Here is a 57,671-nt window from a genome sequence, read left to right as displayed (position 1 = left end):
CCCTGGTTCGTCGACGATGTCGACCCGCAGGCTCTGGTCGCCCCGGCGGCCTTCGAGACGTACATCGCGCGTGTGCTCGGCGAGCGGACGCCATCGGGCGGACGGCGCGGATTCGTGCCCGCGCCGCCGTGGTGCACGACGGCGGCCACCTGCCGAAGCCCACGTACACCGCCGGCGTCCGACTCGGCCGGCAGTGGGCGTTCGTCCGGCCGACGTCAGGAGCTCGTGAGGATGACGAGTTGCTGGGTCGCCCGGGTCATCGCGACATAGCGGTCGACCGCTCCTTCGATGCCCTCGCCGAACGCCTCTGGGTCGACGAGGACGACCAGGTCGAACTCGAGCCCCTTCGACAGCTCCGGGGTCAGCGACCGGACGCGGGACGTCTCCTGGAACGTGGGATCGCCGATGACGCAGGCGACCCCGTCGGCGTGCGCGGCGAGCCAGGTGTCGAGGATCGAGCCCAGATCCGCGGCAGATCCGTGTACGACGGGGACGTCGCTGCTGCGGATGGAGGTCGGCACGTTGGCGTCCGGGAGCACGGCCCGGATGACCGGCTCGGCTTCCGCCATGATTTCTTCCGGCGTCCGGTAGTTGATGGTCAGGGAGGCCAGGTTGATCCGGTCGAGCCCGATCCGCTCGAGCCGTTCCTGCCACGACTCCGTGAACCCGTGCCTGGCCTGGGCGCGGTCCCCGACGATGGTGAAGCTCCGGGACGGGCACCGGAGCAGCAACATCTGCCACTCCGCGTCGGTCAGCTCCTGAGCCTCGTCCACGACGATGTGCGCGAACGGGCCGGCGAGCCGGTCCGGGTCGGTGCTGGGCAGTGCGGTCTCGTCGACCAGGGAGTTCTGGATGTCCTGTCCGCGCAGCATCGTCACCAGACCTTCACCGTCGTCATCGGCCTCGACCAGGTTGTCGACGACCTGCGCCATGCGCTCGCGTTGGGCGGCGACAGCGGCGTCATGCCGGCGCTTACGTCGCGACGCCTCCGGGTCGCCGAGCCGCTGCCGTGCCGCGTCCAGGAGCGGCAGGTCGGACACCGTCCAGGCCTGGGCGTCCTCGCGCTGCAGCGCCTGAACGTCGTCGCGGCTGAGCCAGGGAGCGCACTTCCGCAGGTAGGCGGGTACCGACCACAGGTCTCCGACGAGGTCAGCCGCTTCGATCAGCGGCCACGCGCGGTTGAAGGTCGTGAGCAGCTCCCTGTTCTGCAGCAGCGACTTGCGAAGCAGGTGAGCCGGGGCGTCGTCGTCGTGCTTGTCCATCAGGATCGTGAGCAACTCCTCCCAGATCTGGTCGCGGGCCTCGTTGTGCGGAGTGCCGGGGTCTGGCGCTTCGAACGCCTCGGCCCAATCGTCGGCGCTCAGCCAGATGTCCGACCAGAGGGTGGTAACCGTCATCCCCTTGGTGGGCGGGTTCTCGTAGAACCTGACGGCAGGCTCGATCGCCTTCATCAAATCCGCGGACGACTTCAGGCGGGCCACGTCCGGGTCGGTCTCGATCGCCGCCGCGGCTCCCTCGGCGACGAGGTCCCGCAGCGTGCAGGTCTGCACGCCCTCCTCTCCGAGGCTGGGCAGGACGTCGGCGACGTAGGCCAGGTAGGGCTGGTGCGGGCCGACGAACAGCACGCCGCCCCGGTGGTGGCCGAGGCGAGGGTCGGAGTAGAGGAGGTAGGCGGAGCGGTGCAGAGCGACGACGGTCTTCCCCGTACCCGGACCGCCGTCGACGACGAGAGCGCCGCGGGATCCCGCGCGGATGATGGCGTCCTGGTCGGCCTGGATGGTGCCGAGCACGTCTCGCATCCGGGCCGACCGGTTGCTGCCCAGGCTGGCGATGAAGGCCGACTGGTCGTCGAGCGCGGCGTGCCCGGCAAGCCCGTCCGGGGTGAACACCTCGTCCCAGTAGTCGCTGATCCGGCCGCGGGTCCAGCGATACCGGCGGCGGCTTGCCAGACCCATCGGGTTGGCGTGGGTGGCTCCGAAGAACGGCTCAGCCGCGGGGGAGCGCCAGTCGAGCAGCAGCCGACGACCCGCGCTGTCCGTAAGGCCAAGTCGTCCGACGTACACGGGCTCGGGGTTGTCTGCGCTGACCATGTGTCCGAGGCACAGGTCCAGACCGAAGCGACGCAGTGCGCGCAGGCGAGCGGTCAGCCGGTGGATCTCCATGTCCCGGTCCATCGCCTGCCGGCCTATGCCGCCGGGCGCCTTGCGCTCGGCGTCGAGGCGGTCGGACAGTTCGGCGATCGACTGCTCGAGGCTCTCCGCGATGGCCGCGAAGTGCTGCTCGTCGCCGGCGATCAACGTCGGGTCGGCCTTGGGGGAGAGGTGGTCGGGAAGGTCAAACGCGCTGGTAGTCAGCGGGTTCATGGCATCGGCTCCGATCTGAGGTCACTTGCGACCATTGCGCGCAGCAAGGCGCAGGTTCTGGCCTCGGCCGACGATTCTGCGGCACGACCCGGGTCTTGCCGCAAGCCCCCCGGTGCGCTATACGTTAAGAGTGGAAAGGAGCGGGTACTCCCCTTTCCCTTCATCGCCCATGTGGACGCCGCCCTGGCGAGTGCGTCGCCTGGAGCCCACCACGTCAGAAGCTGCTGAGCCGCCAGATCCTGGGCGCGATCGCGGAGTTCAGCTGGAGCAGGACGATCAGCAGGATGCTGACATACGTGTTGATCGCCGACAGCGCCACGGCCACCGCGTACAGCACCTGGTAGATGACGATCCGACGCCGGTGCGCCAGGCGTATGTGGTGGTCCACGTCCGCCTTCAGCAGCCCGGCCCGATGCCCGTACGTGATGCTGGCCAACAGCATCAGACCGAGCAGCAGCAGGTTCAGCCAGTAGACGGCCAGTGCGAGCCGGTAGTCGATGTACTCGCCGAGCAGCGCTGTGGAGAACGGCATGAGCGAGACCGAGGCCAGGAACGCAAGGTGGATCCACGTCAGATGTCGGTTGACCCGCTCGAACTGGTTGAGCTGCGTCTGCTGCCCCACCCAGAAGATGCCGAGAGTCAGAAAGCTCATGAAGTAGGCGAGCAGTTTCGGCGCGAGCAGCACCAGCGCCTGCCACAGCGCCTGCTCCGCGTCGAGGGCGCCGCTCTCCCAGATGGGGCTCTGGTGGTGTATGGCCTCGACCACCGGCGCGTGCAACTCCAAGACCAGCAGTGTCATGGCGATGGCGAACACGCCGTCGCTCAGTCCGGCCAGCCTGCCGATGTTGCCGCCGGAGAAGCGGGAGTAGGAGGCGGGCATCAGGTGGGCTGGCCGGTGGGGCGCACGACCACCGTGTTGACGTCCACGCCTTCGGGCTGGGCCAGCGCCCAGGCGATGGCGTCGGCGATGTTGTCCGCGCTGAGCAGCGGCCCGGCGGGGCGGCCCTCCGGCCAGAACGAAGTGTCGACGCGGCCGGGCGCGATCAGCGTCACGCCGACGCCGTCGCCGGTCACGAGCATGCGGGTGTTCTCGGCGAGTGCGGTCACCGCCCACTTCGTCACCGAGTACATGTTGCCTGGCGAGTGGATGAACCCGGCGACGCTGCCGACCAGCACGATCCGGCCGCGGGTCTCGCGCAGCGCGGGCAACGCGGCCTTCACGAGCAGGGCAGGGCCGAGCACGTTGGTGAGGACCATGTCGCGCAACCGGTCCGGGGAGCTCTCGGTGAGCGGGCCATGAGTGGAGAAACCGGCGTTGGCGACAACGTGGTCGAGCCTGCCGTACTCCTTGACAGTCGCCGCCACGGCATCCCGTACGGCGTCATAGTCGGTGGTGTCCCCGGGCAGCCGTAACACGCCAGGCACCTGGGCGAGTCTGGCCTCATCGCGGCCGGTGACGGCGACCGCCTGCCCGTCGGCGACCAGCCGCTTGGCGAGCGCCAATCCGATGCCACTCGCTCCGCCTGTGATCAACGTTGTCTTCATGGCCGAACAGTAGGGGCGCAGCCGACCAGCGACCAATAAGTCCGCTTATGGCAGACCAGAAAGCAACCAATCAGAAACAGTCGAGCTGGGGACGGTAGACGTCCCGGCGGCCGGCAGCAAGCGGCAACCTGTGCCGATGCGGCCGCGGCGAGAATGAGCACGATGGCCGCAGGATGCCACCAGCACAAGGGTCCCCGCCTGGTTAAGGGCTGCGCCTCCTTCAGGCGATCTTCGGTGTCGCCCGCATGCCGAAATAGACGTAAGGCGTGCCATCTGGAAGCGTCCCGAACACCAGTGGCAGCCACGGCGCGCTGACGGGGCCGATACCCGGCATGGCGAGCACCGTGTCGGACACCGGCACCAGGTCGCTCTCGATCGGCGGTGAGTACTCTGCCATCCCGCCGGTCAGCTGCAACCGCAGACGCGGCACACCGTCCCGCTCGTCGAGCGTGATGCGCACGCCTTCGCGTTCATACGTGCCCGCGAGCGCGGCGACATCGACCGGCCGCGGTTCCGCGGCGGGAGCGAAGGCGTCGGGCATCCGCACCCCGGCGAGCTCACCGAGCAGCTCCTGGAACAGGTCGACGAACAGACCGGTCGCGCCGCCGCCATTGGTCAGCAGCGCGGCGACGACGCCGCTGCCAGGCACGACACGCAGGTACGAGAACTGCCCGAGTACCGCGCCGTCGTGGCCGTAGCCTGCGACACCGTCCCAGTCGTACAGCGCCCACCCGTGGCCCCATCCGTCCGCCATGAACGACCATCCGTCCAGGCAGTCGACCACGCGTCGCCGCATCGTCGCCGCCGACTCGGCGGACAGCACGCGCCTGCCGTCGGGCGCGGTACCGCCGTCGAGATGCATCCGCGCGAAGCGGACGACGTCGGCGGCAGTGACGAGGACGCGACCGTACGGCCCGGCCGAGCGCGGCAACATGTCCCACACGGGCGCCGGCTCCGGGTCGTTTCCCAGCTCGCCGAGATGGCTCATCGCCACCCGGAACCGCAGCGCCTCCTCCGGCAAGGTCATCGAATGCTCGAGACCAAGCGGCGCCAGCAACCGGTCGCGCAACGCGTCGTCCCAGGTCTGACCGGTGATCACCTCCACGATTCGGCCGAGAATCGCGTACCCGGTACTGCAGTAGGAAACGACGGTTCCCGGCGGACAGTCCTGACCCACGTTCGCGCACGCCTCCACGTAACGGGCGAGGCAGTCATCACCGCGACCGGTGTCGTGGGTGAAGTCCCCGGCGATCCCGCTGGTATGGCTGAGCAGTTGCCCGATCGTCACGCTCTTCGTGACCTCGTCATCGGCGACCGCGAAGCCCGGCAGCACGTCGACGACCTTGCTGTCAAGCCGCAGCGCACCGGAGTCGACGAGCTGCATCACCAGCGTCGCCGTGTACACCTTGGCGATCGAACCGGACTGAAACACCGAGTCCGTGGTCATCTCCACGCCGGTCCCTCGGTGCAGCACGCCACTGGCCAGCTCATGGATTCTCCCGCCGGTCAGCACCGCCAGGGCGGCCCCCGGTACGTGATGGGCGGCGCGCAGCTCATCAAGCCTGGCCTGCCAGCGATCGGCGTCGAATGGCGATGACGGCATGAAGACAGCTCTCCTTTTCGCGAACGAGCCGCACACTGTGCGGCGCTCCGCACACTGTACGGAGACCGTATATCGTTCGCAAGCCGTACACTGTTCGGCGAGGTTCGTCGTGAAGGAGAACGCATGCCGGCCGACAATCAGCCGTACCCGTCGGTGTGGGCCCGCCCGCAGCGGCCCCGGCGTGAGCAGCCGCCGCTGAGCCGGGAGCAGATCGTGTCCGCGGCGCTCGAACTGCTGGACGCCGAGGGCATCGACGCCCTGAGCATGCGTAAGCTCGGCACCCGCCTGAACGTCGGAGCCACCTCGATGTACACGCACGTGGCCAACAAGGACGAACTGATCGAACTGGTCGTTGACGAGGTCTACGGCGAGGTCGAGGTGCCGGCCGCCGACGATCCGGCGGGCTGGCGCGCGGCCATCACCCGCTGCGCCCACAGCATGCGGGCCGCGCTCCTGCGCCACCCCTGGATCGTCTCCGTGCAGGGCGAGGCCGGCGTGGCCTATCTTGGGCCGAACGTGATGCGGCAGAACGAGGCCATCCTCGCCGTGTTCGAGCAGGGGGGCTTCACCCTGGAAGCGGCCGATCGGGCCCTGAACACGGTCGTGGCGTACGTCGTCGGGGTGTCGACCAGTGAGGCCGCATGGTTGACCAGACTCGCCCGCAGCGGCCAAAGCGAGCAGGAATGGGCCGAAAGCCTGTGGCCGGCCGCCGAACAAGCCGCACAGGACTACCCGCGGCTGCGAAAGCTGTACGCCGCCCAGCGAAACCAGAACGTGAGCGCCGCCCGCGACGACGAGTTCGACGCCGGACTCGAGTGCATCCTCCACGGCCTGGCCGCCCGCTTCGCGCCCGGAGGAGATTCGTCATAGCCAAGCGCCATCGCGGCGGTAGGTGACTTCAAGGGCAAGAACTGGCCTCAGGTTCTCTTCGCGCGAGTTCTGGCCCCGCTTCGGCGACGGTCACGGCTCTTTACCGCCGCCCTCCGAAGTCCCAGTCGTGGACCTCGATGTCGGCGTACAGGTCCGGAGTCAGGACCGCGCGTGCCGTATCCGGGTCCGGCGCCCGGACCAGTGCCGCCGTGCCCAGCCAGGTGGTGCCGTCGTCGGACAGCAGCGGCCCATACGCGATCAGCTCGTCCCGGTCGGGTGGTGGGGCAAGGTCGGCTGCCTGCCCCGAGCCGAGGCCCAGCACGAGATACCGGTTGCCACCGTCCCGGTCACCGGGGAAATCCCACATGGTGCGCCCCAGCACGTTGCGCCACCGGCGCAACAGCACGTCCCGGTACGCACCGGCCTGGTAGTTGGGCTCGTCGAAGACGAACGCACGCGCAGTGGGGAGATCTGGCAGGTCGACGATGTGTACGCTGCCGGAGACCGTGCCGCTGTCGCGGTCGAAGGTCGGGCCGCGGGCGATCATCTCTGCCGCGTACCGGTCCATGTAGGACCAGTGCGCTTCCAACAGCTCGTCTCGCAGCGCCGCGGAGCCAGGCCGATCGCGGTGGTAACAGAAGAACTCCATGCCGAGAGTAATTACCATGTCTGTGGGCGGGCCCGTGGCCGGTCGCCGGGCCGAAGGACCGGAACGCGGCGCGGTCAATGGGAGTCTGGTCTGGGGATATGGACGCCGGCGGCGCGGAGTTCGGCCTCGAAAAGGGCGGCCAGCCGCGCCGCGGCCGGCCTCTGCTCTTCGCCGTGGTGGGCGATCAGCGTGTACCGGGTCGCGGCCTCGGTGCGGGCTTGCAGGCCGGTCACGGTCTTCAGCAGTGCGGGGTTGGCGAGGTAGTGGTCGGCCGCGGCGGTGGCGAGCTCGGCGATGCGGGGGTCGTCCGGTTCCCAGGCCACGGCTTCGGCTACACGCTTGAACAAGGCGACGAGCCGGGTGTCTTCGAGGGCGTGCTCGAAATCGGTGAGATAGTCGTCGAAGCCTTCTGGGACCAGGGCCCTGGCCAGCACCCAGCCCTCCCTGGTGGCCGCCACCTCGTCCGCGGGGAATCCGAGGCCGAGCATCCGCTCCAGCAGCGCCACAGCGCGGTCGGGCAGCAGAGCCCGGTCACCATCGGCGAGCCGATGCAGCGTGTCACGCCGCGCGATCAACTCCTCGATCCGTTCGGTGAGCTGCCGCGAGACGTCGGCGAGCGCGGTGGCGAACAGCGCGGCATCGGCGTCGAGCAGGGGCCGGATCTCGGCCAGCGGCACCCCGGCGGCGGCCAGCGTCCGGACCTGCACCAGCCGCAACAGATCGGCCGATCCGTACCGCCGGTAGCCGGAGCTGTCGCGTTCCGGCTCTTCGACCAGGCCGAGCTTGTGGTAGTGCCGCACCGTCTTCACCGTGACGCCGACGAATGCCGCCGCCTGCCCGATCGTGACTCCGTTCCTCATATGCTCAGCCTGCCTTGTGCTCGAACTCGGCGACTACGCACACCACAGCCGAGCATATGGACGGGCCACGCCGAGCCCGTTGAGCTCGACGTGGCCCGGTTCGCGTGCTACCTGATGCACGACCGGAGCCCCTCGAGACGTACGGGTCACAGGTGCTCAGTCCGTCGGCTGAGCCGGATCGGCCTGCCCACCGCAGAACACCTCGTTGACGAGTCTTTGTTGGGCGTTCTGGAATGCTGTTGCGATGGCCAGGTCGGCGTCGTCCACGCAGTTCAGCGCGGCGGTCAGGGTCTTGCTGCCGTCGGGTGTGCCGTACATCAGCGCCGCGTGGCCCACGGCGGCGCCGTTGTGGGAGATGACGGTGCCGCCGCCGTCCGTTTTCACCACGAACACTCCCAGGCCGTAGTCCATGTTCGGGATGCCCGTCGGGTGCGGGGTGCACATCTCGGCCAGCAGCGGGGCCGGCAGGAGCTTGCCGCCCAGCAGCGCGGAGATGAACGTGTGCAGGTCCTGGGTGGTCGAGATCATGTCGCCGCCGCTGGAGATCCAGGAGGGGTTCTGGCGGGTGATGTCGATCGTCTTCTGCTCGCCGGCGTCCTCGTACCGGTAGTAGGCGTGGGCGTGCGGCTCGGGGATCTCCGGCGAGGCGTCCGGCACCACGGTGCCCGACAGCCCGAGCGGCCCCAGGATCAGCCGGCGCATCTCCTCGGCGACCGAACGGCCGGTGACCTTCTCGATCAGCAGCTTGGCCAGCACGTAATTGGTGTTGGAATAGCTCCAGCCCGTCCCCGGCTCGAACCGCGCCGGCTTGGACAACGCCAGCTCCACCAGTTCCTGCGGCCGGTAGGTCTTGAACCGGTTGTCCATCCACTCCTTGCCCGTGGTGCTGTAGGGGATGGGGATCCCCAGCACGACCGTCCCGTCGTCGTAGACCTCGCCGCTGAAGTTGAACAGCCCGCTGGTGTGCTGCAACAGCATCCGCACCGTGATCCGCTCGTCCAGCCCGAACTCGGGCAGGTAGTCGGCCGCCGGGGTGTCCAGCCCGACCTTGCCCTCGGCCACCAGCTGCAGCACCAGGGTCGCGGTGAAGGTCTTGGTGCTGCTGCCGATCCGGACATGCCCGTTCGTCGGCGGCTTCGCGGCCCCGCCCAGCTCGGCCGCCCCGGCGCTGCCGACCCACTCGCCCCGCTCATCGTGCACGCGCAGCGACACCCCGACGAAACCGGAATCGACGATCTCCTCGATCGCCTTCTGCAGCTCCGGGCGATCCTGCCCGGCAGCCCCGCTGTCCGCAGTGGCCGCCCCGGCGGCGTCGAGGGCGGCGGTGATCTTGCGGGCCATCTCGGCTGCGATGGTGCTGGGCTTGCCCGGGTGGACCTGGGCGGCTGCGACGGCGAGGAGGATGGTGCTGCGGAAGTTGTCGGCTTCTGCCGGAGCTTGCTTGTCGAGCAGCTCCATGGCTGCGGTCAGGGCCGGCAGTACCCGGTCGGCGAGTTCGGCGACGGTCTTGCCCGTCAGTTCGATGTCCTTGGCCTTCGCGGCGAGCACGTGCCCGACCAGACCGGTCGCCGACGTCAGGGCGATGGAGGCATTCGTGGCGGCCTTGTGGGGCGAGCCGGTGGCGGCGGCCATCAGCGACAAGGCGCCGTACGCGGCGGTCCGCAGGGTGCTCTTGTCCTGGTCGGAAAGGGCGATGGACATGGTGGTTTGCTCCTTCAAATCTGTTTTGTCCGGTCGGCGTCGTGCCGCTGCGAGGAGCTTCCACCCTGACCCATGGTCAACCTCAACTGTGATCTAGCTCACAGCCACTCTTTGGGGGTTTGGGACAGCGTCGGGAGCAGGACAGGCGAACCGTTCCGCGCGGGATACTGCCGCTGTTCCACCGACCAACAGGATGTCGAGCTCCAGACCGATCAACTACTGAAGCTCGGCGTCCCGCGCGAGCGGATCTTCATCGACAAGGGGTTCTCCGGCCCGACACGCAAGAACCGGGTCGGGCTGGAGAACGCGCTCGCTGCGGATACCTCCGCTGTGGCGGCCGGGGTTTTGCTCGGCGAGGGCGGCGGTGGATCGTCTACCTCGTCCTCGCCGAGGATGACACCAGGGAGCCCACGGCCTGGGGATTATCGTTGAGCTCGATTAGCTGGTGGCGATCGCGTCGAAGCGGGGCGCGTCGGTGGGGTATCCCCAGCGGTGGCACTCCCAGGCGATGCGCCGGGCGCGGAGCCGTAGTGCGGTCGGGGCGCGGTCGGCGCGATACAGGTAGCTTTTCGATCCGAGTCCTCTCCCGAGCGGGGCGTCGGCGCGCAGGACTTCCTCGGCGGCCGAGGGGTTGCCGGTCAGCAGCCGCAGGAGGGCGCGGCGTACGTAGCCGAAGTCGTCGTCGGGGCAGTACGCGATGTGCTCCTCGGTCGCCGCACGCGCGTCGTCCAGCCGGCTCTGCATCAGGAGCAGCTCGACTCGCAGGCGGCGCAGCCGCGCGCTGTCGAAGGGCCAGCCGCACCGCGGGATCGTGTGTTCCACGAGGGTAAGGGCGTCGGCGACCCTGCCTTCCTCGCGCAAGAGCACGGCCTCCGCGAGCGCGATGCGCACCTCGTAGTCCGCCGGAGCGCCAACCGCGCGGGCTTGGGCGAGGAGGTCGCGCGCGTCGTCGTGGCGGTGTTCGTAGAGGGCGGGGTAGGCCCGCATGAGCAGCCGTAGGACCCTTACCTGCGGCTTTTCGTCGCCACCGGCGGGCGGCTGTGGGAAGAGGCTAAGCAGCCGCCGGTCAATGCTCCAGCCGGTCTCGTCGTGCACGGTGGCTTTGATCCGGTCCCCTAGCACCTCTCGCAGCGAGCGCTCAAGCCAGCCGTGGTACCACGCGCCGAACGACTCGGCCTGGGGGGCAAGCACTTCACCGACGCACGTCCAGTCGCCCCAGACCTGGCCTGCGGCGGGGCCGTTGACGACGAGGTGAGAGCGGTAGCCGCAGCCGTGCTCGGCGACCGGCAGCAGCCCCTCGAACGCGGCTTCCATGACGTCGTCGTAGTCCTCGTCGTCCGAGTCGGGCGGCTCCCACTCCTCCATGAACGGGAACGGGTGGAACCGCGCCCAGGCGCCGTCCGGCCGCAGCCCGTGAACCCCGTAGTACGGACCGGCGCCGCCGTTGCCGAGCCGTGTCAAGAATGTGCGGTAGTCGGCCGGAAAGCGCACCCCGGTCCGCGCCTCAACGGCCTCCAACGCGGCCTTGTCGAGCGGCGGCATGAACTGGTAGCGGTGCTCGTCGGCGCCGAAGAGTTCGAAGTTCGTGTCGTACTCACGGAGAGCGTCGATGCCGCGCCGGATGATGGCCAGATCCACTGCGACACCCTACTTGGGGCGGCGTATATAAGGGGCTGCGGATGTGAGGAGCCCAGGTCAGCGTGATGTGATGGCCCGGGACTCCCGAAGCCGTCGACCATGGCGGGCCGGTCCAGCTCCAGGTAGTGATGGACCGCGGCGAGCGCCTCGTAGGAGATCCAGGTGATGCGGAACCTGCGTCCCTTGGTCACCCCGCCGGGACCGGGGACGGGATCGGTGCCCGCGTCGCCCGGACCGGCAGGGGCGGGATCTCGTAGATGAGCAGCGAGCTGAACTCCTGCAGCCGCAGGCCCGTCGCCAGGGTTGGTTCCCCGATTCCGAGGCGCGCGAGGCCCTTCTTCTTCGGTGAGATCCGGTTTCGGTGTGCCGGTGGTCAGGACCGGGCCCGAGCGGCCTGAAGCCGGCCTGGACCGACAGGTGAGCACGAGCGGGTCAGCGCGGAAGGAGCGGATCATGTCAGCAGGCTCTGTCCGATCCAGCCGCCGGGCGGGCAGCCTGGCGGGATGGCGAACACGGCCGAGCCGATCGGCGTGGTCCATTCGTTGAGCAGGTCGGCCTCGGCCAGCCGCCGCTGAATGGGCAGGAACTGGGCGGTGATATCGGCCTGGTAGGAGGCGAAGAGCAGACCGCTGTCGGCGTGCCCGGCTGCGGTCAGGCCTTCGTCGTAGTTGTAGACGCGGCGGAAGATTCCCTTGCCCGGGTCGGTGCTGTGCGCGCGCCTGATGTGCGCGTATTCGGAGATGACGGGGAACCCGACCCCCGTCAGTTTGGCGAAGTCGGGAGGGTCGTGTTCGGCGGTTCCGGTCAGCGGGGCGCCGGTGTCCAGGCGGCGGCCGATGGTGAACTCCTTGGCGACCCGGTCGGCTGCGTCCCAGGTCTCCAGCTCGGCCTGGATACGCCGTAGCACCAGTGTGGTCCCGCCGTGCAGCCAGGTCGGCGCGTCGTTGCCGGCCCACACCGCGCGGTCGAAGGTCGGAGTGCCGGGGACGGGGTTCGCGGTCCCGTCGAGCTGGCCCATGATGTTGCGCTGGGTCAGTCCGGGGGCCTGGACGCCGGCGGCGCGCCGGAATCCGCGCTGGATCCACCGGACGCGGGTGAAGGCGCGGGCGTCCTTGATGATCATGCGGAGGGCGTGGGCAACGGTCAGCGGGTCATCGGCGCAGATCTGCACCAGCACGTCGCCGCCGTTCCAGCGTGGCTGCAGTTTGTCGATGGCGAAGCGTGGGAGAGGTTCCACCGATGCAGGGCGCGAATCTGCCAGGCCGGTCGCGGCGAACAGGCCGGGGCCGAATCCGAAGGTGACGGTCAGCCGGGCGGGCAGCACCGCCAGTTCCGGTTCGGTGTCGGCCAGGGCGGCACTGCCCTGACTCAGGCGGCGGGCGTCATCGCTCAGCAGCCGCATCATCCGGGCCACCGCCTCACGGCCGACGCCGCTACGCAGGTCCAGGCCGACGAAGACGGCGTGGGCCTGTGGGGTGGTGGCGATCCCGGCTTGGTGCGGGCCGTGGAAGGGCTCCACGGCTGAGCCGTCCACCTGAACCGGTGGAGCCGCCTGCGCGTCGGCCGGTGCGGCTTGGCGTGTCGCCAGGACGCCGGCTGCCGCGGCGGCGCTTGAGGCCAGCAGGCCCCGCCGGGTCAGGCGAGGTCTGCTGCCGGTGTGAGCATCCATCAGCTCTTGTCCTCGCCGCCCATGTCCATACCGCTCTTGCCGGGCCGGTAGTCCTCCTTGCCCCCGGCGAACTCCTTCCCGATCGCGGTGAACTGGACGGTGCCGCCATTGGCGAGAGTCAGGGTGAAGGGCACCTCGGCACCGGGCTCCACCTTCCCGGTGATGCCGATCAGCATGATGTGGTCGCTACCGGGCGCCAGCTGGTGGGAGCCGTGGGCGGGGACGACGAAGCCGCCCTTCTTGGGGCGCATCACCATCTTGCCGCCGGAGTCCACCACCTCATGCAGCTCGACCTTGGGAGACAACGGCGAGGCTCCGGAGACGACCGTCAGTTCGGTGTCGGTGTTGTTGACCAGGGTGCCGAAGGCGGCGGTCATGCCCTTCTCGCTGGTCTTGACCCAGGGGTCGGTGATGGTCAAGGGGGTCGAGGCAGGCGCCGCGGCGGCCGCGCGCGACGGCGAGGCGGACGTGGTGGCCGAGGTCGAGTCCTGGCCGCCGCAGCCGGACACGAGCACAGCGGCGGCGAGCGCCGCGGCGGGAAGGAGGAGGGTACGCGGACGCGGAGAGTACATGGTGGGGCCTTTCACGGCAGGCCTCGGCGGCCGGTGGCGTTGCCACCGTGCCGTAGGCGGATCACGCAGGGTCGCTTGACGCGGCCGCGACGACGGCGGCCGCACGGGCCCGGCCGGGGCCGGGCATGGTGACGGCCTCCAGCCTCACCGCAGAGATCAGCTGGAGAACGCGAGGACCTGCGTGGACGGTGGGCCGCGCCGGGGCGCGGCGTGCGCCAGTGCTACCGAGCGCAGCCGGCCCGGCTCGGACGCCGTCACCACGGCGACCGGCTCGTGGACCGGGTACAGGAAGGCCACCAGTACCCGGCACAGCCGCGCGGCCATCCGGTGCAGCAGCCCCCACAGGGCGGCCTCGCCACGGGCCAGCCACAGGGCGATCAGCCCTGCTGCCCCGGCATGCGCGACGAGCATGCCGGCGCTGGTCGCCAGCCCTTCGTGGGCGTGGCCGAGCGCCGCGTGTGCGGCAGGAGCGTGGCTGAGGGAGAACAGCGCGTGCAGCACCGCCTGCATTCCTGCCAGCAGCGGCAAGATCACCGCCAGCGGGCGCTCGCGCCCTGAGACGGCAGCCGCCGCCCCGAACGCCAGCAGCAGTCCTCCGACCATCACCGGCCCCGCGACCGACCCCCCGCCCAGGAGGTGCGCCAGCACACTCAAAGCCAGGCACACCACGGCGAACACCGCGGCGCGGGCTAGGCGAAATGGCAGGGAAGCGGTCATGGCAGGCTCATCATCCCATTCCGCCCCCTCGCTCCGGAATCCACCACCGTGCCCTGCCGCCGGTGCAGCGTCCTCAGGTCAGGGTTGGGTCCCGGGTTTCCTGCCTTCTAGCGCTCGTTTCCGGCGCGCAGCCAGGCCAGGTAGTCGGCGACCGCCCGCTCGGTGTCGTACTCGGGCTCGAAGCCGGTGTCCTCGCGCAGTCGGGTGGTGTCGAGCCAGATGCCGGGCGCGGCGGAGTCGCGGCCCTCGGGGAGGTCGACGCGGGCGTCGGGGACGAGCTTCCGGATCGCCGCGACGACCTCTGCGTTGGTCGTCAGCCTGCCCGAGGACACGTTGTAGGTGCGATGGGCCAGCCGGTCCGACAGTTGGAGCAGGGCGATGGCCCGGCCGCAGTCCTTCACGTAGCACAGGTCGATCCCGTCGCCCGCGTGCGCACCGGCCCGCAGCGCCGACAGGTCGGGGACGGCGCCGCGGGCGGCGGCGTGCACGAGTTGGGGCGCGGCGAAGAACGGCGAGTGGGGGTGGCCGAGCGGGCCCCAGATGGCGGCGATGCGGTAGTTCACCACGTCGAGCCCCAGGGCGCCGGCCAGGTGGTCGCCGAGCAGTTCGCCGATCTTCTTGAACGCCGGGATCGGGTGAGGGGACGTCATCGGCAGCGGCACGTCCTCCTTGAGCGCGCCTTCGCGGGCGACGCCGCCGTACACGCCGATCGTGCTGGCCAGCCCGAGCCGCGTCACCTGCCACTCACTCGCGGCGCGGAAGACGTTCAGGAGGCTGCGCACGGCCTTGTCCGCACCCTCCAGGGGCTGGTACGCCCCCAGTGGCCAGGGGACGGAGCCGGCGAGGTGCACGATGCCGGTGATCTTGTGACGCTCGCCGAGCGCGAGGAGGGCCGTCTCGTCGGTGAGGTCGAGTTGCTCGACGACGACGCGGTCGTCGGCGAGCAACTCGGGCGCCACGGGGGCGCGGCGCTGGACGAGCAGGCAGGACTCGCCCAGGTCGAGCAGCGCCCGCGTGGTGTGCGTCCCGATGAAGCCCAGTCCGCCGGTGATCAGAATCATGTCAGCTCCACAAATCATCAGCTCTGCTGACAATCAGTCTAGCCCCGGAAAAGGTGATGGAGAACCACGTTGCCCTTCGTGACAGAGCCGCCATCCGCGGCCACTAGGAGAGGTCTTTCACCAGCGGAAACGGCCTCTCGTGGCGTTCGGCCGGCCACGATCCACCGGGCTGGACCCGGGTAATGGCCGCAAGCGCCGCATCGGGTACGGCCCGTGAGGCGGCATCCCCGGCGGTCCGTACGGTGGTGGGCCTGCGTGAGGGCGCCGTCTCACTTCCCGGTGGTGCGGGAGGCCAACTGCTTGGCAACGTCCTTGAGCGGAGTCAGCACCCGCTCCACGCCGAGCGCGGTGGTGTCGGAGTCGGGGCCTGTGGTCGTGGCCACGGTGGACAGGCCGCCGAACGTCACCTCGACGACCTGGCCGCCCACGCGGTAGACGATGGTTCCCTCGCGCCTGTTGACGATCTGTGTGTCGGTTCTGAGCTGCGCGAAGGCCTCCTCGCCGATGCCGGTCAGCGTGATCGGCCTGCTCTCCTTCGCCAACTGCTCCTGGGACGCACCGGCGGATACGGCCGCGGCGGCCTTCTTCTTCTGCTGGAACGTGGCGCGGGCCGCGGCTGCTCCTTCCTTCATGGTCGTGACGTGCACCCGTAGGTTCACCAAGTCGTACGTGGTCTCGCCGCTGCCGTCAGGTTCGAAGATGCTGCTCCAACTGCACGTCGCCCAGCGTTCGCCGGGGTTGTCCTTGTTGCGGCCGCTCGTCCGGGCCTTGCCGACGTATTTCCGCACGGTCTGCTCGGGGAGCGCGTTGCACACGTCCTGGCCTTTGGAGGCGGCGGTTATCCGGGTGACCTCGCCGTTCCTGTCGTCGCGCTGGACGTCGCCCTTGAGCAGGGCGGCGGACAATGCTTTCGCCGCGTCCTGCGCGGAGCTCATCACCTGCGATTCGGAAAGCTGTTCGTAGCCGCCGTTCAGGCCGGGCAGGCTGTCGTATCCACCGTAGGCGACGGTTACCAGGGCCCCGGACAGCAGAAAAGTTATCTCGGCGTCCACGCCTTTCGTCCGTGTAGCCGTGCTCACGGACGTGAACGCGTACGACGCCTCACCGAGGCCGGGAACGCCGGCCAGCTTGCCGAACCTGGACCCCGCAGGCGGAGCGCTCAGCATTGCCTGGACGTTCTCCTTTTTGATGGCGAAGTGTTGTTTCGCGTCGAAGCCCTTTCGGGTCTTCTCGTACGTGGTCACGATCACTTCAAGGTCGCGTTTCTGCTCGACCTTGCCCTGCGGCTGCTCGCCCGACTCCCAGGTACAGGTGCTTTCGGTGGACGACATCGTGGAAGTGTCGTCCGCAGGGTTTTCCTGCGCGTTGCGCACGAGCTTCTTCAGGAGGCCGGAGGGGAAGATCGAGCAGAGGTCCGCGCCCTTGAACGAAGCCAGCTTGGCGGCCGCCCGCTTGGTTTCGGAGGTGGTCCCTACCGTCTGCTCGCCGTCCTCGCCGTCGGAGGACAGCAATGCGAAGGCGCCGGCGCCACCGCCGCCGAGCAGGACGAGGGCGAGGATCCAGGCGATCAGGATGCCCGGCCGGGTACCACGCGTCGGCCCACTCGCCGGTCCCTGACCACCGGCACGCCCGGGACCGCCCGCCCAGCCTGCTCCGGGACCGCCCGGTCCAGGAGCACCGGCCCAGCCTCGGCCGGAGTCTCCGGGCCCGCCGGGACCACCGCGCTGTGCGGGGTGCGGCGGGCCCTGGCCCGGCCCTCCCCACTCCGGTCCCGCGGGGCCGTGCATCGGGTCGCCGGGGCCTCCTGGTCCTTGGGGCGGATACGACATGGCCGTCGATGCTACGGGACCGGGTTGGCATGAACTTGGCGTCCGCGACGCGGGCGAAGCCGGTTGGATTCCCAGTCAGGCCTTGAGATAGGCGAGCACGGCCAGCACCCTGCGGTGGCCGCTCTCAGAGGGTGGCAGGTCCAGCTTGCTGAAGATGTTCCTGATGTATTTGTTGACCGCGCCGTCGCTGACGACCAGTCGCTCGGCGATACCCGTGTTGGAGTGGCCCTCGGCCATCAGCCCCAGCACTTCCCGTTCGCGAGGCGTCAGCCGGTGCAGCGGGTCGTTCGCGCGGCGCCGTACCAGGAGTTGGGCGATGACCTCGGGGTCGATGACGGTGCCGCCGCCTGCCACCCTGCGCAGGGCGTCGACGAACTCGTTCACCTTTCCGACACGCTGCTTGAGCAGGTAGCCGACCCCGCCGGCGCCGTCCTGAAGGAGCTCGGCGGCGGAGCTGTCCTCCACGTACGACGACAGCACCAGGATCGGTAGACCCGGCACCCTGGTCCTGGCTTCGACTGCGGCGCGCAGCCCCTCGTCGCGAAAGTCCGGCGGCAGCCGCACGTCGACCAGGAGGGCGTCCGGTGCGTGTTCGGCGACGGCCTCGAGCAGGTCTGCGGCGTTGTCGACGGCCGCGGCCACCTCGATGTCCTCGCTGGCCAGGAGCATGGCCAGGCCCTCGCGCAGCAACGCGTCGTCCTCGGCGATCACAACCCGCACGGCAGCTCCACTTTCACCACGGTCGGCCCGTTCGGCGGGCTGGTCAGCATCGTACGGCCACCCAGAGCGGCCACGCGCCGGTCGATTCCCGCCAGCCCGCCGCCCGGTCTGGCGCCGGCACCGCCGCGACCATCATCCTCGACCTCGACCACCAGGAACTCGGCCTCGGTCCTGAGGCGCACGCGGGCGGAGGCGGCGCCACTGTGTTTGGCGAGGTTGGTCAGCGCCTCGGCGACGGCGAAGTACGCGGCGGTTTCCACCGCGGCCGGCAGCCGCGGGAAGTCGTCGACCGCGATGGCGCAGGGGACGGGAGAACTCGCGGCCAGCGCCGCGATGGCGCCGTCGAGGCCGCGCTCGGTCAGGACGGGCGGGTGGATGGTCCGCACCACCTTGCGCAGGTTGGTCAGCGCGTCGGAGGCCGCTTCATGCGCGCGTACCGCCAGCCGCTGGGCGGGCTCGGGGGCCTCGGCCAGCGCGCGTTCCAGCATGCCGAGGTTCATGAGCACGGCGACCAGGCGGTTCTGCGTCTCGTCGTGCAGGTCCCGTTCAATGCGTTTGAGCTCCAGTTCGTGCGCCTCCAGCGCGGCGGCGCGGGCGGCGCTCACAGCGGCCAGCTGGGCCCGCTTCGGCGGGCGGAGCAGGACGCGGCTGAGCCGCGCGGTCACCTTCGCCAGCGGTACCGGCACAAGAAGGCTGAGCAGCGCATAGCCGAGCCCGATGACGATCCCGCTCAGTGCGGCGGGCCAGGAGTCGATGGAGTAGCCGAGCAGAGATGTGCCCGGCACCACCTGCCACCACAGCGGCACGGTGAAGGCGTTGACAGCGAACAGCGGTAGGGCCAGCGCGAGATATCCGGCCGCCGTTCCTGCCACTCCGTGCACGAACAGCCAGGAGACGTCGCGATAGACCGCCGGGTCCGACAGCGCGGTGCGTATTCGCCGCGACAGCGCCCCCTCCAGCGGCTGGTACCGCTCGGGCACCGGGGTGCCGAGCAGCGCGGCGGCCCTGTGCCGTTGCCTGGAGGCCAGCTTGCGCGTCCAGGACGTCAGCGACGGCACGACGGCCAGCCCAACGCCGGTCGGGATGAGCGCGGCGGCCACCATGACCGCGGCGAATGTGATCAGCGCGAGCAGTCCCATGGCCAGGTCGGTGACCAGGTAGCGGACCGCCCTGCAGGAGGCGAGAAAGCGCGTGCGGACGTCCACGACCGACATTGTGCTGGATATCGCGGACTGCGATGTCAGGGTGGTGCCAGCACCACCCTTGGTTCACCCATCGATGGGATATCGGCATCCACGCGGCCGAACGTACGTTTTCGTCCGTGATTCAGGTTGAAGAACTACGCAAGACCTACGGCAGGGTGGACGCTCTCGCGGGGGTCACCTGCGAAGTGGGTGCAGGCGAGTTCGTGGCGGTCATGGGGCCTTCCGGATCGGGCAAGAGCACGCTGCTGCAGTGCGCCGCCGGGTTGGAACGGCCGACGTCCGGCAGGGTCAGGTTGGCGGGTGTCGAGGTCGGCGAGCTGGACGAGAGCGGCCTGGCGGCGCTGCGCAGGGAACGGCTCGGGTTCGTCTTCCAGGCGTACAACCTGCTGCCCGCCCTCGACGTGGCCGACAACATCACCCTGCCGCTGCGGCTGGCGGGGAAGCCCGTCGAGCGCCGCGATGCGGCCGAGGCGGCGGCCCGGGTCGGCATGGCCGACCGGCTCACCCACCGCCCGTCCGAGCTGTCCGGAGGGCAGCAGCAGCGGGTGGCCCTGGCCCGTGCGCTGATCACGACTCCCGAGGTGATCTTCGCGGACGAGCCGACCGGCGCGCTCGACACCCGCAGTGCCCGGCAGGTTCTGGAGTTGCTGCGCGAACTGGTCGATCAGAGCGGGCAGACCGTGGTGATGGTGACCCACGACCCGGTGGCCGCCTCCTACGCCCACCGGGTCGTCTTCCTCGCCGACGGCCGCCTGGCCGGGGAACTCGACGCGCCGTCGTCGCACCTGGTGGCCGAGCGCATGACGAAGCTGGGGGACTGGTGATCTGGCAGCTCGTCAAGGCGGACAAAGGCGGCCTGGCCGGATCCTTCATCGCCCTGCTGGCCGCGTCCGCGCTGATCACCGCCTGCGGCGTCATCTTGGCGTCAGGCCTCGGCGGCGGTGTCGCGCCCGAACGCTACGCCGCCGCGCCGATCGTCGTCGGTGGCCTCGACTCTGTGGACGGCAAGCCGCTGCCCGAACGCGCCCCGGTACCGCGCTCGCTGGCCGACAGGATCGCCCAGGTGCCGGGCGTCCGCGCGGCCGTCCCCGATGTCGGCTTCCCCGTGGACGTGGTGGGCGAGGAGTTCGTCGCCGCCCAGGGGCACGGCTGGGCCTCGGCCGCGCTCGCCCCGCTGCGGCTGCGCTCGGGCCGCCCACCGGCGGCCGACGGCGAGGTGGTCGTCTCCGAGACGATCCCCGCCGACGCCAAGATCGGCTCCTACCGCGTGGTGGGCGTGGTCGCGGGCGCCGCCCGACAGCCGCTGGTGTTCTTCACCGAGGACGAGGCCGCCAGGCTGTACGGCAGGCCGCACCAAGCCGACGCGATCGGCGTCCTGACCGGGCCGGGCGCGCCGGACGCCGACGACCTGGCAGGTCGGATCGAACAGGCGCTGTCAGGCCAACAGGTGCGTGTCGTCACCGGCTCGTCCAGGAGTGGCGTCGAGTTCGGTGACGTCGGGCAGGCTCGCGGCGACCTACAGGCGATGGCAGGCTCCTTCATCGGCGTGACCGTTTTGATCACCATGATGGTGGTGACGGGCACGCGTTCGCTGGCCGCGCACCGCAGGCGCCGCCAGACCGCGCTGCTGCGTATCGTCGGTGCCTCGCCGAGCCAGGTGAGCAAGATGTTCGCGCACGAGATGCTGGTGATGGCGCTGATCGCCGGACTGCTGGGCGGCCTGCCCGGCGCGATGTTCGCCAGGCTGCTCCTACAGGCGCTGGCCTGGGCCGGGATGGTACCCGCCGACTTCGCGGTGTCCTCAGGGCCGATCCCCTACGTGGCCGCGGTCGCCGCCTGCGTGTTGATCGGGCAGTTCGCCGCCTGGGCGGTCAGCCGCCGCGAGCTGCGCGTTCCGCCCGCCCGGGCCCTGGCCGAGGCGTCGCTGGAACAGCCACGCATGAGGCCGGGAGCCGTGGCGGCCGGGACACTGCTCCTGCTCACCGGAACGGCGGCGGCGCTGCTGCCGCTCTGGCTGCACGGGATCTTCGGGGTGGCGCTGGCCGCCTCGGGCGGACTCATCATGATCATCTCGCTGGTGATACTCGGACCGCCACTGGTCCGCGGCGGCGCCCGTCTGCTGGGGCCGCTGCTGCGCCGCAGGTTCGGTGCCGAAGGGTACTTGGCGGCTGCGAACTCGCTGTCAAGCTCGCGCCGCCTGGCGTCCGCCGTGTCGCCGATGATCCTCGCCATCGGGTTCGCGCTGATCCAACTCGGCACCGCCACGACCGCGGCCGCCGGAGCCGAGCGCGACGTGGCGGCAGGCGTGCTGGCCACGCACGTGCTGCGCGGCGGGCCGTACGGGCTGGATCCGGCGGTGGCGGCCGACGCGCGCACCTGGCCGGGCGTCGAGGCCGTCACCCCGGTGGCCCGTACGGGCGCCCTCGTGGAGACGACCATGCTGGACAGCCCGGAAACGCTGGAGTACCAGGCACAGGGAATCGGCTCGGCGCAGGCGCTCGACCTGGGCGTCACCGAAGGCAGCCTGGATGCGCTCGGGACGGGAACGGTGGCGGTCAGCGTCAGCGCCGCAGAGACGCTCGGACTGAGGCTGGATTCCACGATCAGAATCCGGCTCGGCGACGGCACACCCCTGCGCGCCCGCGTGGTGGCCGTCTACCGGCGCGGGCTCGGGTTCGGCGATCTCACCCTGCCGCGTGACATGATCCTGCAGCACACCGCGTCTCGCCGGGACGACTCTGTGTTGCTGCGGGTGCGTCCCGGCGCTGACATCTCGGCCATGATCGCCCGGCATCCGGGCGTGACCCAGAGCGACATGTCCGCCGCCGCGCAGCGCGACCAGGCCGCCGGCCTGCTGACCAGCGCGCTGCCTCTCGTGCTCGTCTTCGGATACATCGCCGTGTCCGTCGGCAACTCCCTCGTGCTGTCGGTGAGCGAGCGAGGCAGGGAGTTCGCGCTGATGCGGCTGGCGGGAGCCGCACACGGGCAGATCATGCGGATGATGCGCGCCGAGGCGTTGCTGGTCGTGGCGCTCGCCGTCGGGCTGGGCACGCTGGCGGCCGCGCTACCGCTGGCGACGGTGAGCTACGGCCTGACCGGTACGGCGCTGCCGTACGTTCCGCCGTTGATGTACCTGGTGATCGTCGGGGCGACGTCGTTGCTGGGCGCGGCGTCGATCCTCATCCCTGCCCGGATCGTCCTGCGCGCTGAGGGGAGGTCGTCATGAGCAAGTGGACGTGGATCCTGCTGATCCTGGCCGTCATCGTCGTCATCAACGTCGCGCTGACGGTGTGAGCCCGTCAGCCTGGAATCGCGCCCCACAGGAGGGCACTGCGCCCACGACGTCGAGCACGCCGGGTTGTGGCAACCAGCAACCTCCAACGCGTCTGGGTGGCCGGTGTGGCACCCCATCCACCATGATGACGATCCGCAACCAAGAGACTGCGGACTGTCGTCAACGAAGGAGCGTGGACACGTGGCGCGAAAGCCGAACGTCGAGATCGGGGGAGCGGAGAGCCGTCGCGGTGCGTACGGCGACGTCGTCGAGGCGGACGCGCACGACCTCCCGCGCCGCGACTGTGGTTACGACGCGTGGCGGTTCGCCGCCGGTCTGCGCGGCGAAGGCGGGGAGCGGCACCGGCTGATGATCACTTTCCTCGTCCACCGCACCACCAGGCCGGACGGCAGCCCGCTGCTCTCCCACGGCTGCGGCTGGACGCACAGCGTGCCCGAGAACTCGGCGTACCGGGGTCAGACGTGGCGCGATGCCGGCGCGGTGGAGCTGATCTGCCTCGACACGTCCAGAGGGTGGGACCCGTCGGTCGGCGAGGCGGTGCGGGAGGCGTGTTCCGGCGGGCGGTCGATCGCCCCCGACCGCCTGCTGCCCGGCCCGGTCACCCTGGCGGATGACCGGCTGCACCTCGACTTCGGCGGCGTCGCAGCGGTGTCCGCACCGGCCGACGGCGCCTACCACGTCGTCCTGCGCGACGACCACGAGACCTGGGAGCTGCGGCTGAGGGCGCTCAAGCCCGCCCTACGGGAATCGTTGCACCTGGGGGCGCCGCTCGGCGTGGACGAGACGCGCTCCACCTTCCTCGTGCCCCGTCTGGCGGCCGACGCCACGTGGAGCCGTACGGGGCATCCGGCGGTCCGGATGACCGGCCTGGCCCTGTACCAGCGGGCCTTCGGCGCGGCCGAGCTGCCGCAGGACGGCACCGCCCCGCAGGTCGACCACGACCGGACCTGGGTGGCGCTGCACCTCGACAACGGCTGGGACGTGGTGGCCTTCCAGTCCGGCACCGCCGACGTCGCCGGCGGTCGGGTGGCCCGGCGACCCGCGTCCGCGGTGCTGGTGGCCCCGGACGGCACCCGGCAGGAGGTGCCGGCGCGCCTCGACCCGGGCGAGTCCTGGACGTCCATGACCACGCTCACCTCCTATCCCACCGTCTGGCGGATCGACGCGCCCGAGGCGGGCCTGTCGCTGCGGGCGGCCGCCTGCTTCCCCGAGCAGGAACGCCACACCTTCGTCGGGCTGGGAGCCCTGCTGGAGGCCGCCGCGACCGCCGAAGGAGAGCTGCGGGGCGTGCCGGTGCGCGGCGACGGCCGGCTGGAGGTCCAGCCGGTCAACCGCATCATCGACTTCGAACGCCACATGGAGGGGCTGCGTGACGTCACCCACGCCGAGGTCGTACGCCTGTATCCCGACGTCCCGGAGCACACTTCCATCACGGCGCTGGCGGGGCTCGCCCCCGGCTCCCGGTGGCCGGTCGACGTCGTCGCCGAACCGCTGCACCGCTCGCTGGTGGCGCCCGTCCGGCACCTGGCCGACGCCATGGGCAAGGGCTGGCGCAGCTACGCCGCTGTCGCCGCGATGGAGATGCAGGGCGTCGACAGCCGGCCGTACCAGGCGCTGACGGCGCTCGCCGAGCTGATGCACACCGCCAGCCTCATCGTCGACGACGTCGAGGACAACGCCCCGATGCGCCGAGGACGGCCCGCCGTCCACACGGTGTTCGGCCAGGCCACCGCCATCAACACCGGAACGCACGCCTACCTCGTCTTCGACCAGGTCGTACGCCACCTGCTGCCCGACGACCCGGAGCGGCGGCTCCTCCTCTACCAGGCGTACCTCGACGGCATGCGCCGCAACCACGCCGGCCAGGCACTCGACATCCTCGGCCACCACGACGTCATGGAGGCCGCCGTAGCGACCGGCGACGCCGCCGCCGTGCTCGAGCGAGTGCGCACCACACACCGGCTCAAGACCGGCGGAATGGTACGCGGCCTCGGTGAGTTCGGGGCGATCCTCGCCGGCGCCGACGGCGAACTGCTGGCCGCGATCGGCTCGTACTTCGAGACCGTGGGGCTGGCGTACCAGATCAGCGACGACGTCGCCGACCTACGCGCCGTGCTGGCCCCTTCCGACGATCCCGGCTCCCGAGTCGCCAAGCTCCCTGGCGAGGACATCCGCGAAGGCAAGGTCACCCACCCCCTGGCGCACGCCGTCACCCTGTTGCCCGGGGCCCGGCTACGGGGAATCTGGGACATCGTCCGCGCGGGAAACGCCGACCCGGCCGCCGCGGCGGAGGTCGCCCGGACCCTGGACGCCTGCGGCGCCACCGCGGCCTCCCTGGCGGAAGCCCGCCAGGCCATCGACCTGGCGTGGCGGCCGCTCCAGGACCTCCTGCCCGTCAACCGCCACACGGTCATGATCCGCGCCCTGGGCCTGTACGCTGCCCGACGCCACCTGGACGAGTGAATCCGGGCTGGGCATGGGAGCGCGGGGGGCCGGGAGGAGGCGTGCCAGAGGGGCGGGCAGCCACCAGTTGCTCGTGCCGAGGATGCGCATCAGCGCGGGGACCAGGGCGAGCCTGATGACGGTCGCGTCCAGGGTGATCGCGGTGGCGACGGCGAGGCCGAGCTGCACCAGGTGGTGGCGGTCGGCGGTGAGCAGCGCGGTGAAGGTGGCGACCATGACGGCGGCGGCCACCGTGATGGGGCGGGCGGTGTGCCGCAGGCCGTCGATGACGGCCGCGGTGTTGTCGCCGTTGGCGTGGTAGTGCTCGCCGATGCGGTGGATGAGGAAGATCTCGTAGTCGATGGACAGGCCGAACACCAGCGTGAAGGCCAGGAGCGGGATCAGCGTGTTGACCTGGCTCCCGAACAGGTGCGGCAGGTATCGGGTGGCCAGGGTCAGCAGGCCGAACGCCGCGCCGACCGCCAGCAGGTTCATCAGCACGGCTTTGATCGGCAGCAGGATGCTGCGGAAGGACACCAGGAGGAAGAGCAGCGAGCAACCCAGCACCAGCAGGATCACCATGCCCAGCTGGGCGGTGGTCTCGTCCATGAGGTCGGAGAAGATCGCGTTCGGGCCGGTCACGAAGACGTGCCGGCCGGGCGGCAGCGTCGCGGGGCCGATCTGCTGGGTGATCTGCCGCGCCAGCGCCGTGGTGGCGGGTTCGTCGATGTGCGTACGGATGATGACGATGACGACGGTCAGGTCCCTGCCGTTGTCGACGGACGTCGTCAGAGCCACCCTGGCGTCCTCTTCGAGAGCGGTGACCAAGGCGGCGGTGTCGACGGGCCGCGCGCCGACCGGGTGGGGGAGCACCACGGCCAGGGCTGAGGAGATCTGGTCGGCCTCCATGTACGCCAGACCGCGTCCGAAGTCGGTATCGGTGATCGAGGCGCGGTCCAGGTCGAAGCCCATCCGCATGCCGGTCACCGGCGCGGCCGCGGCCAGCAGGACCCCGGTGCAGGCCAGCGTGTACGCGACGGGGTGGCGCATGAGATGCCGCGCCCACCGGCCCCACCCGCCGGCGTCGCCGGAGCGATCCTGGCGGCGGGGGTGTGGTGGGCGCCGCTGGGTCAGCCATCGGTCGGCGGCCACGAGGACGGCGGGGAGCAACGTGACGGCCGCCGCCGCGGCCACCACCGCCGACAGGCTCACCGCCGCCCCCATGGTGCGGATCATGGAGGTGCGTACGACCAGCAGGGCCGCCGCCGTCAGCGCGACGCCCACGGCGCACCAGGTCGTGGTGCGGCCCGCGGTGCTCACCGCGAGGGCGGCGGCCTGGCACCGGTCGTGCCCGGCAGCTCGTGAATGGCGGTAACGGAAGAGGGACAGCAGCGCGTAGTCGAGGCCGAGCGCCAGCCCGACAGTGGCCGCCACGGCCAGCATGAACGTGTTGACCGGCACGCCGAACCGGCTCGCCGCCGCCATGACGCCGAGGGCGGTCACCGTGACCGTTCCGGCGACGGCCAGAACCGCCAAGGCCGCACCGGCCGACCCGAGCCCGACCAGGAGCACGACCATGGACAGGGGGACCGCCAGCAGTTCGGCCCGTTGCAGGTCGGCCAGGTCGGTGTGCTTGGTCTCAGCCAGCAGGGCGCTCTCGCTCACCAGGTGGGCGTCGACGCGCGAGCCCGACGCCCGGCTCGCGGCCTCCTTCGCTGCGCGGAGCAGCACCGGCAGTGCCGCCTGGCGCGCCTGCTGATCGCCGTTGACGCCCACGATCGCGTACACGTGCCGTCGGTCCTGGCCCGGCACGAGGGGCAGGAGCTGCGCGCCGCCCACCTGGGGCTGCGCCGACACGGCCCGCAAAGCGTCGTGGAGCGCACGCTGGTACGGCTCCTCGCCGTCGGACAGCGTGGCGGAGTCGAAGATCAGCATCATCTGCTCGGTGCCCAGTTGCGGGAAGCCCTGCTCCAGCAGCCGTGCCCCCGCGAGCGAGGTGGACCCCTCGACGCGTATGGCAGGTGCGATGGCACGCTCGACCAGGCCGGGGATCATGAGCGCCGATCCGGCCACGAACGCCAGCCACACGGCGAGGACCGCCCGGTGGTGGCGGGCCGCCATGTCGCCCAGGCGCCACCAGACGGAACGGCGGACCGTGCCGGTGCGTGCCCCGCCCGCCGACGCTCGTGATGACACCGCCATGGAGCCGCCTCCCGCTGTGCTACAAAGAGTGGTCGCGATATTACCTTCAGTGACAGACGTTCGGAGGACCTGATGATCTGGCAGTCACGTCTCAGCCGTGCCCACGGGCTCGCGATCGGCGCCGCAGCCGCGGCCCTCGCGGTCCCGCTCCTGGCATCCGCGGGCTCCGCTCAGGCTGCGCAGGGTGCGGCGGCGCCGACGGCCACGGCCCGCGACGAGGCCGCGCTGACCTGCGCCCTGCGCACCGCCCCGAAAAACCCCATCGCCTTCACCCCGGCACTGCGCGATGCGGCAGCGCAGCAGGTCAAGGGGCAGGGAGTCGTCCTCCTCGAGAACTGCTCCTCACCCAACGGCACGGTCACCGACATCGCCTCCGGCAGGCTGGAGGTCAGCGGCACGGCCACCGCCAACTGCCGAGGCGCCGCCGACCTGAGCGCCAACGCCACCGTCACCTGGCGCGACGCCAAGGGCCAGGTCGTGGGCACCTCCAAGCTCACCTCCGCGCACAAGGGCAGCGTCAGCCTCACCGACAGCCTGTTGCAGGGCGACGTGGTCTCCGGCCGGCTCAAGGGCCGGCACTTCAACGGGAGCGCGACCACCATGACATCCGACCTGCGGCAGTGCACCGCCCCCTCCGGCTTCACCGAGCTGGCCGGATCTGGCCAGCTCTCCTTCGCCTGACCGACGCGGCGCAAGGTCGACGTGCGCTCTTCCCCGCCGGGCGGGATGAGGAAGCACGGCGGTCGCGTGCCGAGCCGGAAAGCCTGATCGTCCCGCGGCCCAGGGGCCGGAGACGAAGGTCGTTCTCCCAGCGGGAACTCCACCTTCACCTCCGGCCCCTGGGCCGCTTCACTGACGGGCGGGATGACGGCGACGGGACGATCAGGGCGTGGGGGCTCGCCGTGCGACAGACGTGCGGCGAGGCGCGCACAGAGCAGCCGCGCCGCACGCCTGACCTCGCCTGTCGTGTGTGGGGAGCGTCCACACGGGCCGCACGTCGGTGCCCCCTGGAAGACGGCGCCATGCCCGAGCGTGCGGTGCGCTTCGCGGCCGTTGGCGCTCGCCGCCGGAGCGGCGGTTGAACTTTCCGCACAGTAGCGGCATCTATGTGACTGAGGATCACCCCGCTGCGAGATGAGGCTGCGATGGCGACACCTTTACTTCCCGGCGATCCCCGGCAACTGGGCTCCTACTGGCTGGCGCGGCGGCTCGGCGCGGGCGGGCAGGGCGTCGTTTACGAGGGGTACGACGGCGCGGGCGGCAGGGTGGCGGTCAAGGCCCTGCGCGGCGACGCGGTCACCGGCGACCACGGGGACCAACTGTTTCGGGAAGTGGAGGCGCTCGGCCAGGTGCCGTCCTACTGCACGGCACGGATCATCGACGTCGTCCTCGACCACGAGCCGCCGTACCTGGTCAGCGAGTACGTGCCCGGCCCGGATCTGCAGAGCTGGGTGCAGGAACACGGGCCTTGCGGTGCGAGCGAGCTGATGCGTCTGGCGATCGGCATCGCGACCGCGCTGTGCTCCATCCATCGGGCGGGGGTGACGCACCGGGACCTGAAGCCGGCCAACGTGCTGATGGGCCCGGACGGCCCCCGGGTCATCGACTTCGGCATCGCCCGCACCGAGGAGATGTCCAGCAGCACGACCGGGCAGATCAAGGGCACCGTGAAGTGGATGGCGCCCGAGCTGTTCCGGGGCCGGCGTCCCTCACCTGCCGTGGACGTGTGGGCGTGGGGCGCGATCGTGTTGTTCGCCGCGACGGGCACATCGCCGTTCACCGGCGAGGCCTGGCCGCAGCTGGCCCACCAGATCCTCACCCACGATCCCGACACCTCCCACCTCGACCAGCCACTCCGCGCCCTGGTGTCGGCGGCTCTGTCCAAAGACCCCGCGGGCCGGCCGGAAGCCGAAGAACTGCTTCTCGGCCTGGTCGGTGTCGCGAACCTGGCCGAGGCGGAGCAGAGGGCCGCCCTCGGACCCGCGTCCCCGCCGCTTGCGCCCTCCCGTGCCGACCTGGCGGAAGAGGCGTTCGCCCGGCTGGACACCAGGGCGCAGGAGGCCGTTCCCCGAATCTTCTTACGCCTGGTCGCCTCCGGCGAACGTGCCGAGGACGTGCTGCGCGCGGCGCGCAGGGCCGAGTTCGCCGACGGCCAGACCAGCGAGCCGGACATCGAGCAGGTGCTGCGGGCCTTCACCGAGGCCGGGATCCTCGCCTGGGAGGAGGACCTGGTCACGCTCTCCAGCGCCGCGCTGATCCGGGCATGGCCTCGCCTGCGAGTGTGGGTGGAGGCCGACCACGACGGTTTGGGCGTTCATCAGGGCCTCTCCACCGCGTCCCGGCTCTGGGATGATCACGGCCGTAAGAGCAGCGATCTGTTTCAGGGAACGGCCCTGGCTCGCACGCAATCCTGGGCCGCCACGCCCCACCGTCTCACCCTCAACCGCACCGAACAGGCATTTCTCGCTGCGTGTGCGACGCTGACTCGCCGCAGGGGCCGCCTCCGCGCCGTGCTGAGCGCGGTGCTGGCCATCCTGCTCATCGCCGCCACTGGTACGGCTGCCATCGCGGTCGTCCAGGGACGGAGGCTGCAGGACAGGAACCTGACCATCTCCCGGCAGCTGGAGCAGGCTGTCGGCGCCCGCCTGGCGGGGCTGGCCACCGCGATGCGCCGCGCCGATCCAGCTGCCGCCAAACGGCTCGCCGTCGCCGCGGCGAGCCTGGCGCCCGGCAGCTACGAGGCCCACCACGCCCTGCTGACTCTGCACAGCCAGGCCGAGCAGTACACCTACCGCCCCCCAGGGGTCGACGGGAGCTGGCGCACCGACGGCGACAGCACCGGCCACCTGCGGGTCTACGTCCAGGGCAACCGGGTGAAGGTCGCCGACGTCGACGCGCGTACGGTGGTCCGGTCGTTCACCTTCCCCGGCAAGCCCCTGGACACCCGGCTCTTCGCCGCGCCCCTGCTCAGCGGCGACGGCAAAGTCCTGGGGGTGCCTCGGAAGGACCGCACCATCGCCCTGTTCGACACGGCGACCGGACGCCCCTGGCCGGTGACCTTCCGCGCTCCCACCCCCTTCTTCGGCCTGGATGCCAAGGGGGAGCACCTGCTGCTTTCCGAGCCTGCCGGGACCAGCGTGTGGGAGACCTCCTCCGGCAAGCGCCTGGTGAGCATTCCCTACCTTCTGGGGGCGGCCGAGTTCACCCCCGATGGGCGGTATCTGATCACCCCGAACGAGACGTCGCTGGACTTCTGGGACCTGCGCACCGGCCGCAAGGCACGTACCCTGCGGCTGATCACCGGCGGGGAACGGATCTCACAGATCACGCTCAGCCCCGACGGCCGGCTCCTCGCCCTGATCCAGGGCAACCGGCTGGGGGTCGTCCCCTTCCCCCGGCTCGACCCCTCCGAGGTGAAGTGGGTGACCATGCGCAGACCCGCTGCCAACGAGGCGCTCATCTTCAGCGCCAACAGCAGGTACGTCTCCCTCAACGGCGTCATCTGGGACACCAAGGAGATGCCGTTCTGGAGACCCTCGAGCGATCAAGCGATCTTCCAGTACGCCAACACCGACTGCTTCCACTACGCGTTCGGGCCCGGTGACCGCACACTGCGCTGCGTCGAGAGCTCGGGGGGCGGCACTACCACCGTCGTCTCCCTCGCCGCGGTCCTCGATCCGATCACCCTCCAGCCCGACTCTTACAGCGTCGACGCGACGCTCAGCGACGACGGTTCGACCCTGGCGCTCGGCTCCGGACAGGTGGAGATCTGGGATCCCGTCAAGGTGGTCCGCCGCAAGACGCTCGACGTCAGCGCGAGCGGCGTCGTATATGCCGACCCCCGGCTGTCGGAAGACGGCCGTCTCCTGGCTGTCAGCCAGGGCGACGGGGAGATACAGATCTGGGACGTGGCCTCGGCGACCAAGAAGACGACCCTGGCGACCCGGCGCCAGCTGAGCGACTCCCCCCTCGCGTTCTCGCCCGACGGCAAGACCTTGGCCCTGCTCACCAAGCAGAGCAAGAACGTGTCCCTGCTGGAACTGTGGGACATCGCCTCGGGAACCCGTCGCGCCGCGGTCACCGGACAGCCCGCCCCCGGGACCTACGAGCCCTTCGGCATTCAGACCTCGGTCTATCGGGTCCTGTTCAGCCGCGACAGCCGTACCGTCATCTCCGCCCCGGACCAGGGCGTCGTCGACACCGCCACCGGCAGGCGGCTGGTCCCGCCCAACCCCGGCGTGAGCGACCCCATGGCGCTGAGCGCGAACGGGCTCGTCGCGAACAACAACTACAGCGGCAAGCTCACGCTCTGGGACGGAAAATCCCTCCAGCAGGTAGGAACACCGAACGTCGGCGGCGCCCCCGCGGCCTTCTCACCCGACGGACGCCTGCTGGCCGTGGCAGACGACACCAACCAGGTCCGCCTGTGGGACGTCAGCACGAGCCGGCCCCTCGGGCTCCCGCTCAGCGGCTTCTTCCGCCCGAAGGAATCCCCCTCCCTCGGGATCAGCTCGCTCAAGTCGCTGGCCTTCACCCCGGACGGGTCGGCCGTCCTCGCCCTCGACCGAGGACGCCTCCGCACCCACCTCATCGCGCCCGACAAGATCAAGAAGGCGCTCTGCGGCGAGGTCGGCCCGCTGTCCGAAACGGAGTGGAAGGCCCACATCCCCGAACTTCCCTACCGGAAGACCTGCTGACACCCCGGCGCGCCTGCGTCGAACTCTCGCGTGGCCAGCACCCGAGACAGGGGGGTTCAATGTGCCAAGCGGCTGAGTGAGGGAGGCGTTCCGGGGCCGGGTTTGTTCGCGAACACCCAGCGGTTGCTCGCCAGGGCGTCGTTCGGCTCGGGCAGCGGGCCGCGGCCGTGGCGGCGGGTGAAGTCGAACGGCGTGTGGATCGCGATGGACCAACCCCGCTCGCTCAGGGCACCGGCTGAGTCGGGGCGCGGCTCACCGTCGAACAGGGCGAGCAGGTCGACACCGATCTGCTCGCTGGTCGCGACGTAGACGGGGCTGGCGCGGACCTCCGGAGACTCCACCCCGAGCTTGACTTCGAAGGCCAGGGTGCTCCCACCGGCGCTCAGGTGATCCACGGTGTCGATGAGACACCGCTCGGCGGCCGGCGGGAGGTAGAGCAGCAGGCCCTCGGCCACCCACGCGGTCGGCACGTCGGCGTCGAAGCCCGCGTTCACCAGCGACGGGGCCCAGCCGCCGCCCAGGTCGGCCGCGATCGGGCGCCGCGTGGCCGTCGGGACGGCGGCGAGGCCGTCGAGCACGCGGCTCTTGAACGCCAGCACGCCGTCGCGGTCGATCTCGTAGATCACCTGGCCTGGCGGCCAGTCGAGCCGGAACGCCCGCGTGTCGAGGCCCGCGCCGAGCAGGACGACCTGCCGGACGCCCGCGCGGGCCGAGCGGATCAGGAAGTCGTCGAGGACGCGGGTGCGCAGGCCGAAGTAGCGCCCCAGCCTTCCCCAGAGGGGGTTCGCGTCTCCGTCCGGCACCTCCGCCGGGTGGACCGGCCAGGCTGCGGATGCCCGCGCGGCGCGCACGAAGTGCTCGGCGTAGGCGTCAGCGGCCAGGGCATCGGGCCGGTCGGTCTCGATCGCCCGCGCGGCGGCGACCATGAGGGCGGTCAGGCCGACGCCGCCTTCGACACCGGTGCTCGGCACGGGCCCTCCTCTCCCGCGGGTGGCGCCCACCCATGCGGGTGGTCGTGGGTGGTGAGGTGGGCGCCGTAGACGACGGCCATGAAGCGCAGGATGTCGGTGTCCGGCAGGTGCAGGCTGGTGGTGCAGTCGGTCAGCACGGTCACGTGGAAGCCCTTCTGGAACGCGGTCCGGGCGGTGGAGTCGACGCACACGTCCGTGTACAGGCCCGCGAACACGAGCCGCTCGATGCCGCGGTGGACGAGGTGCTGCTCGAACCCGGCGCCGAGGAAGGCGTCGAAGCACGCCCGTTTGGTGACGACGCGCTCCTCCGGCATGGGCGAGACCTGGTGGAACTCCGCGCCCCACGTGCCGTCCAGGCACTTGGGCCGCTTGCCCTGCGCCCGGTCCCGGCGTCGCCAACTCGGGCCCTGGTGCTCGGCGTCGCCGACGAACCGGACGAAGATCACCTCCGTGCCGCGGGCCCGTGCCCGGTCGACGGCCAGCGCGGTGTTCGTCGCGACCGCGTCCAGCGTCGCGGGATCGCCGGAGTAACGGGCGAGGGCCGTCGGCCCAGCGCAGAAGTCGTTCTGCAGGTCGATGACGACCAGCGCGCCGGTCTCCACGGCGGTCACGAGTCGGCCAGCACGGCCGGCCGCCCGTCGGGCTCCAGCGCGTCGAGCAGCGCGTCCACCACGGCGGTGGTGGAGTGGTGCCCGCCGGCGTCCGGGGTGGCGACGCCCCGGCGACCGAGGGACGCGAGGCCGCGCTCCACCATCCGCACCGCTCCGGCGCAGCCCGCGTGCCGCTCGGCGATCATCGCCGCGGCGCGTACGGTCGCCACCGGGTTGACCACGTCCGTGCCCGCCAGGTCGTCGGCGGAACCGTGCACGGTCTGGTACTCGACCAGCCGGGCCGCGTCGGGGTGCAGGTAGATGTTCTCGGTGCAGCGGCTTTCCTGGCGTTCGGCGCCGAAGCGGTCGAGCAGGACCACGTGCATGATGTCGGCCCATTCGTTGCCCGCGATGATCATCGTACGGGGACGCGGGCCGCGTTCGATCAGGTTGCGGTTGACCGTGTCGGGCTGGACCAGGGAGATCTCGACGCCGTGCCGCGCGGCGCTCTCGGACACCCACGCGTCGAGGGCCCCGTCGAGCAGGTGGAACTTGTACGCCATGACGATCTGGTCGGCTCCGCCGTCGGGCCACTCCTCGCGAGCGCGCCGCACGGCGAAGTCGATGACCTTCTCGGTGATCTCCCGGCTGAACGCCATGGTGCGGATGAGCGCGCCCGGGGCATGGGTGTTGTCGCCGGTGTAGAAGCCCTGGGCCTCGTCCCGGACCAGCAGCAGTGACGTCTCCGGGGTGGCGATGACGTCGACCTTCACCGCCTGAAGACGCCGGCGGACCAGGTAGAGCGACTGGGCGTTGATCGCCGTGCGGAAGACGGCCGGGACGCCGCGCGCGGCCCGCGTGCGGCAGAACTCGACGTAGTGGTCGGCGTCCTCCCGTGTGAGCTCGCGGACCCGCTCGATCCCGGCATCGGCCTTCAGCGACAGGTACGAGTGGTAGAGCCTTTCCGACCGGGTGACGCCGATGCCGACCGCGTATGCGTCGGCGATTCTGGCCAGCGCCCGTTCGAAGACGGCCGCGAGTTCGGGGCCCGTTCCCCGGCCGACGGCAAGTCCGATGACTGGTGCCACGTACACTCCTTTGTCGTCGAAGGCCGATGCGTCAGACTGCCGAAATTCCGATCAGATCGGCCCGCCGACAAGGTGATCGCCCGGAATTCCGGTCTTCTCCGGGCTGTAGTAGTCCTTGATGCCGGAGGCCCAGACCGAGACCGCTATCTGGTCGTCGTCCGACGGCCCGAACGCGTCGAAGAGCGCGTCGATGTTCGCGGGCTCGAAGCCGATGGCCGTCATGAGCGCCATGAAGACGCGCCGTTCGATGAGCCCGTCGCCGTCCGGGTCGCCCAGCGCGGCCAGCGCCTCGGCGAATTCCGTGACCGCCGCGTCGAAGCGCTCGGGGGAGAGCACGCACGCGGCGTACTCCTCGAAGGTGATGCGGCCGTCGCGGTTGGCGTCGAGCTCGGCGGCCAGGGTCGCCCAATAGCCCCGGAAAGCGGCGATAATGGTGGATTTGTCCGTGTCGCTGGAGTCGGGGGAAGCCGCGACGACATGGGCCGCCATGAGTTCGAAGTTGTCGGAATCGAGATAGCCGGTGCCGTCGGCGTCGAACAAAGTGAAGATGAGATTGACTCGATCGATGGCCGCTTGCTGCATTCCCTGCCGCCTTTCTTTGGTCGCCACTCGAAATGAGGGCAGAAATGAGGAGCTCGACCGGATCTGATTATGCCAGGCTATGACCCGAAAGCTAGTGCCGCATTTTGCAGCAAAATGCCTCAAAAAGGACCAAAGAAACAACAGGATAAATAATCTGATTTAGCCCATGAATGTCGCTTGGCGGAGCAGTTCGGGGATCGCGGGGCGACGAGGCTGAGTAGACCGGCGAACGTGGTGAACACCGCAGAGCAGGGGCTGGCGGGCCGAGAGTCGCTGCGCTCTCTCGCGGGTTCGGCGTGATCGCCCTGGAGTCGCCGGGCCGGCTTGTGCGTCGGCCGGATCTCAGACGTGATCCGGCCCGCGCGTGGATTGATCGGCTGGTGGATGAGGTCGTCTACGACGCAGCTGTGCGACGGCTGTGGGTTTCAGCAGGACGACGATGAAAGCCGAACCGTCCCGGAGGCGGCTCCGCCTGGACAACGGCTACCTGATGACCGGCCGCGGGGGCGCCAGCGGCGCGACGCCGCCCGCGAACACGGGCGCCGGCTGGTGAGGCCGGAGTTCACCAGCCGGCCGTTCGTGACGGGAAAGGGCCGCGAAAGGACGGGTGTCAGCGGGCCGTCATGGCGCCGTCCACGGCCATCGGCAGGCCGGTCACGAACGACGCGGCATCGGAGCTGAGCCAGGCGATCGCCTCGCCGATCTCCGGAGGGTTGGCGTACCGGCCGACCGGGTGGTAAGCCGCCGTCTGCTCCAGCGTCATGATCCCCTGCTCGATGAGGTCGTCGACCATCTTGGTGCGCACGGCGCCGGGGCATACGGCGTTCACGCGGATCCCCGAGGTCGCGTACTCCAGGGCGGCCGCCTTGGTCAGCCCAACCACCCCATGCTTCGCGGCAACGTACGGCGAGACGAACGGGGCCTCGATGCCGACCAGGCCGGCCACCGAGGCCACGTTGACGATCGAGCCCGAGCCCTGCTCCAGCATCTGGGCGATCTCGTACTTCATGCACCACCAGGTGCCCTTGAGGTTGACCGTGATCGAGGCGTCCCAGGCTTCCTCGTTCACCTCATGGAGCCGGCCGTCGCCCGCGGTGTCCACGCCGGCGTTGTTGATCGCGCAATCCAGGCGCCCGAACCGCTCGACCGTGAAGTCGACCATGTCCTTGACCGCGTCGGCCCGCCGTACGTCCACCCAGACGAAGGCGGCTTCGCCGCCCGCTGCCTCCACCTCGGCGACCGTGCGCTTGCCGCCCTCCTCGTTGATGTCGGCGACCACGACCTTGGCCCCGTGTCGGGCGAACACCAGCGCCGTCGCAGCTCCGATGCCTGATCCGGCGCCCGTGATCAACGCTGCTTTGCCGTCGAGAAGTGAACCTGCCATGGGGGCCGCTCCCAGTCCTGCGTAGAAGGGGGATAGGAAGTCGCACCGTACTGGAGGGGTGATCAACATGTCGAGTTTCGGGGAGATTTGTGCTGTTTGTCCAGAGATTGTGGCCACGGCGGGCCGCCGCCGACGTGTCCTTCAGCAGGAGATGGCGAGGTCGCGGCGTGATTCGCCGTGCCGCTTTCGTAACGTTGAGTAAATTGTCGTAAGATCTTCGTGCTCGCCCCGCGATCAAGGAGATCGGCCAGAAGAGGTCCGTTGTCGCGCGTTCGGCCCCGGTCGCGTCGCGTTCGCGGTGACCGTGCTCCACACGCCGACGAGGAGCTCATTGATGTCAGTACAGGTACACACTCGCCATCGCGCGGCGCGCCCACCACTGGGTGAATCCCTGGTCGTACTGGCGACCACGGCCGTTGTCACGGGGGTCGCGTCGCTGACGGCCGTGCTCAGCGCCCCGACCCCGACCCGGACATTCCTGGCCTGGACCCTCGGTGTCGCGGCTGTCCTGGTGTGCGGTGCGGTCACGTTCGCGGTGTACGGCAAGCAGCAGATCCGGCAGCTGCGTAGCCGGCTCGCCGCCGGCGACGCGGAACTCTTCCGGATGGCCGGCGAGACGATGCCCGGAACGGTGAAGCAGATCCGGGAGGGGGCATCGGCGGAGTCCGCGCTGGCGGCGGCTCCGCGGCCCGCGAGCAACGCCCAGCAGCACATTCTGCGGGTCTTCGTCAACGAGGTCAGCAGAGAACAGCGGATACGCGCCGCCACGACGTCCGCGTGTGCCAGTGCCGCCGGCCGGGTTCAGGCATTGGCCACCAGCATGTTGGCCGACCTGCGCGAGATGGAGGACAGGCACGATCAGCTCAGTCTCGGCGACCTGCTGAAGCTGGACCACACGACCGCGCAGGCCGGCCGGCTCGCTGACAGCATCGCCCTGCTGACCGGGGCGCGGTCAGGGCGACGCTGGACCAAGCCGATCGTGATGGAGAGCATCCTGCGCGGGGCGATCGGCAGAATCAGCGCCTACCAGCGGGTTCGGGTCCACTCGGCCAGCACCGCCGCGATCGCGGGGCACGCCGCGGAGGGTGTCATGCATGCCCTCGCCGAACTGATGGACAACGCCACCAGCTTCTCCCCGCCCACCGAAGAGGTGCACGTGTACGTGGAGGAGGTCAGCACGGGAATCGTGATCACGATCGAGGACTGCGGCCTGGTGATGAGCCCGGCCGCGCTGGCCCGTGCGGAACGCGCCGTCTCCGCCGAGCCGCTGGACTTCACGACGCTGTCCGGTTCCCGGCTCGGGCTGGCGGTCGTCGGCTGCCTGGCTCGCAAGCACGGGCTGACCGTTTCCTTCCGTCCGTCCTCGCGTGGAGGCACCGGCGTGGTGGTCATGATTCCGCAGCAGCTCATCAGCCAGAACGTCCAGGCGCCGCGGGCGACGCAGCCTCCCCCGCCAGTCCCGCACAGCCCACGCAGTCAGCAAGCCGCACCGCAGGCGCGCCCCGAACAGGACGGGGAGCTGCACGGGCTGCCGCGACGTCGTCGGGGGCAGACGCTCGCGGCCGCCTCGTCCGCACACACGGCGCCGCAGCCGGCTGTCGGCCAGGAGCCCAGGGCCACGCGGCGACCTTCCGACGCCGGAGCCAAGTTCACCGCCTTCCATCAGGCGAGCAGGGCACGACAGATTGGTGAGGACGAACCTCGATGAGAAGCTCAGATCAGGAACTCGCCTGGTTGCTTGAGAACCTCCTGGAGAGGACTCCACAGACCAGACACGCGTTGGTGCTGTCGAGAGACGGCCTGCGCCTGTCCCACACCGCCGCGCTCTCCGTGGACCGCGCCGACCAGCTCGCCGCGATCGCCTCGGGTATCCAGAGCCTGTCGTACGGCGCGTCCATCGAGTTCGGGGACGGTACGGGAGGCCTGCGCCAGTCCATGACCGAGTTCCACGGTGGGTTGCTGTTCATCGTGGAGGCGGGAGAGGGCGCGCACCTCGCCGTGGTGGCCAGCGAGGACGCCGATCCGGGTGTCATCGGCCACAACATGAACGAACTGGTGGAGCAGATCGGTGAATACCTGACCGCGCCACCCCGCGCGCCCCAGCAGAGCAGCCGCCTCTGATGTCGCCGCGCCTGGAGGACGAGAACCCGGACCGCCTCTACATGGTGACCGGCGGGCGCAGCAGCGTGACCGACGACGCTCTCGACATGGTCACGCTGATCGTGAGTGAGTGCGACCCTACTCCGGGCATGCAGTCCGAGCACGTCCGGATACTGCAGCTCTGCAGGAGCCCGACGGCGGTCGTGGAGATCGCGGCGGAGTTGCGGATGCCGGTCAGCGTCGTCTGCATCCTGCTGTGCGACCTGCTCGACACGGGGCGCATCACCGCCAGGAAACCGCGTCCGGCGCCTGCCGAGACGCGTCTGCCCGACCCCGAAATTCTGAAGCAGGTGCTCGTTGGACTCCAGAAGCTCTGAACCGGTCGCGCGCATCCCGTTGCCGAGCTCCGCGACCACCGGGCTGAAGATTGTGATCGTCGGCGGGTTCGGCGTGGGGAAGACGACCATGGTCAAGTCGGTCAGCGAGATCCGTCCGCTGAGCACCGAGGAGACCATGTCACGGGCGGGGGTCGGGATCGACGACGCGCGCGGCGTGGAGGCGAAGTCCACGACCACGGTGGCGTTCGACTTCGGCCGGATCAGCCTCAACGACGAACTGGTGCTCTACCTGTTCGGCGCGCCGGGGCAGGAGCGGTTCTGGTTCCTGTGGGACCGCCTGTTCACCGGCACACTCGGCGCCGTCGTCCTGGTGGACACGCGTCGCCTGGCCGACTCGTGGTACGCCATCGACCGGCTCGAACATCACGGCATGCCCTTCATCGTGGCCCACAACCAGTTCGGCGAGTCCACGCACTCGCTCGACCAGATACGTGACGCGCTCGACCTCGCCCGCGACGTACCACTGATCGCGTGCGACGCGCGGCAGCGGGAGTCCAGCAAGGCCGTACTGATCACGCTCGTCAACCACCTCTTTGCTCTGTCCTCCGCCCGGCAGGTGACCTCATGACCGACGCCACGCATTCCTCCGACGCCGCCTACTGGTTCGCCGCCCGGCCCGCAGTGCCAGAGCCGAACGCATTCGACGGCGCCTTCCCCATGTACGGCAGGGCGTACCACCAGAATCCCGCCCGGGCCTTCGAGGAGATGCGAAGGCACGGTCCCGTGGTTCCGATCCTGCTCGAGGGCGACGTACCGGGCTGGCTGGTCCTCGGCTACCGCGAGCTGCGTTACGTGCTCAGCAATCCCAAGCTGTTCATCCGCGACTCGCGCCATTGGAACCAGTGGCAGAACATCCCGCCCGACTGGCCGCTCAGGGCGTACGTCAGCTACCAGCCGTCGATGCTGTTCGAGGTCGGCGCGGCACACGAGCGCCGGGCGGGCGCGGTCAGCGACGCGCTTGCCGCGGCCGACCAGTTCGAACTGCGGTCACGCTGCGAGCGGGTTACCGAGGGGCTGATCAACACATTCATCGGCTCCGGCCGGGCGGACCTGATGGCGCAGTACGCCAACCCGATCCCGCTGCTCGTCCTCGCGTCGTTGCTCGGCCTGCCGGACTCGGACACCCGCGCGCTGGTCGGCGAGGTGGCCACGACGCTGAACGGTGGCCCGGCCGCGATGGACGCCTACCAGCGGGTGCAGACCGTCATGAGCCGGCTGCTGGAGATGAAACGGCAACACCCGGGGCCCGACCTCCCGTCCAGGCTGCTCGCCCATCCCGCCGGGCTCACCGACGAGGAGCTCACCCAGGACCTGCTCCTGACCCTGACCGCCGGCTCGGATCCGACGGCCACCTGGATCGGCAACACGATCCAGCTCATGCTGACGGACGACCGGTTCGCCATGACGCTGTCGGGTGGCCGGCGCAGCATCGGTCAGGCACTGAACGAGGTGCTGTGGAAGGAGGCGCCCGGGCAGATCGCCATCGGACGGTGGCCGGTCATGGACACCCAGCTCGCCGGCCGCCGCATCCGAGCGGGTGACCTTCTCGTCTGCGGTCTGGCCGCCGCGAACCTCGACCCTCAGGTACGCCCCGACTTCTACGGGGATTCTGTGGGTAATCACGCGCACATGTCGTTCGGGTACGGTGCGCACGGTTGTCCGCATCCCGCGCCGGAGCTCGCGGAGATCATCGCGCACATCGCAGTGGAGATGCTGCTCGACCGGTTGCCGGACGTGGTGCTCGCGGTGCCGCCCGAGTCGCTGGAGTGGCGGGCGTCGATCCAGATGCGCAGCCTGGAGGCGCTGCCGGTCGAGTTCACCCCCGGCTATCCGGTCTGACGCGCGGGCCCTCCGAGGCAACCCCATGGAGGCCGTGGTCGAAGCAGCGACATGCGGCAGGTCCGCATCGTCGGATGACGACAGATCGACGACCCATGGATGGACACGAAGTGTCAATGTTTGAAGTTTCATGACCCGTCCATGCCTTATATGGGGTTTTTCGAGGCTTGTCGTTTTACGCTCCGCGGCATGCGTGTTAAGTCCCGGGCTCTAGCGATCCTCGTCGCGGCCGGCGTCGTCGCCGGCTCGATCGCCGTCCTTTCCTCACCCTCTGCGGCCGCGGCCCCCGGAACCGTGGTCATCAGCCAGGTCTACGGCGGGGGCGGCAACTCCGGCGCCCCCTTCACCAACGACTACGTCGAACTGTTCAACCGCAGCGGCGCCCCCGTGTCGCTGGACGGCTGGTCCGTGCAGTACACCAGCGCCGGCGGCACCGGGAACTTCGCCACCAACAAGGCCGACCTCTCCGGCACCCTCGCCCCCGGCCAGTACCACCTCGTGCAGCTCGCCGCCGGCAGCACCCCCAGCGGCGCGCTGCCCAAGCCCGACAGTGTCGGCTCCATCAACATGAGCGGCACCGCGGGCAAGGTGGCGCTGGTCCACTCGCCGGACGGCCTGGCCTGCAACGGCTCCTCCGCCCCCTGCTCCGACGCCCAGCTCGCGCAGCTCGCCGACCTGGTCGGGTACGGCAGTGCGAACTTCTTCGAGGGCTCCGCCGCCCCCGCGCTCACCAACACCACCGGCGCGTTCCGCAAGAGCGGCGGGTGCGCCGACACCGACGACAACGGCGCCGACTTCGAGAGCGCGGCCCCCGTGCCGCGCAACAGCGCCACCGCCCCGGCCCCCTGCGGCGGCGGTGACCCGTCCCCGACGCCCACCCCGACGCCCACCCCGTCCGGGACGCCGACACCAAGCCCCACCCCGACCGTCACGCCCACCGAGAACTGCGACACCGCGCCCACGCACCGGATCTCCCAGGTGCAGGGCAGCGGCGAGGCCAGCCCGGTCGAGGGCCAGGCCGTCCGGGTCGAGGGCGTCGTCACCGGCTCCTACCAGGGCTCCGGCCAGTTCGGCGGCTTCTACGTACAGGAACCCGCCCCCGACACCGACCCGGCGACCTCCGAGGGCCTGTTCGTGTTCTCCTCCTCGCCGGTCAAGGCCGGTGACCGGGTGCTCGTCTCCGGCAAGGCGATCGAGTACAACGGCCTCACCGAGATCTCGCCGTCCACCGCGGTGACCGTCTGCGGCACCGGCTCGATCAAGCCGACCGAGGTGAAGTTGCCCCTCGAGAAGGGCGACTCTCTTGAGCGCTACGAGGGCATGCTCGTCACCTTCGACGGCCACCTCGCCGTCTCCGAGATCTACAACCTGGGCCGGTACGGCGAGATCACCCTCTCCAAGGGCGCCCGGCTGTGGCAGCCGACCGACCGCAAGGGCGTGGACACCGAGAAGGACGCGCGGCGCACGATCCTGCTCGATGACGGCTCGAACGCGCAGAACCCGCCCACCCTGCCGTACCACACCGGGGGGTCGAACACCGTCCGGATCGGCGACGAGGTGAAGGACCTGACCGGCGTCCTCACGTACGGCTTCGGCGGCTACCGCGTCCAGCCGACCGGGCAGGTGGTCTTCAAGGCCGAGAACCCGCGTCCCGCCCAGCCCGCGAAGGTCGGCGGCGACGTCCGGGTGGCGAGCCTCAACACTCTCAACTGGTTCACCACGCTCAAGTCCCGGGGTGCCACCACCGCCGCGGAGCGGGACCGCCAGCTCGCCAAGCTGGTCGCCAACATCACGACGCTCGACCCCGCCGTGGCCGGGCTGATGGAGGTCGAGCGCAACAACGACGTGGCGCTCAACAGCCTGGTCGACGCGCTCAACGCCAAGGCCGGCGCCGGCACGTACAAGGCGATCACGCACCCCAACCCGGGCACCGACCTCATCCAGACCGCGCTGATCTATCAGCCGGGCAAGGTCACCCCGATCGGTCCGGCACGCTCGTCGTCCGACCCGATCTTCAACCGGCCGCCGCTGGTGCAGACCTTCGGCAAGGCCAACGGGGCCGGCGAGACCTTCACGGTGCTGGTGAACCACTTCAAGTCCAAGGGCTGCAGCGACAGCGACGGGACGGCCTCCGGCCCCGACGCCGACCAGGGCGACGGGCAGAGCTGCTACAACGCCAAGCGCGTCAAGCAGGCCGAGGCCGTGCTGGCCCTGATCGACAGCCTCAAGGTGACGAACGCGCTCGTCCTCGGCGACATCAACGCCTACGGCGAGGAGGACCCGATCCACACCTTCGAGGAGGCCGGGCTGACCAGCCTGAGCAAGAAGTACGTCAAGAAGGACGACCGCTACAGCTACGTCTTCGGCGGCCTGTCCGGTGAGCTCGACCACGTGCTGACCGACAGGAGCGCGCGCAAGCTGGTGACCGGCGCCACCATCTGGCACGTCAACGCCGACGAGGGCCGGTTCATGGACTACAACACCGAGTTCAACCCGCCCTACCTCTACCAGCCCGACCCGTTCCGCTCCTCCGACCACGACCCGCTGCTGGTGGGTCTGAAGCTCTGAGAACACGCGTGGGCCGCGGCGGAGAACCTCCGCCGCGGCCCACGCCGCACGGGGCCCGGCCGGGTCAGATCAACGGGAGGCGGCGCACTCCTGTCATGCTCGGCGTGGGCATGAACTCCACGGGGTCGTCCGGATCGGTGCGCAGAGGGTTGAACCGTTCGAGCAGGATGTCCAGGGCGACCCGCCCCTCCAGCCGGGCCAAGGGGGCGCCCAGGCAGAAATGGATGCCGCGGCCGAAGCTGAGGTGCGGGTTGGGGTCGCGGCCGGGATCGAAGACGTCGGGGTCGGTGAACTGCCGGGGATCTCTGTTGGCCGCTCCGAGCCAGATCAAGACGAACTGATCGGCCGGTATCGTCACGCCGCCGAGTTCGACCTCGCGGGTGGTGGAGCGGCCGAGCATGGCGAACGGGGTGAACAAGCGGAGGGACTCCTCGATGACGGCCGGGATCGAGGCGCGGTCGGCCCGTACCTTGTCCTGCTGCTCGGGGAAGGCGTCCAGGCACAGCACCGTGTTGCCGAGCAGCATCGTCGTGGTGACGTGCCCGGCGAGCAGGAGGACGATCGCGAAGTTGACCACCTGGTCGTCGGGCAGGCGTTCGCCGTCCACTTCGGCCTCGACCAGCTTGGTGAGCAGGTCGGCGCGCGGCTGTCGCCTGCGTTCCGCGGCGTGACCGGCGAGGTAGGCGGACATCTCCCGCCACGGCTTCATCGTGGCCTCGATGTCCACCGTCTGCTGCTCGGCGGGCTCGGCGAGTGAGATCTTGGTGTCACGTTGGAACAGCGCGTCGGCCCACTGCTTGAACAGCGCGCGATCGCTGCTGGGCACACCCAGCAGCTCGGCGATGACGATGACCGGAAGCGGATAGGCCAGATCGGTCACGAGCTCCAGCCGGCCGCGATCTTGCGCTGCGTCGAGCAGTTCGCGGGTGACGGCGGCGATCCTCGGCTCGAGGTCCGCGACGACCTTGCGGGTGAAGGCGCTGCTGACCAGCTTGCGCAGCTTGCCGTGCTCCGGCGGGTCGATCTGGGTGATGAAGCCCGCCAGCGAGAATTCCTCGGCGTCCGGCATCAGGCCCTTGGGGACGACGCGCATGGTGTCGGAAGAGAACGTCGCGGGGTCGCCGAGGACCTCCTGCAGTTCGGGGTAACCGTAGACGTTCCACATTCCGGTGCCGGCGTCGTACTCGACCGGCCGGCCCGATCGCGGCCCGTGCAGCCAGAAGAGCTGTTCGGGGATGTTGTACCGCTCGACGATGTCGGACATCGCCTCTCCCTTGGTCGTAGGTCCCTTGAGCGGATCGGTCGCCGTGCGGACTACCGCGCACTCAGCACGTGAGCTCAGGTTCCGCAGCACTGGCACGGCGGCTCTTGTGGTACTCCTCCCAGCGCTGAAGCATCTCGTCCCCGTCGCGCTCGGTGAAGGCGAAGAACTCTTTGGTCTCCTCCAGCCGCGCCCGCTGTTCGGGGAGCTCGTCGCCGATGACGGACAGCCCGAAGTCCAGCACCTCCACCACCGGTCGCAAGAGGGCCAACTGGACCCGCAGGACCTGCGCCCAACCCCCTCGAACCACCCGATAACGGTGCTGACGGTTGGACGTGGGGACGCGCTCGAGCATCCCGGCGGTCTCCAGTTGCCTGGCGACCGTGCTGATCGCGGTCTTGCTCACGCCGAGCTCGGCGGCCAGATCGGTGAGCGACTGGTGCGGCGGGTCACAGATCATCAGCCACGCGTACAGGCGGCCCATCGTCCGCGTCCCGCCGAGGCGCTCCATGGCCAGGCCCATGCGGTCGACGAACTCGCTTTCCCGGGCATCCATCTATGTGAACTCCAGCAGCATCGTGAAGTACGTACTTTACGAACGGTACGCCAGTCCCTGGCGCTGAGCAATGGCCAGGAAGGGCACGGTTGATCGTGTGTGGCCCGCTGTGAGCGCCTGCTCCCCAGTGATCACTGCCACTTCAGCGAGCTTCGGGTCGTCCAGTAGGTCTGGGGGGTCTCGGTCAGTACGGCCAGGCGCTCGTCCAGTTCCGTGTCCCAGCCGACGCGGGTCGCGGTCAGGTTGCTGCGGAACTGATCCACCGAGGCGGCCCCGCTGAGCACCACCCCGGCCCACGGCTGGGCGAGGACGGCGGCCAAGGCCAGGGCGTCCGGCGTGACGTCGCGTTCCCGGGCGGCACGGGCGAGCGCGGGAGGGGCGGCGTGGGAGGTCAGGCGGCCGTTCGCCACGCCCTCCTTGACGATCACGCCCAGGCCGGACCGGTGCGCCCGGGCCAGAGCGGAGCCGGCGGAGCGCTCCAGCAGGTTCCAGGTGGCCTGGACCGTGTCGAACAGGCCGATCTCGATCGCCCGGTCGATGGTGTCCGCCTGGCGCGGGCCGGTCGTGGACAGACCGACCGAGACACCCCCGGCGCGCAACTCGCGCAGTTCGGCAAGGACGTCCTCGTCGTCGAGCACGCCGCTTTCGACGGTGGCCGAGTGGATCTGGTAGAGCGACAGGTGCTCGCCCAGCAGCGCTCGGGTCTGGTCCAGCTGTTGTCGCAGCCGGTCGGCGGACAACTCCTTCACCTCGTACCGGTCGGCGCCCATCCGCCAGCCGCCGACGTAGGCGTACCCCCACTTCGACCCCACGGTCACCGACCCGGGCGCGATGGCGCGCTCATGCAGCCAGCCGGCGAGGAACTCCTCGGCTCTGCCGTAGGAGCGGGCCACGTCGACGTACCGTACGCCCGCCGCCGAAGCCGCATCCAGCACCGCCCAGGTCCGCGCCCGCATCGCGGCGACGCTGCGATCATCGCCGAGATCCTCCTCCCGGCCGAGCGTGATGTACGCCGGTCGGCCCAGCGCGGCCAACCCGATCCCCACCGGTGTCACCGGCAACCCGGTCCGGCCCATCGGCCGCACCACCAGCTCATCACCCATCTCGGCGCCTCTGCTCTCTCCGTCGATGCCGTCCGTCCACCACATACTTCCCGCGGCACTGGCGCAGCTCCTTGGCGGCCTCCCAGACGCTTTCAGAGGCCGATGACGACCTTGCCGAACGCCTTGCCGGAGGCGTAGTAGCCGTAGGCCTCGCGAGCCTCGTCGAAGGGGAACACGCGGTCGATGACGGGCCGGAGCCGGTTGACGTCGATGGCCCGGTTCATCGCGAGGAACTGCGCTCGGCTGCCCACGGCGACGGCGCGCACCGTGGCTCCTGAGGCGAACAGCACGCGCGGATCGAGGGGTGGTGCGGCATCGGAGACGAACCCCACGCAGGCGACATGTCCGGCTATCGCCACCGCCCTGAGCGAGTCTTCCAGCAGACCGGCGACATCGACGACGCGATCCGCGCCGAGCCCGCCGGTCAGCTCCCGGATCTTGCCCGGCCAGTCCGGTGTGGCCCGGTAGTCGACGACCTCGTCGGCGCCGAGTTCGGTCAGGCGCGCCGCCTTGGCCGGGCCGCTGGTCGTGGCGATCACCCGGGCTCCGAGGGCCTTGGCGAACTGCAGCGCGAACAACGACACCCCGCCGGAGCCCTGCGTGACCAGGGTCTGTCCCGGCCGCAGGCCGTCGCCGTCGCCGGTCAGGGCGTTCCAGGCGGTGAGCGCGGCGCAGGGCAGGGTCGCGGCCTCCTGGTAAGAGAGGTGGTCGGGGATCGGCACGAGCGCGTCCTGGTCGAGCACGGCGAGTTCGGTGAGCATGCCGTCCAGCGAGCCGCCCAGCTGCGGCAGGTGCTGGACGCCGAACGGGCCGTGCTGCCAGCTCGGGAAGAGCGTCCCCATGACCCGGTCGCCGACCCGCGCGGTATGCACTCCGGGTCCGACCGCGACGATCTCGCCCGCTCCGTCCGAGATCGGGACGACGTCGGGCTTCACCGGCAGCACGTAGTCGCCACGCAGCACCATCAGCTCGCGGTAGCTCAGCGAGACCGCACGCACGGCGATCAGGACCTCGCCCATGCGGGGTACGGGGGCCGGGTGCTCCTTGATCGACAGTCCGGCTATCCCGGCTCCGCTGTCGACGTGATAACTGCGCATGAGAGGTTCCCTTTCCGTCTTCGATCCGTTGCGCTCAGCCGTCGAGGCCGGTCTCGGCGGCCAGCGGGACCTCGCCCGCGGTCTTGCTGTAGCCCAGGGCCTCGACGATCAGGCCGTCGCGGACGTGCATGAGGTTGACCCCGCGTACGGAGTCGGCGGGGCCGTCGCCGAAGCGGTAGCGCCAGCGGATCGTCGCCCGCTCGCCGGCGACCAGCACCTCTTCGGGCTCGAACTGCGTGGTGCGGTCTTCGGCGAGCGCCTGCCAGAACGCCAGGCAGGCCTCCCGGCCTTCGTAGCGGGCGCCGTCGGGGGCCGGCTGGATCGCCTCCATCACGCAGTCGTCGCCGATGAGGTCGGTGAGCGCGGTGGGGTCGTGGTCGACGAAAGCCTTGTTGAAGCGGGTGATGACATCGGTCGTCGTGCGGAGCGCCATGTGAGTTCCTCCAAGGGATAGAACGTTCGGTCTATGTATATCGACCGGTTGTTCTACTCGTCAACCGATGGCAAGCTGAGGGGCATGGAGACATCCCCTCCGCGATCGGCTAGCTTGTTCAGCACTTCCAGAGCGTGCGGCTGCTCGCCCAGGACGAGGAAGGTTCCGAGCTAGTGGGGAGCGTGCGTGATCTCCGAGCCTGAGAACCTGCCGCCCAGGCTGGCGCGCGCCATGATGTGGGCCACGCTCGGCCTGCTCTTCCTCGTCCGGCTGGTCGACGGACGGGCCAACGGCGTCACGTGGCCGAATCTGCTGGTCACGATGGCTCCGTATCCGGTGCTGGTGGCGATCCTGGCGCGGCGCCACCGGCGGCAACGCGTCCGGTGCGGGCTGCTCGCGGCCGTGACCGTGCTCTACGGACTGCCGTTCCTCGTGCTGGGGGCGGAGTGGTCCTGGCTGCCGTGGCCGGTGGCCGCCGCCGTGCTCTGCCTGCTCCCAGGCCGGGTCGCCTGGCCGCTGCTCGGCCTGATCCTGGCCGGTACCTGGGCCGGCGGCCTGCTCCAGAGCGACTCCGCGCTGATGGCGAGCTGGCGGGTCAACGCCACCGCCACCGACGCGTTGATCATCTTCAGCCTGTACACGCTCGCGAACATGGTCCACGAGCTGCACGCGGCGCGCACCGAGCTGGCCCGGCTCGCGGCGGTGCGGGAACGCCTGCGGCTGGACGGTGAGCTGCGCCGGGTCGTGGGCGGCAGCCTCCGGACCATCGCGGACCGGCTGAGGCGCGCGGGTCGCGCCGAGCCGGAGGCCGCGCGTACCCACCTCGGGGACGCCATCGAGGCCGCCCGGAGCACGATGGCCGGGATCCGGGCCACGGCGGGCGAGTACCGCACCGCCACGCCACCGGCCACGGCGATCGAGTCGCCACGGCTCGCCCGGCTGATCCTGCTCGCCGTCATCGTGCTCCAGTCCGCCAAGGTGTTGGTGGCGGTGAGCATCGACACCGGCGGCCATCCGTCACTGCTGATCCTGGGCGTGCCGCTGCTGTCCGGGATGCTGGTCCTCCAGGCGCTGCTGATGCGGCGGCCGACCCGGGTTCGGCTGGCGCTGATAGCGCTCCTGATCGTGCCCGCGGCGTTGCCCGGCAGCTACGTCGAGCTGGTGCTGGGGCATTTATCGTCGGTGTGGGGGTTCCTCAGCGGCGCGGTGCTGGCCTATGTGCGTCCGCCGCGCTCGTGGGCGATCGTCGCGCTGCTGCTCACCATGCAGGTGTCGCTGTACTTCTACCCGCCACCGGTACCGGCGGCCTCGCAGATCGCGGCCGACATGATCTCGCACGTCATCCTGGCGTGGCTGTTCTACAGCCTGACCCGGTTGGCCGACCTGGTGGTGCTGCTGGACCGGGCCCGGCACGACCTGGCGCAGACGGCGATCGCCAGGGAGCGCGCCCGGATCGGCCGCGACCTGCACGACGTGCTCGGGTTCAGCCTGTCAGCGGTGGCGCTCCGCGGTGAACTCGTCATGCGGCTGCTGGACGACGATCCCGGGCGGGCCACCGCCGAGCTGGCCGCCCTGGGCGCGCTGGCCGAACGCGCGCAGACCGAGCTCGGCCTGATCGCCGACGGCCGGATCCGGCTGCCGTTGCACCGTGAGATCGACGCGGTGCTCGAGGTGCTGGCGGACGCCGGCGTCGCCACCGAGACCGCGCTCGACGCCGGCTCGTTCCCGGCCGCGCTCGACACCGCGCTGGCCGCCGTCCTGCGCGAGAGCGTCACCAACATCCTGCGGCACAGCAGGGCGCGGACGTGCACCATCTCCCTTACCCGCACCGCCGACGCGGTACGGCTGCGCATCGTCAACGACGGCGCCGACCCGGCGCCGGCAGCAGGCGGCTCGGGCCTGGCCGGACTGGCCGAGCGCACCGGAGGGCGGTTGCGCGCCGGGCATCGGCCCGGCGGCCGGTTCGAGGTGGTGGCCGAGTTCCGGTCAGATCCAGCCGGCCTCGGTGGCGATGCGGATGGCGTCGACGCGATTGCGGGCGCCCATCTTGGCCACCGCTGACGTCAGATAGTTGCGTACCGTCCCGTATGTCAGGAAGAGCCGCTCGGCGATCTCCAGCGGCTGCGCCCCGGTCGCGGACAGCCGCAGTACCTCGGTCTCCCGCTGGGTCAGCGGGCTCTCGGGCGCCTGCAGGGCAGCCAGTGCCAGCTCCGGATCGACCACCCGGCCGCCCGCGAAGACCGTACGGATCGCGCTGACCAGCTCCGCGAGCCGGGCCTCCTTGACCAGTAGCCCGGCCACCCCCGCGCTCAGCGCCCGCCGCAGCTGACCCGGCCCGCTCAGCGCGGTGAGGATCAGTACGCGGCAGCCGGGCAGCCGCTCGCGCAGCCGGGCGGCCGCCGTCACGCCGTCCAACTCGGGCAGGTCGATGTCTATCACCGCGACGTCGGGCCGCTCCCGCTCGGCGGCCGGGACGATCTCGCTGCCCGCGACGACCTGCGCCACCACCTCGATGTCGGGTTCGAGGCGGAGCGCCTCGACGAGCACCTCACGGAGCAGACGCATGTCTTCGGCGATGAGAACTCGGATCACGTGCCGTCCCCGATCTGTCGCGCCCGTCCAAGATCCAGCCTATGCAAAATGCACACGAACCCGGTGACAGAGGCACTGTGACCAGGCGACCGGCTCGGCGAGTATCTCTGTCGAGTCACTGCGACCCAGGTGGCTTTCGCGCACTGTACAGGGGGCCACGCGTTGCCGGTTGCCGGGCCGACGTGCGGATTCTGTCTGCGCTCTGATCCGACGTGAGGTGGAGCCGCACATGAGGCTTGTTGGTACCCGTATCTTCTCCGTGGCCGCCGTGCTTTCCGCCGCGCTGGTCGCAGGTCCGATGACGGCCGCGCATGCCGACGACTGTGACCAGGCGTGCCAGATCGACTGGGCGTGGACCGCGCAGCGGCAGAACGCGCTGCCGCGCACCGGTTTCCATGACGCGCCCCGCCCGCTGCGGTGGGCCCCCAGCGGGACACTGATCCGCAAGGAGACCACCTCCGACTATGTGGTGGAGGGCAAGCCGGTCCAGGCCGTGCGCGTGCTGTACCACTCCCGCACCTCCCGGGGCCAGGACGTCGCGGCCTCCGGTGTGGTGCTGGTGCCCCAGGACCGGACCCGTCCGGCGGGCGGCTGGAAGGTGGTGGTGGACGCGCACGGTGCCAGTGGAATCGGAGCCGGCTGCGCGCCGTCGCTGATGCGCGACCTGTACCACGGCAACCAGATGGTCCGATTCCTGGAGCAGGGGTACGCGGTCGTCGCCCCCGACTACGCGGGACTCGGCACGACCGGCCGACCGGAACTGCTCAACAAGACCGCCCAGGCCGAGGACCTGGTCGCCGCGCTGCGCTCCGCGCGTCAGGCCGTACCCGGGCTCTCCCGCGACTGGGTGCTGTGGGGCCACTCCCAGGGCGGCGGCGCCGCACTCGGCTTCGCCGAACGGCAGGTGCGTCGGCCTGAGCCGGGCTACCTCGGCGCGGTCGTCACCTCACCGGCAGCGGATCTCACCACGCTGGCCGACCACGTCGCCAACACCTCTCCCTACGGCGGATTCGCGCCGCTGCTGGCCCAGGGCGCCGCCTTCAGCAACCCGCAGATCGACCCCGGCCGGCTGCTGACCCCCACCGCCCTGCGGCGCCTGCCCGTCACCCGCACCGGCTGCCTGAACGTGACCACCGCCGTGTACGGGGACCTGATCGGATCAACCCTGGTCGAGCCCGGCTACTCCACTGATCCGCAGTTCCGCGGCTACCTGCGTGACAACAGTCTCGGACGCGCCCGTGTCGCCGGACCGGTGCTGTTCCTCCAAGGCGGCGCCGACACCGTCACGCCCCCCTCGGTCAACCAGCCGGTCGCCGAAGCACTCCGCGGCGCCGGATCCGACCTCGACTACCGCGTCTACCCGGGCCTGGAACACGACACCTACAACGGCGTGACCGGCATCGACGACGGAGCGATGCCCGACATCCTCGCCTGGATCAAGACCCGCTTCACCACCGCTCCAGCGGAATGAAGATCCACTCCACCCACCAACCAACCGGAGCACGCGTTGAGCCTTGAACACGTCACCTTCGACGCAGACGGTGTCACCCTCGCAGGTCACCTCCACCGACCCGACGATGCCACGGGCGATCTGCCCGCAGTCGTCGTCACCGGGGCCTGGACGACCGTCAAGGAGCAGATGGCGGGCCTGTACGCCGAGCGCCTCGCCGAGCAGGGGTTCGTCGCCCTCGCCGTCGACTTCACCGGCTATGGCGAGTCCGGCGGCCAGCCCCGCGATGTCGAGTCCCCCTCGCTCAAGGTCAGCGACCTTCATCACGCCGTGGCCTTCCTCTCCGGCGTCAACGGCGTCGACCCGGCGCGCATCGGCTCCCTCGGCATCTGCGCGGGCAGCGCCTTCAGCGCCGTCCACGCCGCGGCCGACCCCCGGGTCCGCTCGCTCGCGCTGGTGGCGCCCGGTCTTCAGGACGGCGAGCTGGCCCGGATGGCGCTCGGCGGGGAGGAGTCCTTCCAGGAGCACCTCGCCACCGGGCAGAAGGCGCGCGCCCACTACGAGGCGACCGGCGAGGTCGAGTACGTCGCGGCCGTCAGCGACACCGACCCCACCGCCGCCATGTACGGCCCGTTCACCTACTACCTCGACCCGGGCCGGGGCGCCATCCCTGAGTACGGCAACCGGTTCGCCCTCATGGCCTGGGCCGAATGGCTGACCTTCGAGCCCATCCCCAGCGCCGACGACATCACCGTTCCCGTCCTCCTCGTCCACAGCGATACCGCCGCCGTCCCTGACGGAGCCCGCCGCTTCGCGGCCCGTCTCAAGGGGCCTCATGAGTTCGTCTGGCTGGACGATCGCAGCCAGTTCGACTTCTACGACACCGAGCCCACCGTCACCGAGTCGGTCACCCACGCCACCCGCCACTTCGCAGCGACACTCTGACCCGGGGCCGCGCGGCCGCAACAGATCGTCTTACATGTGCACAACTTTCAGGACATACTGAAATTACTGGATGATTCCTAGATTGGTGTGCGAGATGACAGACGACCAGGAGCGGATCCTGGACTGGGTCGAGCGGGCCGCGATGTTCTGCGTCGACGAGTACGCGGTACCGCCCATCGCCGGCCGCGTGCTCGCCTGGCTGATGATCTGTGACCCGCCGGAGCAGTCCGCGGGCCAGATCGCCGAGGCCATCGGGGCGAGCAGGGCGTCGCTGGCGACGAACATGCGCCTGCTGGCCGACGCCGGGTTCGTGCGCCGACGTGCGCGGCCCGGCCAGAAGACCGGCTACTACCGGGTGGACGACGACGCCTGGGAGAAGGTCGTCCGGCGCCGGGTCGCGAGCCTGGTCGCCTTCCGCGACATCACCGGGGAAGGCATCGAGCTGGCCGGACCGGACCCGACGCGCACCCGGCGGCTACGCGCGGCGCACAACGTCTTCGACTGGATGGACAAGGTCTTCGCCGGCATGCCCGCGCCGCCAGAAGAGGAGGGTGGCCGATGAGTCCTGAGAGAGGTCGGTTAGGCGACCAGGCGCAGCCAGGCCGCCGCGAGTGCGGCGTGACCGGCCGGCGTCGGGTGCACGCCGTCCGCAGCCCAGTACTCCGGTCCGGTCGTCGCGGCGAGCTCGGCGAACATGCCGTCGGCGGCGAGCAGGTGCGCGCCGTACTTGCGGGCGAGGTCGCGCACGGCCTGGATCTTCGGGTTCAGGTCGGCGCGCCATTCCTTTCGGACTTCCTCTCCGATGAGCGCGTGCCCGGCCTCGACGACGCCGTGGATCGGCAGGAGGAACGGCTCGATGAGGATCAGCTCCGTGCCCGCCTCGGCGAGGGGCGCGAGCAGGCGGTCATAACCCGCTTCGAACTCCTCCACGGGGATCACGTACCCCTCCGGATCCAGCGTGTGCCAGCCCATGTCGTTGACCCCGGCGAGGATCGACACCACGTCCGGGTGCGCGTCGAGCACGTCCGCCTGCCAGCGGGCTTCGAGGTCCATCACCTTGTTGCCGCCGATCCCGGTGTTCAGCCAGGTCACGGGGCGGTCCGGATGCCGGAGGCCCCACTCGCCCGCGACGCGCAGCGGGTAGCCGTACCCGAGGCCGTCTTCGCTCTCCAGCCGCTGGCAGTCGGTGATCGAATCGCCGGTGAACACCACGGTGCTCCCCGGTCGGAGGGTGATCGTCATGTGTGCTCCTTGAAATCGGTTTCGGGAAGAGGAAGATTGGAGTGCTGCTCAGCTCTCTGAAGTGCCGAACCACTGGCCTACGGCCCGCTCGAACGCTTTCCGATCGAAGTCGCGATCGCCCGCCCAGGCGACGATGCCGTCCGGCCGGACGAGCACGGCACCCAGTCCGAGGTCGTTCCTCGCCGCCCCGGCCGCATACCGTATCCGGCTCTCCTGGCCCGTCGCCGAATCGCGCAGGCGGCGGTCGGTGCTGAAATCCAGCGCGACGCCTCGTCCGTCCTGCATCAGGTCGCTGAGGCGAGTGCCGTCTCCGAGCCGGAAATCCGGGGCGTTGCGGCCGACCAGCGACTGCTCGCTGCCGAGGTCGTAGCGGATCGACGACCCCGACATCTTCTCGAACACGTAGGTCGTTCCGTCACGGGTCCCGAGCAGGTCGCGCATCAATCCCTGGACCGCCTGGCCATGGGGGTCCGGCCGCATGGCCGCAGCCTGGGCGCGCGTCCAGTCGAGCACCCAGGCCGCGATCGGATGGCGTTCGCGGGTGTAGGTGTCGAGGAGCCCGTCCGGCGCGTGCCCGTGCACGGTCGCTGCGAGCTTCCACCCCAGGTTCATGGCGTCGCCGAGACCGGTGTTGAGTCCCTGCCCGCCCAGGGGCGAGTGGATGTGCGCGGCGTCGCCCGCGAGCAGGACGCGTCCCTGCCGGTAGGTCGTCGTCTGCAGCGCCCGGTCGGTGAAGGTCGAGACGAGATGGACCTCGCTCAACGTCACGTCAGTGCCGGACACGCGGCGCAGCACCGCCTGGAGGTGGTCGCGAGTCGGCTGCTGCGAGCGGTCGAAGGCGCCGGCGTCGAAGTCCATCATGCCGATGTGCCCTTCGGTGGGCATCTGGACGTACATGCCGGTGGGCGTCAGGTTGATCCCGGGGCGCAGCTTCTCGGGATCGGCGACGGTGACGAGCATGGTGTAGCCGGTGAACTGCGGCTCGGTGCCGACGAACGCGAAGCCCGCGAGCCCACGTACCACGCTGCGTCCGCCGTCGCAGCCGACGGCCCAGCGCGCCGCGTAGTCGTGCTCGCCGGCGTGCACGATCACGCTCTCCTCGTCCTGCGCGATGGCTGAGACCGTGACGCCGCGCCTGATCTCCACGCCGAGCTTGGCTGCCCGCTCGGACAGCACTGACTCGACCGCCTCGAGGCTGGTCATCATGAAGCCCGGTACCGGGCTGGGAAGCCGGAACGGCAGGGCGGCGACGTCGACCTTGGCCGGATCGAGCACCATGCCGGCGAAGTGTCCCACGCTGCGCGGGGGTGCCGGTTCGTCCGTGTCGGGGTTGTCGCCGGGATCGTCGTGGACGCCCGACGCCGTCAGCAGCGGGTGCAACATTCCGCGGCGGTGGAACGCCTCGACCGACGGGGCGAACAGGCCCCGCATCCCGAGCGGGTACGCCCGCCACGGGGAGCCGGGCTCCGGCTCCCGCTCGAGCACCAGGACGGAGCAGCCCGCGAGGCCGAGCTCGCAGGCGAGGAACAGCCCGACCGGGCCGGCGCCCACGATCACTACGTCATGCATGAGAAATCCCCTTCCGCAACCTGTTCTGCGCGACAGGCCAAGACTGCGGCGGACCGCTCACACGGGACGCACACGGCGCTGACACGGGCGCTGCCCTGATGTGCGGACCCGCCGGCGCGTACGCGAAAATCGGGGAATGGACGGGGGTGCGCGGCTTCGCGTCACGCTGCTCGGCGCCTTTGAGGCGTCCCGCGGTGACGCCACCATGCCCGTTCCGGGTGTCCGTTTGCAGGCCCTGGTCGTCCGGCTGGCGCTCGCCGGCGGGCGCGCGGTCGAGCAGGGCGTCCTGGTCGACGCGATCTGGGCCGAGGCCCTACCGGCCGGCCCCGCCCACGCCCTGCAGGCCCTCGTCTCGCGGCTGCGCCGGGCTCTCGGCTCGGCCGGCGACGTCACCCAGCTCGCGGGCGGCTACCGGCTGGCCGTGGACGCGGCCGACGTGGACGCGCTGCGGTTCGAGCAACTCGCCGCCGCCGGTCGTGACCGCTTGCGCGCCGGCGACCCGAACGCCGCGGCGGCGCTGCTCGGCGAGGCCGTGGCACTGTGGGGCGACCATCCCGGCGCCGAGCCCGCGGTCGTCGCCACGGTAGCGCCCGCTGCCGCGACCCGCCTGGCCCACGCCTCGGTCGAGGCCGTCGCCGACCTCGCTCACGCCGAGCTTTCCCTGGGCCGTGCCGACGCGGCCGCCGCCCGCCTGACCGCCCTGCTCACCGAGTACCCCGTCCACGAGCGCGCCGCCGCGCTGCTCATGGACGCGCTCGCCGCCCAGGGGCGCCAGGCCGAGGCCCTCGCCCTGTACGAGCGGTTCCGCGAAAGCCTGGCCGACGACCTCGGCGCCGACCCGGGCGCCGCCCTGCGCGAGCGCCACCTGCGCCTGCTGCGCGCCGAGCGGCCCGCCCCCGCCGCGCGGACCAGGCCGGGCAACCTGCCCGCGCCGCTGACCAGCTTCATCGGCCGCGACGACGACCTCGCCCGGATCGACACGCTGCTCGCCGCCGGGCGTCTGGTCACCGTGCTCGGTCCCGGCGGCGCCGGCAAGACCCGGCTCGCCGTCGAAGCCGCCCGCCACCACCGGCACGAGTACCGCGACGGCGCCTGGCTGATCGACCTAGCCTCCGTCACCGAACCGGCCAAGGTCGGCGCGGCGCTGCTGGCCGCGATCGGGCTGCGCGGCTCGGCCCTGTTCGAGGTCTCGGCCAAGCTGCGCGGCGAGCCCGTCAGCGAGCCCGTCAGCGAGCTGGACGTGCTGGCCGACGAGCTGGACGGCCGGGAGAGCCTGCTCGTGGTGGACAACTGCGAGCACCTGGTCGACGCCGTGGCGCACCTGATCGCGGCGCTGCTGCCCCGCTGCGCCGGGCTGCGCGTACTGGCCACCAGCCGAGAGCCCCTCGCGGTCGACGGCGAGGCGCTGGTCCCGCTCGGCCCGCTCCCCCTGCCCGAGCCGGACGCGGACGTCGAGCGGGCCCGCCGTACCGCGTCGGTGCGCCTGTTCACCGAGCGCGCGGCGGCAGTGCGGCCCGGGTTCGACGTCGACGAGCACAACCTCGCCGAGGTGCTGCGCATCGTCCGCAGCCTGGACGGCATGCCGCTCGCGCTCGAACTGGCCGCGGCCCGCCTGCGCACCCTCTCGCTGGCGGACCTGGCCGCCGGGCTGTCCGACCGGTTCCGCCTGCTCACCACCGGCAGCCGGACCGCTTCTCCCCGGCACCGCACGCTGCGCGCGGTCATCGCGTGGAGCTGGGACCTGCTCGGCGCGGACGCGCGGACGGTCGCGGAGCGGATCTCGGTCCTGCCCGGCGGCGTCACGCCGGCCTCGGCCACCGCGGTCTGTGCCGGCAGCGCGGTGCCGGCGGGTGAGATCCCGGAGCTGCTCGCCGACCTGGTCGACCGGTCGCTGCTGCAACTCGCGCCGGACACCGGCCGGTACCGGATGCTGGAGACGATCCGCGAGTACGGCCTGGAGAGCCTGGCCGAGCAGGGCATCCTGACCGGCGTGCGGGACCTGGCCGCCGGCTACTTCGCCGAGCTGGTCGCCCGGCACGACTCGCTGCTGCGCGGCCCCGCGCAGCTCGACGCACTCCACGTGCTGCGCGCCGAGTACGACAACGTGCTCGCCGCCCTGCGCCACCTCTGCGACACCGGCGACGCCGCCGGTGCGATCGGGCTCGCGGTGAACCTGACCTGGTACTGGCAGATGCTCGGCCGGCACCCCGACGCGGCCTACTGGCTCGGCGAGGCGGTCGCGTTGCCGGCCGAGCGGCCGAGCGT

Annotated in this window: 47 protein-coding genes and 1 pseudogene (2 of these 48 running past the window's edge); 19 read left to right on the top strand and 29 right to left on the bottom strand. The window is 70.4% G+C overall.

Features of this window, described 5'->3' with window-relative positions:
• Window positions 1–270 carry the 3' portion of a hypothetical protein gene (locus ABT294_RS07210; protein WP_350804170.1) on the top strand. The gene continues 90 nt to the left of window position 1, outside the view, so 270 of the gene's 360 nt are visible here — the last part of the coding sequence; its start codon lies off the left edge, out of view; the stop codon is at window positions 268–270.
• On the opposite strand, the gene helR is transcribed toward ABT294_RS07210, so the two are convergent.
• From helR to ABT294_RS07190, 4 genes are all read right to left on the bottom strand, one after another.
• Entirely contained in the window at window positions 216–2,363 is a 2,148-nt protein-coding gene (gene helR, locus ABT294_RS07205; RefSeq protein ID WP_350804168.1) for an RNA polymerase recycling motor ATPase HelR, read from the bottom strand. The two genes, ABT294_RS07210 and helR, sit on opposite strands and share 55 nt — an antisense overlap.
• A 214-nt stretch (window positions 2,364–2,577) precedes the next feature.
• The gene (locus tag ABT294_RS07200) at window positions 2,578–3,243 is read right to left on the bottom strand and encodes a TMEM175 family protein (protein ID WP_350804167.1); all 666 of its coding nucleotides are present in this window, start codon (window positions 3,241–3,243) and stop codon (window positions 2,578–2,580) included.
• Window positions 3,243–3,908: an SDR family oxidoreductase gene (locus ABT294_RS07195; RefSeq protein WP_350804166.1), complete on the bottom strand. Its 666-nt coding sequence runs from the start codon at window positions 3,906–3,908 to the stop codon at window positions 3,243–3,245. Before ABT294_RS07195 ends, ABT294_RS07200 begins: the two co-directional genes overlap by 1 nt.
• A gap of 220 nt (window positions 3,909–4,128) precedes the next feature.
• Window positions 4,129–5,511, bottom strand: a complete 1,383-nt coding sequence (locus ABT294_RS07190) for a serine hydrolase domain-containing protein (protein ID WP_350804165.1) — start codon at window positions 5,509–5,511, stop codon at window positions 4,129–4,131.
• A gap of 123 nt (window positions 5,512–5,634) precedes the next feature.
• On the opposite strand from ABT294_RS07190, the gene ABT294_RS07185 reads away from it, so the two are divergent.
• Window positions 5,635–6,381, top strand: coding sequence for a TetR/AcrR family transcriptional regulator (locus tag ABT294_RS07185; protein WP_350804164.1), 747 nt, complete (start codon window positions 5,635–5,637; stop codon window positions 6,379–6,381).
• A 100-nt stretch (window positions 6,382–6,481) separates the two neighbouring features.
• On the opposite strand, the gene ABT294_RS07180 is transcribed toward ABT294_RS07185, so the two are convergent.
• The 3 genes from ABT294_RS07180 to ABT294_RS07170 all read right to left on the bottom strand — a co-directional run bounded on the left by ABT294_RS07180 (window position 6,482) and on the right by ABT294_RS07170 (window position 9,591).
• The gene (locus ABT294_RS07180) at window positions 6,482–7,030 is read right to left on the bottom strand and encodes a YciI family protein (RefSeq protein ID WP_350804162.1); all 549 of its coding nucleotides are present in this window, start codon (window positions 7,028–7,030) and stop codon (window positions 6,482–6,484) included.
• 74 nt (window positions 7,031–7,104) lie between these two features.
• Entirely contained in the window at window positions 7,105–7,890 is a 786-nt protein-coding gene (locus ABT294_RS07175; RefSeq protein ID WP_350804161.1) for a MerR family transcriptional regulator, read from the bottom strand.
• 156 nt (window positions 7,891–8,046) lie between these two features.
• Window positions 8,047–9,591 (bottom strand): serine hydrolase domain-containing protein, encoded by a 1,545-nt coding sequence (locus tag ABT294_RS07170; protein WP_350804160.1) that lies wholly within the window; start codon window positions 9,589–9,591, stop codon window positions 8,047–8,049.
• 72 nt (window positions 9,592–9,663) lie between these two features.
• On the opposite strand from ABT294_RS07170, the gene ABT294_RS07165 reads away from it, so the two are divergent.
• A complete protein-coding gene (locus ABT294_RS07165) occupies window positions 9,664–10,023 on the top strand; it encodes a recombinase family protein (RefSeq protein WP_350804159.1) in 360 nt (119 codons plus the stop codon).
• 6 nt (window positions 10,024–10,029) lie between these two features.
• On the opposite strand, the gene ABT294_RS07160 is transcribed toward ABT294_RS07165, so the two are convergent.
• The 8 genes from ABT294_RS07160 to ABT294_RS07125 form a co-directional block, all read right to left on the bottom strand.
• Window positions 10,030–11,229 carry an SMI1/KNR4 family protein gene (locus ABT294_RS07160; RefSeq protein WP_350804158.1) on the bottom strand — a complete coding sequence of 400 codons (1,200 nt, stop codon included), beginning with the start codon at window positions 11,227–11,229 and terminating at the stop codon, window positions 10,030–10,032.
• A gap of 451 nt (window positions 11,230–11,680) precedes the next feature.
• Entirely contained in the window at window positions 11,681–12,898 is a 1,218-nt protein-coding gene (locus tag ABT294_RS07155) for a Dyp-type peroxidase (RefSeq protein ID WP_350804157.1), read from the bottom strand.
• Window positions 12,898–13,470, bottom strand: a complete 573-nt coding sequence (locus ABT294_RS07150) for a copper chaperone PCu(A)C (RefSeq protein WP_350804156.1) — start codon at window positions 13,468–13,470, stop codon at window positions 12,898–12,900. Before ABT294_RS07150 ends, ABT294_RS07155 begins: the two co-directional genes overlap by 1 nt.
• A 156-nt stretch (window positions 13,471–13,626) precedes the next feature.
• A complete protein-coding gene (locus ABT294_RS07145) occupies window positions 13,627–14,187 on the bottom strand; it encodes an MFS transporter (protein ID WP_350804153.1) in 561 nt (186 codons plus the stop codon).
• 107 nt (window positions 14,188–14,294) lie between these two features.
• Complete coding sequence (locus tag ABT294_RS07140) at window positions 14,295–15,248, bottom strand: NAD-dependent epimerase/dehydratase family protein (RefSeq protein ID WP_350804152.1); 954 nt, start codon at window positions 15,246–15,248, stop codon at window positions 14,295–14,297.
• Window positions 15,249–15,517: 269 nt separating this feature from the next.
• The gene (locus ABT294_RS07135; protein WP_350804151.1) at window positions 15,518–17,077 is read right to left on the bottom strand and encodes a hypothetical protein; all 1,560 of its coding nucleotides are present in this window, start codon (window positions 17,075–17,077) and stop codon (window positions 15,518–15,520) included.
• A 75-nt stretch (window positions 17,078–17,152) separates the two neighbouring features.
• Window positions 17,153–17,797, bottom strand: coding sequence for a response regulator (locus tag ABT294_RS07130; protein ID WP_350804150.1), 645 nt, complete (start codon window positions 17,795–17,797; stop codon window positions 17,153–17,155).
• Window positions 17,785–19,002: a sensor histidine kinase gene (locus ABT294_RS07125; RefSeq protein WP_350804148.1), complete on the bottom strand. Its 1,218-nt coding sequence runs from the start codon at window positions 19,000–19,002 to the stop codon at window positions 17,785–17,787. The genes ABT294_RS07130 and ABT294_RS07125 overlap by 13 nt, the downstream gene beginning before the upstream one ends.
• Window positions 19,003–19,118: 116 nt before the next feature.
• On the opposite strand from ABT294_RS07125, the gene ABT294_RS07120 reads away from it, so the two are divergent.
• The 3 genes and pseudogenes from ABT294_RS07120 to ABT294_RS07110 all read left to right on the top strand — a co-directional run.
• On the top strand, window positions 19,119–19,826 hold the full coding sequence (locus ABT294_RS07120; RefSeq protein WP_350804147.1) for an ABC transporter ATP-binding protein: 708 nt from the start codon (window positions 19,119–19,121) through the stop codon (window positions 19,824–19,826).
• Entirely contained in the window at window positions 19,823–22,228 is a 2,406-nt protein-coding gene (locus ABT294_RS07115; protein WP_350804145.1) for an ABC transporter permease, read from the top strand. Before ABT294_RS07120 ends, ABT294_RS07115 begins: the two co-directional genes overlap by 4 nt.
• 417 nt (window positions 22,229–22,645) lie before the next feature.
• Window positions 22,646–24,502: pseudogene (locus tag ABT294_RS07110) on the top strand (polyprenyl synthetase family protein); the annotation flags it as partial.
• A gap of 27 nt (window positions 24,503–24,529) precedes the next feature.
• Here ABT294_RS07110 and ABT294_RS07105 read toward each other — a convergent pair.
• Window positions 24,530–26,941 carry an MMPL family transporter gene (locus ABT294_RS07105; protein WP_350804144.1) on the bottom strand — a complete coding sequence of 804 codons (2,412 nt, stop codon included), beginning with the start codon at window positions 26,939–26,941 and terminating at the stop codon, window positions 24,530–24,532.
• A 72-nt stretch (window positions 26,942–27,013) separates the two neighbouring features.
• On the opposite strand from ABT294_RS07105, the gene ABT294_RS07100 reads away from it, so the two are divergent.
• A complete protein-coding gene (locus ABT294_RS07100) occupies window positions 27,014–27,622 on the top strand; it encodes a hypothetical protein (protein WP_350804143.1) in 609 nt (202 codons plus the stop codon).
• 464 nt (window positions 27,623–28,086) lie between these two features.
• On the top strand, window positions 28,087–31,638 hold the full coding sequence (locus ABT294_RS07095; protein WP_350804142.1) for a protein kinase domain-containing protein: 3,552 nt from the start codon (window positions 28,087–28,089) through the stop codon (window positions 31,636–31,638).
• A 56-nt stretch (window positions 31,639–31,694) separates the two neighbouring features.
• Here the strand turns inward: ABT294_RS07095 and ABT294_RS07090 are convergent, their stop codons facing one another.
• The 5 genes from ABT294_RS07090 to ABT294_RS07070 form a co-directional block, all read right to left on the bottom strand.
• Complete coding sequence (locus ABT294_RS07090; RefSeq protein WP_350804141.1) at window positions 31,695–32,609, bottom strand: class I SAM-dependent methyltransferase; 915 nt, start codon at window positions 32,607–32,609, stop codon at window positions 31,695–31,697.
• The gene (locus ABT294_RS07085; protein ID WP_350804140.1) at window positions 32,573–33,220 is read right to left on the bottom strand and encodes a cysteine hydrolase family protein; all 648 of its coding nucleotides are present in this window, start codon (window positions 33,218–33,220) and stop codon (window positions 32,573–32,575) included. Before ABT294_RS07085 ends, ABT294_RS07090 begins: the two co-directional genes overlap by 37 nt.
• Entirely contained in the window at window positions 33,217–34,287 is a 1,071-nt protein-coding gene (locus ABT294_RS07080; RefSeq protein WP_350804139.1) for an isocitrate/isopropylmalate family dehydrogenase, read from the bottom strand. Before ABT294_RS07080 ends, ABT294_RS07085 begins: the two co-directional genes overlap by 4 nt.
• 51 nt (window positions 34,288–34,338) lie before the next feature.
• Window positions 34,339–34,896 carry an EF-hand domain-containing protein gene (locus ABT294_RS07075; protein WP_350804138.1) on the bottom strand — a complete coding sequence of 186 codons (558 nt, stop codon included), beginning with the start codon at window positions 34,894–34,896 and terminating at the stop codon, window positions 34,339–34,341.
• A 583-nt stretch (window positions 34,897–35,479) separates the two neighbouring features.
• Window positions 35,480–36,253, bottom strand: a complete 774-nt coding sequence (locus ABT294_RS07070) for a glucose 1-dehydrogenase (protein WP_350804137.1) — start codon at window positions 36,251–36,253, stop codon at window positions 35,480–35,482.
• Between the two features lie 334 nt (window positions 36,254–36,587).
• Here ABT294_RS07070 and ABT294_RS07065 point away from each other — a divergent pair, with 334 nt between their 5' ends.
• The 6 genes from ABT294_RS07065 to ABT294_RS07040 all read left to right on the top strand — a co-directional run bounded on the left by ABT294_RS07065 (window position 36,588) and on the right by ABT294_RS07040 (window position 43,158).
• Complete coding sequence (locus ABT294_RS07065; protein ID WP_350804136.1) at window positions 36,588–37,961, top strand: ATP-binding protein; 1,374 nt, start codon at window positions 36,588–36,590, stop codon at window positions 37,959–37,961.
• Window positions 37,958–38,374 (top strand): roadblock/LC7 domain-containing protein, encoded by a 417-nt coding sequence (locus tag ABT294_RS07060; RefSeq protein ID WP_350804135.1) that lies wholly within the window; start codon window positions 37,958–37,960, stop codon window positions 38,372–38,374. The genes ABT294_RS07065 and ABT294_RS07060 overlap by 4 nt, the downstream gene beginning before the upstream one ends.
• Window positions 38,374–38,730, top strand: coding sequence for a DUF742 domain-containing protein (locus ABT294_RS07055; RefSeq protein WP_350804134.1), 357 nt, complete (start codon window positions 38,374–38,376; stop codon window positions 38,728–38,730). The genes ABT294_RS07060 and ABT294_RS07055 overlap by 1 nt, the downstream gene beginning before the upstream one ends.
• The gene (locus ABT294_RS07050) at window positions 38,711–39,319 is read left to right on the top strand and encodes a GTP-binding protein (protein WP_350804133.1); all 609 of its coding nucleotides are present in this window, start codon (window positions 38,711–38,713) and stop codon (window positions 39,317–39,319) included. Before ABT294_RS07055 ends, ABT294_RS07050 begins: the two co-directional genes overlap by 20 nt.
• Window positions 39,316–40,590 (top strand): cytochrome P450, encoded by a 1,275-nt coding sequence (locus ABT294_RS07045; protein WP_350804132.1) that lies wholly within the window; start codon window positions 39,316–39,318, stop codon window positions 40,588–40,590. Before ABT294_RS07050 ends, ABT294_RS07045 begins: the two co-directional genes overlap by 4 nt.
• Window positions 40,591–40,779: 189 nt before the next feature.
• Window positions 40,780–43,158, top strand: coding sequence for an ExeM/NucH family extracellular endonuclease (locus tag ABT294_RS07040; protein WP_350804131.1), 2,379 nt, complete (start codon window positions 40,780–40,782; stop codon window positions 43,156–43,158).
• A gap of 64 nt (window positions 43,159–43,222) precedes the next feature.
• Here the strand turns inward: ABT294_RS07040 and ABT294_RS07035 are convergent, their stop codons facing one another.
• The 5 genes from ABT294_RS07035 to ABT294_RS07015 form a co-directional block, all read right to left on the bottom strand.
• Entirely contained in the window at window positions 43,223–44,422 is a 1,200-nt protein-coding gene (locus ABT294_RS07035; RefSeq protein ID WP_350804129.1) for a cytochrome P450, read from the bottom strand.
• A gap of 61 nt (window positions 44,423–44,483) precedes the next feature.
• Window positions 44,484–44,975, bottom strand: a complete 492-nt coding sequence (locus ABT294_RS07030) for a GbsR/MarR family transcriptional regulator (RefSeq protein WP_350804127.1) — start codon at window positions 44,973–44,975, stop codon at window positions 44,484–44,486.
• Between the two features lie 131 nt (window positions 44,976–45,106).
• Window positions 45,107–46,078 (bottom strand): aldo/keto reductase, encoded by a 972-nt coding sequence (locus ABT294_RS07025; RefSeq protein WP_350804126.1) that lies wholly within the window; start codon window positions 46,076–46,078, stop codon window positions 45,107–45,109.
• A 92-nt stretch (window positions 46,079–46,170) separates the two neighbouring features.
• Window positions 46,171–47,175, bottom strand: a complete 1,005-nt coding sequence (locus tag ABT294_RS07020) for a zinc-dependent alcohol dehydrogenase family protein (protein WP_350804125.1) — start codon at window positions 47,173–47,175, stop codon at window positions 46,171–46,173.
• Window positions 47,176–47,209: 34 nt separating this feature from the next.
• Window positions 47,210–47,608, bottom strand: a complete 399-nt coding sequence (locus tag ABT294_RS07015) for a nuclear transport factor 2 family protein (protein ID WP_350804124.1) — start codon at window positions 47,606–47,608, stop codon at window positions 47,210–47,212.
• Between the two features lie 186 nt (window positions 47,609–47,794).
• Here ABT294_RS07015 and ABT294_RS07010 point away from each other — a divergent pair, with 186 nt between their 5' ends.
• On the top strand, window positions 47,795–49,669 hold the full coding sequence (locus tag ABT294_RS07010; protein WP_350804122.1) for a sensor histidine kinase: 1,875 nt from the start codon (window positions 47,795–47,797) through the stop codon (window positions 49,667–49,669).
• Here ABT294_RS07010 and ABT294_RS07005 read toward each other — a convergent pair.
• Window positions 49,595–50,200, bottom strand: a complete 606-nt coding sequence (locus ABT294_RS07005; protein WP_350804121.1) for a response regulator transcription factor — start codon at window positions 50,198–50,200, stop codon at window positions 49,595–49,597. The genes ABT294_RS07010 and ABT294_RS07005 overlap by 75 nt on opposite strands.
• 229 nt (window positions 50,201–50,429) lie before the next feature.
• Between ABT294_RS07005 and ABT294_RS07000 the strand changes: the two genes are divergently transcribed.
• The 3 genes from ABT294_RS07000 to ABT294_RS06990 all read left to right on the top strand — a co-directional run bounded on the left by ABT294_RS07000 (window position 50,430) and on the right by ABT294_RS06990 (window position 53,157).
• Window positions 50,430–51,671 (top strand): alpha/beta fold hydrolase, encoded by a 1,242-nt coding sequence (locus tag ABT294_RS07000; RefSeq protein ID WP_350804120.1) that lies wholly within the window; start codon window positions 50,430–50,432, stop codon window positions 51,669–51,671.
• 36 nt (window positions 51,672–51,707) lie between these two features.
• Window positions 51,708–52,595, top strand: a complete 888-nt coding sequence (locus ABT294_RS06995) for an alpha/beta hydrolase (RefSeq protein WP_350804118.1) — start codon at window positions 51,708–51,710, stop codon at window positions 52,593–52,595.
• 94 nt (window positions 52,596–52,689) lie between these two features.
• Entirely contained in the window at window positions 52,690–53,157 is a 468-nt protein-coding gene (locus tag ABT294_RS06990) for a GbsR/MarR family transcriptional regulator (RefSeq protein WP_350804117.1), read from the top strand.
• Between the two features lie 17 nt (window positions 53,158–53,174).
• On the opposite strand, the gene ABT294_RS06985 is transcribed toward ABT294_RS06990, so the two are convergent.
• The gene (locus ABT294_RS06985) at window positions 53,175–53,837 is read right to left on the bottom strand and encodes an SGNH/GDSL hydrolase family protein (RefSeq protein ID WP_350804116.1); all 663 of its coding nucleotides are present in this window, start codon (window positions 53,835–53,837) and stop codon (window positions 53,175–53,177) included.
• A gap of 48 nt (window positions 53,838–53,885) precedes the next feature.
• Window positions 53,886–55,406, bottom strand: coding sequence for an FAD-dependent oxidoreductase (locus ABT294_RS06980; protein ID WP_350804115.1), 1,521 nt, complete (start codon window positions 55,404–55,406; stop codon window positions 53,886–53,888).
• Between the two features lie 136 nt (window positions 55,407–55,542).
• Here ABT294_RS06980 and ABT294_RS06975 point away from each other — a divergent pair, with 136 nt between their 5' ends.
• Window positions 55,543–57,671 carry the 5' portion of an AfsR/SARP family transcriptional regulator gene (locus tag ABT294_RS06975; RefSeq protein WP_350804113.1) on the top strand. It continues 1,162 nt past the right edge of the window, so only the first 2,129 of its 3,291 coding nucleotides appear in the window; it begins with the start codon at window positions 55,543–55,545; the stop codon falls past the right edge of the window.

Source organism: Nonomuraea sp. NPDC000554, from assembly GCF_040300065.1.
Classification (GTDB): Bacteria; Actinomycetota; Actinomycetes; order Streptosporangiales; family Streptosporangiaceae; genus Nonomuraea.
The sequence above is the reverse complement of the archived record's forward strand: the minus strand, read 5'-3'. Positions and strand labels throughout refer to the sequence as shown.

Excerpts from the sequence above, each read along its gene's own strand:
- helR (WP_350804168.1), bottom strand. The coding sequence starts at position 2,363 with ATGAACCCGCTGACTACCAGCGCGTTTGACCTTCCCGACCACCTCTCC.
- ABT294_RS07200 (WP_350804167.1), bottom strand. The coding sequence starts at position 3,243 with ATGCCCGCCTCCTACTCCCGCTTCTCCGGCGGCAACATCGGCAGGCTG.
- ABT294_RS07195 (WP_350804166.1), bottom strand. The coding sequence starts at position 3,908 with ATGAAGACAACGTTGATCACAGGCGGAGCGAGTGGCATCGGATTGGCG.
- ABT294_RS07190 (WP_350804165.1), bottom strand. The coding sequence starts at position 5,511 with ATGCCGTCATCGCCATTCGACGCCGATCGCTGGCAGGCCAGGCTTGAT.
- ABT294_RS07185 (WP_350804164.1), top strand. The coding sequence starts at position 5,635 with ATGCCGGCCGACAATCAGCCGTACCCGTCGGTGTGGGCCCGCCCGCAG.
- ABT294_RS07180 (WP_350804162.1), bottom strand. The coding sequence starts at position 7,030 with ATGGAGTTCTTCTGTTACCACCGCGATCGGCCTGGCTCCGCGGCGCTG.
- ABT294_RS07175 (WP_350804161.1), bottom strand. The coding sequence starts at position 7,890 with ATGAGGAACGGAGTCACGATCGGGCAGGCGGCGGCATTCGTCGGCGTC.
- ABT294_RS07170 (WP_350804160.1), bottom strand. The coding sequence starts at position 9,591 with ATGTCCATCGCCCTTTCCGACCAGGACAAGAGCACCCTGCGGACCGCC.
- ABT294_RS07165 (WP_350804159.1), top strand. The coding sequence starts at position 9,664 with ATGGTCAACCTCAACTGTGATCTAGCTCACAGCCACTCTTTGGGGGTT.
- ABT294_RS07155 (WP_350804157.1), bottom strand. The coding sequence starts at position 12,898 with ATGGATGCTCACACCGGCAGCAGACCTCGCCTGACCCGGCGGGGCCTG.
- ABT294_RS07150 (WP_350804156.1), bottom strand. The coding sequence starts at position 13,470 with ATGTACTCTCCGCGTCCGCGTACCCTCCTCCTTCCCGCCGCGGCGCTC.
- ABT294_RS07145 (WP_350804153.1), bottom strand. The coding sequence starts at position 14,187 with ATGACCGCTTCCCTGCCATTTCGCCTAGCCCGCGCCGCGGTGTTCGCC.
- ABT294_RS07140 (WP_350804152.1), bottom strand. The coding sequence starts at position 15,248 with ATGATTCTGATCACCGGCGGACTGGGCTTCATCGGGACGCACACCACG.
- ABT294_RS07135 (WP_350804151.1), bottom strand. The coding sequence starts at position 17,077 with ATGTCGTATCCGCCCCAAGGACCAGGAGGCCCCGGCGACCCGATGCAC.
- ABT294_RS07105 (WP_350804144.1), bottom strand. The coding sequence starts at position 26,941 with ATGGCGGTGTCATCACGAGCGTCGGCGGGCGGGGCACGCACCGGCACG.
- ABT294_RS07100 (WP_350804143.1), top strand. The coding sequence starts at position 27,014 with ATGATCTGGCAGTCACGTCTCAGCCGTGCCCACGGGCTCGCGATCGGC.
- ABT294_RS07095 (WP_350804142.1), top strand. The coding sequence starts at position 28,087 with ATGGCGACACCTTTACTTCCCGGCGATCCCCGGCAACTGGGCTCCTAC.
- ABT294_RS07070 (WP_350804137.1), bottom strand. The coding sequence starts at position 36,253 with ATGGCAGGTTCACTTCTCGACGGCAAAGCAGCGTTGATCACGGGCGCC.
- ABT294_RS07065 (WP_350804136.1), top strand. The coding sequence starts at position 36,588 with ATGTCAGTACAGGTACACACTCGCCATCGCGCGGCGCGCCCACCACTG.
- ABT294_RS07060 (WP_350804135.1), top strand. The coding sequence starts at position 37,958 with ATGAGAAGCTCAGATCAGGAACTCGCCTGGTTGCTTGAGAACCTCCTG.
- ABT294_RS07055 (WP_350804134.1), top strand. The coding sequence starts at position 38,374 with ATGTCGCCGCGCCTGGAGGACGAGAACCCGGACCGCCTCTACATGGTG.
- ABT294_RS07045 (WP_350804132.1), top strand. The coding sequence starts at position 39,316 with ATGACCGACGCCACGCATTCCTCCGACGCCGCCTACTGGTTCGCCGCC.
- ABT294_RS07040 (WP_350804131.1), top strand. The coding sequence starts at position 40,780 with ATGCGTGTTAAGTCCCGGGCTCTAGCGATCCTCGTCGCGGCCGGCGTC.
- ABT294_RS07035 (WP_350804129.1), bottom strand. The coding sequence starts at position 44,422 with ATGTCCGACATCGTCGAGCGGTACAACATCCCCGAACAGCTCTTCTGG.
- ABT294_RS07030 (WP_350804127.1), bottom strand. The coding sequence starts at position 44,975 with ATGGATGCCCGGGAAAGCGAGTTCGTCGACCGCATGGGCCTGGCCATG.
- ABT294_RS07025 (WP_350804126.1), bottom strand. The coding sequence starts at position 46,078 with ATGGGTGATGAGCTGGTGGTGCGGCCGATGGGCCGGACCGGGTTGCCG.
- ABT294_RS07020 (WP_350804125.1), bottom strand. The coding sequence starts at position 47,175 with ATGCGCAGTTATCACGTCGACAGCGGAGCCGGGATAGCCGGACTGTCG.
- ABT294_RS07015 (WP_350804124.1), bottom strand. The coding sequence starts at position 47,608 with ATGGCGCTCCGCACGACGACCGATGTCATCACCCGCTTCAACAAGGCT.
- ABT294_RS07000 (WP_350804120.1), top strand. The coding sequence starts at position 50,430 with ATGAGGCTTGTTGGTACCCGTATCTTCTCCGTGGCCGCCGTGCTTTCC.
- ABT294_RS06990 (WP_350804117.1), top strand. The coding sequence starts at position 52,690 with ATGACAGACGACCAGGAGCGGATCCTGGACTGGGTCGAGCGGGCCGCG.
- ABT294_RS06985 (WP_350804116.1), bottom strand. The coding sequence starts at position 53,837 with ATGACGATCACCCTCCGACCGGGGAGCACCGTGGTGTTCACCGGCGAT.
- ABT294_RS06980 (WP_350804115.1), bottom strand. The coding sequence starts at position 55,406 with ATGCATGACGTAGTGATCGTGGGCGCCGGCCCGGTCGGGCTGTTCCTC.